This is a genomic window from Clostridium nigeriense (genome assembly GCF_900086595.1).
GTDB lineage: Bacteria > Bacillota > Clostridia > Clostridiales > Clostridiaceae > Clostridium > Clostridium nigeriense.
In genome coordinates this window covers 638,558-696,228 of record NZ_LT575472.1, presented here as the reverse complement: position 1 = coordinate 696,228, position 57,671 = coordinate 638,558, and the positions used below count along the sequence as shown (strand labels likewise).

At 28.6% G+C, this 57,671-nt stretch carries 55 protein-coding genes, 2 tRNA genes, 1 riboswitch and 1 other annotated feature (2 of these 59 running past the window's edge); of the genes, 9 read left to right on the top strand and 48 right to left on the bottom strand.

Translation table 11 applies throughout. From position 1 onward, the window contains the following. From pilM to nagA, 15 genes are all read right to left on the bottom strand, one after another. On the bottom strand, positions 1-1,162 hold the 5' portion of the coding sequence (pilM, locus tag BN6774_RS03710) for a type IV pilus assembly protein PilM (RefSeq protein ID WP_066890162.1). Its footprint begins 29 nt before the window's first position; 1,162 of the gene's 1,191 nt are visible here — the first part of the coding sequence; it begins with the start codon at positions 1,160-1,162; the stop codon falls past the left edge of the window. Between the two features lie 228 nt (positions 1,163-1,390). Continuing rightward, positions 1,391-1,825, bottom strand: coding sequence for a prepilin-type N-terminal cleavage/methylation domain-containing protein (locus BN6774_RS18715; protein WP_066890160.1), 435 nt, complete (start codon positions 1,823-1,825; stop codon positions 1,391-1,393). Between the two features lie 48 nt (positions 1,826-1,873). Then, positions 1,874-3,076, bottom strand: coding sequence for a type II secretion system F family protein (locus BN6774_RS03700; protein WP_066890158.1), 1,203 nt, complete (start codon positions 3,074-3,076; stop codon positions 1,874-1,876). Positions 3,077-3,088: 12 nt separating this feature from the next. Next, positions 3,089-4,780, bottom strand: coding sequence for a GspE/PulE family protein (locus tag BN6774_RS03695; protein WP_066896403.1), 1,692 nt, complete (start codon positions 4,778-4,780; stop codon positions 3,089-3,091). A gap of 124 nt (positions 4,781-4,904) precedes the next feature. Next, positions 4,905-5,654: a prepilin peptidase gene (locus BN6774_RS03690; protein WP_066890156.1), complete on the bottom strand. Its 750-nt coding sequence runs from the start codon at positions 5,652-5,654 to the stop codon at positions 4,905-4,907. Positions 5,655-5,759: 105 nt separating this feature from the next. After that, a complete protein-coding gene (locus BN6774_RS03685; protein WP_084766853.1) occupies positions 5,760-6,149 on the bottom strand; it encodes a hypothetical protein in 390 nt (129 codons plus the stop codon). Positions 6,150-6,271: 122 nt separating this feature from the next. Further along, positions 6,272-7,897, bottom strand: a complete 1,626-nt coding sequence (groL, locus tag BN6774_RS03680) for a chaperonin GroEL (protein WP_066890152.1) — start codon at positions 7,895-7,897, stop codon at positions 6,272-6,274. Between the two features lie 14 nt (positions 7,898-7,911). Beyond that, positions 7,912-8,196, bottom strand: coding sequence for a co-chaperone GroES (gene groES, locus BN6774_RS03675; RefSeq protein WP_066890150.1), 285 nt, complete (start codon positions 8,194-8,196; stop codon positions 7,912-7,914). 221 nt (positions 8,197-8,417) lie between these two features. Beyond that, positions 8,418-9,701 (bottom strand): O-antigen ligase family protein, encoded by a 1,284-nt coding sequence (locus tag BN6774_RS03670; RefSeq protein WP_235829576.1) that lies wholly within the window; start codon positions 9,699-9,701, stop codon positions 8,418-8,420. A 118-nt stretch (positions 9,702-9,819) separates the two neighbouring features. After that, positions 9,820-11,313 (bottom strand): 4Fe-4S dicluster domain-containing protein, encoded by a 1,494-nt coding sequence (locus BN6774_RS03665; RefSeq protein ID WP_066890146.1) that lies wholly within the window; start codon positions 11,311-11,313, stop codon positions 9,820-9,822. Positions 11,314-11,499: 186 nt separating this feature from the next. Further along, the gene (locus BN6774_RS03660) at positions 11,500-12,813 is read right to left on the bottom strand and encodes a class II D-tagatose-bisphosphate aldolase, non-catalytic subunit (RefSeq protein WP_066890144.1); all 1,314 of its coding nucleotides are present in this window, start codon (positions 12,811-12,813) and stop codon (positions 11,500-11,502) included. A gap of 113 nt (positions 12,814-12,926) precedes the next feature. Continuing rightward, on the bottom strand, positions 12,927-13,781 hold the full coding sequence (locus BN6774_RS03655) for a tagatose bisphosphate family class II aldolase (protein ID WP_066890142.1): 855 nt from the start codon (positions 13,779-13,781) through the stop codon (positions 12,927-12,929). A 94-nt stretch (positions 13,782-13,875) separates the two neighbouring features. Then, positions 13,876-15,042 carry an SIS domain-containing protein gene (locus tag BN6774_RS03650; RefSeq protein ID WP_066890140.1) on the bottom strand — a complete coding sequence of 389 codons (1,167 nt, stop codon included), beginning with the start codon at positions 15,040-15,042 and terminating at the stop codon, positions 13,876-13,878. A 66-nt stretch (positions 15,043-15,108) separates the two neighbouring features. Next, positions 15,109-15,636: a hypothetical protein gene (locus BN6774_RS03645; RefSeq protein ID WP_066890138.1), complete on the bottom strand. Its 528-nt coding sequence runs from the start codon at positions 15,634-15,636 to the stop codon at positions 15,109-15,111. Next, the gene (gene nagA, locus BN6774_RS03640; protein WP_066890136.1) at positions 15,636-16,775 is read right to left on the bottom strand and encodes an N-acetylglucosamine-6-phosphate deacetylase; all 1,140 of its coding nucleotides are present in this window, start codon (positions 16,773-16,775) and stop codon (positions 15,636-15,638) included. The genes BN6774_RS03645 and nagA overlap by 1 nt, the downstream gene beginning before the upstream one ends. 168 nt (positions 16,776-16,943) lie before the next feature. On the opposite strand from nagA, the gene agaF reads away from it, so the two are divergent. Further along, positions 16,944-17,375, top strand: coding sequence for a PTS galactosamine/N-acetylgalactosamine transporter subunit IIA (agaF, locus tag BN6774_RS03635; protein WP_066890134.1), 432 nt, complete (start codon positions 16,944-16,946; stop codon positions 17,373-17,375). A 2-nt stretch (positions 17,376-17,377) separates the two neighbouring features. Next, positions 17,378-17,656 carry a preprotein translocase subunit YajC gene (gene yajC, locus BN6774_RS03630; protein ID WP_066890133.1) on the top strand — a complete coding sequence of 93 codons (279 nt, stop codon included), beginning with the start codon at positions 17,378-17,380 and terminating at the stop codon, positions 17,654-17,656. Between the two features lie 244 nt (positions 17,657-17,900). On the opposite strand, the gene BN6774_RS03625 is transcribed toward yajC, so the two are convergent. Next, on the bottom strand, positions 17,901-19,070 hold the full coding sequence (locus BN6774_RS03625; protein ID WP_066890132.1) for a helix-turn-helix domain-containing protein: 1,170 nt from the start codon (positions 19,068-19,070) through the stop codon (positions 17,901-17,903). Between the two features lie 303 nt (positions 19,071-19,373). Here BN6774_RS03625 and agaV point away from each other — a divergent pair, with 303 nt between their 5' ends. The 3 genes from agaV to BN6774_RS03610 are packed head-to-tail and all read left to right on the top strand — an operon-like array spanning position 19,374 to position 21,506. Beyond that, positions 19,374-19,850, top strand: a complete 477-nt coding sequence (gene agaV, locus BN6774_RS03620; protein WP_066890131.1) for a PTS N-acetylgalactosamine transporter subunit IIB — start codon at positions 19,374-19,376, stop codon at positions 19,848-19,850. 26 nt (positions 19,851-19,876) lie between these two features. Then, a complete protein-coding gene (locus BN6774_RS03615; RefSeq protein ID WP_066890130.1) occupies positions 19,877-20,689 on the top strand; it encodes a PTS mannose/fructose/sorbose/N-acetylgalactosamine transporter subunit IIC in 813 nt (270 codons plus the stop codon). After that, positions 20,679-21,506: a PTS system mannose/fructose/sorbose family transporter subunit IID gene (locus BN6774_RS03610; protein ID WP_066890129.1), complete on the top strand. Its 828-nt coding sequence runs from the start codon at positions 20,679-20,681 to the stop codon at positions 21,504-21,506. Before BN6774_RS03615 ends, BN6774_RS03610 begins: the two co-directional genes overlap by 11 nt. 52 nt (positions 21,507-21,558) lie before the next feature. Here BN6774_RS03610 and BN6774_RS03605 read toward each other — a convergent pair whose 3' ends face one another. The 15 genes from BN6774_RS03605 to BN6774_RS03535 form a co-directional block, all read right to left on the bottom strand. Further along, a complete protein-coding gene (locus BN6774_RS03605; protein ID WP_066890127.1) occupies positions 21,559-22,107 on the bottom strand; it encodes a hypothetical protein in 549 nt (182 codons plus the stop codon). Positions 22,108-22,223: 116 nt separating this feature from the next. Continuing rightward, complete coding sequence (locus BN6774_RS03600; RefSeq protein ID WP_066890125.1) at positions 22,224-23,177, bottom strand: N-acetylglucosamine kinase; 954 nt, start codon at positions 23,175-23,177, stop codon at positions 22,224-22,226. Positions 23,178-23,348: 171 nt separating this feature from the next. Continuing rightward, on the bottom strand, positions 23,349-24,290 hold the full coding sequence (locus tag BN6774_RS03595; protein ID WP_066890123.1) for a DNA-3-methyladenine glycosylase family protein: 942 nt from the start codon (positions 24,288-24,290) through the stop codon (positions 23,349-23,351). Positions 24,291-24,513: 223 nt separating this feature from the next. Beyond that, entirely contained in the window at positions 24,514-25,356 is an 843-nt protein-coding gene (locus BN6774_RS03590) for a 3-hydroxybutyryl-CoA dehydrogenase (protein ID WP_066890121.1), read from the bottom strand. A 139-nt stretch (positions 25,357-25,495) separates the two neighbouring features. After that, on the bottom strand, positions 25,496-26,500 hold the full coding sequence (locus BN6774_RS03585) for an electron transfer flavoprotein subunit alpha/FixB family protein (protein WP_066890119.1): 1,005 nt from the start codon (positions 26,498-26,500) through the stop codon (positions 25,496-25,498). A gap of 21 nt (positions 26,501-26,521) precedes the next feature. Further along, positions 26,522-27,301, bottom strand: a complete 780-nt coding sequence (locus tag BN6774_RS03580; protein ID WP_066890117.1) for an electron transfer flavoprotein subunit beta/FixA family protein — start codon at positions 27,299-27,301, stop codon at positions 26,522-26,524. A gap of 14 nt (positions 27,302-27,315) precedes the next feature. Further along, positions 27,316-28,455 (bottom strand): acyl-CoA dehydrogenase, encoded by a 1,140-nt coding sequence (locus BN6774_RS03575; RefSeq protein WP_066890115.1) that lies wholly within the window; start codon positions 28,453-28,455, stop codon positions 27,316-27,318. 91 nt (positions 28,456-28,546) lie between these two features. Next, positions 28,547-29,329, bottom strand: a complete 783-nt coding sequence (locus tag BN6774_RS03570) for a short-chain-enoyl-CoA hydratase (RefSeq protein WP_066890113.1) — start codon at positions 29,327-29,329, stop codon at positions 28,547-28,549. 182 nt (positions 29,330-29,511) lie between these two features. Continuing rightward, positions 29,512-30,162 carry a redox-sensing transcriptional repressor Rex gene (locus tag BN6774_RS03565; RefSeq protein ID WP_066890111.1) on the bottom strand — a complete coding sequence of 217 codons (651 nt, stop codon included), beginning with the start codon at positions 30,160-30,162 and terminating at the stop codon, positions 29,512-29,514. 416 nt (positions 30,163-30,578) lie between these two features. Beyond that, positions 30,579-32,828, bottom strand: a complete 2,250-nt coding sequence (locus tag BN6774_RS03560; protein ID WP_066890109.1) for a heavy metal translocating P-type ATPase — start codon at positions 32,826-32,828, stop codon at positions 30,579-30,581. A gap of 16 nt (positions 32,829-32,844) precedes the next feature. After that, entirely contained in the window at positions 32,845-33,204 is a 360-nt protein-coding gene (locus tag BN6774_RS03555) for an ArsR/SmtB family transcription factor (RefSeq protein ID WP_106404255.1), read from the bottom strand. Between the two features lie 196 nt (positions 33,205-33,400). After that, positions 33,401-33,994, bottom strand: a complete 594-nt coding sequence (locus BN6774_RS03550) for a zinc dependent phospholipase C family protein (protein ID WP_307986756.1) — start codon at positions 33,992-33,994, stop codon at positions 33,401-33,403. Positions 33,995-34,135: 141 nt separating this feature from the next. Further along, positions 34,136-35,209, bottom strand: a complete 1,074-nt coding sequence (gene ytvI / locus BN6774_RS03545) for a sporulation integral membrane protein YtvI (RefSeq protein ID WP_066890107.1) — start codon at positions 35,207-35,209, stop codon at positions 34,136-34,138. Between the two features lie 226 nt (positions 35,210-35,435). Further along, the gene (locus BN6774_RS03540) at positions 35,436-35,828 is read right to left on the bottom strand and encodes a hypothetical protein (protein WP_066890105.1); all 393 of its coding nucleotides are present in this window, start codon (positions 35,826-35,828) and stop codon (positions 35,436-35,438) included. A gap of 194 nt (positions 35,829-36,022) precedes the next feature. Beyond that, positions 36,023-37,090: a mannose-1-phosphate guanylyltransferase gene (locus BN6774_RS03535; RefSeq protein WP_066890103.1), complete on the bottom strand. Its 1,068-nt coding sequence runs from the start codon at positions 37,088-37,090 to the stop codon at positions 36,023-36,025. A 344-nt stretch (positions 37,091-37,434) separates the two neighbouring features. Between BN6774_RS03535 and BN6774_RS03530 the strand changes: the two genes are divergently transcribed. Continuing rightward, the gene (locus tag BN6774_RS03530) at positions 37,435-40,098 is read left to right on the top strand and encodes a cation-translocating P-type ATPase (protein WP_066890101.1); all 2,664 of its coding nucleotides are present in this window, start codon (positions 37,435-37,437) and stop codon (positions 40,096-40,098) included. A gap of 259 nt (positions 40,099-40,357) precedes the next feature. Here the strand turns inward: BN6774_RS03530 and BN6774_RS03525 are convergent, their stop codons facing one another. From BN6774_RS03525 to BN6774_RS03510, 4 genes are all read right to left on the bottom strand, one after another. Next, positions 40,358-41,062, bottom strand: a complete 705-nt coding sequence (locus tag BN6774_RS03525; protein WP_066890099.1) for a DUF3298 and DUF4163 domain-containing protein — start codon at positions 41,060-41,062, stop codon at positions 40,358-40,360. A gap of 333 nt (positions 41,063-41,395) precedes the next feature. Continuing rightward, a complete protein-coding gene (rluF, locus tag BN6774_RS03520) occupies positions 41,396-42,166 on the bottom strand; it encodes a 23S rRNA pseudouridine(2604) synthase RluF (RefSeq protein ID WP_066890097.1) in 771 nt (256 codons plus the stop codon). A 17-nt stretch (positions 42,167-42,183) separates the two neighbouring features. Beyond that, a complete protein-coding gene (locus BN6774_RS03515; protein ID WP_066890095.1) occupies positions 42,184-43,179 on the bottom strand; it encodes an anti-sigma factor domain-containing protein in 996 nt (331 codons plus the stop codon). 3 nt (positions 43,180-43,182) lie between these two features. Further along, entirely contained in the window at positions 43,183-43,788 is a 606-nt protein-coding gene (locus BN6774_RS03510) for a class D sortase (RefSeq protein WP_066890093.1), read from the bottom strand. A gap of 362 nt (positions 43,789-44,150) precedes the next feature. Between BN6774_RS03510 and ispF the strand changes: the two genes are divergently transcribed. Next, the gene (gene ispF / locus BN6774_RS03500) at positions 44,151-44,627 is read left to right on the top strand and encodes a 2-C-methyl-D-erythritol 2,4-cyclodiphosphate synthase (protein WP_066890089.1); all 477 of its coding nucleotides are present in this window, start codon (positions 44,151-44,153) and stop codon (positions 44,625-44,627) included. A gap of 75 nt (positions 44,628-44,702) precedes the next feature. Here the strand turns inward: ispF and BN6774_RS03495 are convergent, their stop codons facing one another. The 4 genes from BN6774_RS03495 to BN6774_RS03480 all read right to left on the bottom strand — a co-directional run bounded on the left by BN6774_RS03495 (position 44,703) and on the right by BN6774_RS03480 (position 47,018). Next, a complete protein-coding gene (locus tag BN6774_RS03495; RefSeq protein WP_066890083.1) occupies positions 44,703-45,980 on the bottom strand; it encodes a Na+/H+ antiporter NhaC family protein in 1,278 nt (425 codons plus the stop codon). 144 nt (positions 45,981-46,124) lie between these two features. Next, positions 46,125-46,200: transfer RNA gene (locus BN6774_RS03490), tRNA-Lys, on the bottom strand. Positions 46,201-46,205: 5 nt separating this feature from the next. Beyond that, a tRNA-Gly gene (locus tag BN6774_RS03485) sits at positions 46,206-46,279 on the bottom strand. A gap of 64 nt (positions 46,280-46,343) precedes the next feature. Further along, positions 46,344-47,018: a hypothetical protein gene (locus BN6774_RS03480; protein ID WP_066890080.1), complete on the bottom strand. Its 675-nt coding sequence runs from the start codon at positions 47,016-47,018 to the stop codon at positions 46,344-46,346. Positions 47,019-47,228: 210 nt separating this feature from the next. On the opposite strand from BN6774_RS03480, the gene BN6774_RS03475 reads away from it, so the two are divergent. Together BN6774_RS03475 and thrS are read left to right on the top strand one after the other, a co-directional pair. Then, a complete protein-coding gene (locus tag BN6774_RS03475; RefSeq protein ID WP_407922085.1) occupies positions 47,229-47,639 on the top strand; it encodes an HNH endonuclease signature motif containing protein in 411 nt (136 codons plus the stop codon). Between the two features lie 196 nt (positions 47,640-47,835). Beyond that, positions 47,836-48,049, top strand: a binding site (T-box leader). Between the two features lie 78 nt (positions 48,050-48,127). Further along, positions 48,128-50,065, top strand: coding sequence for a threonine--tRNA ligase (gene thrS, locus BN6774_RS03470; protein ID WP_066890076.1), 1,938 nt, complete (start codon positions 48,128-48,130; stop codon positions 50,063-50,065). A 213-nt stretch (positions 50,066-50,278) separates the two neighbouring features. On the opposite strand, the gene BN6774_RS03465 is transcribed toward thrS, so the two are convergent. The 9 genes from BN6774_RS03465 to BN6774_RS03425 form a co-directional block, all read right to left on the bottom strand. Beyond that, positions 50,279-50,836: a sugar O-acetyltransferase gene (locus BN6774_RS03465; RefSeq protein ID WP_066890074.1), complete on the bottom strand. Its 558-nt coding sequence runs from the start codon at positions 50,834-50,836 to the stop codon at positions 50,279-50,281. A gap of 130 nt (positions 50,837-50,966) precedes the next feature. Then, positions 50,967-51,149 (bottom strand): hypothetical protein, encoded by a 183-nt coding sequence (locus BN6774_RS03460; RefSeq protein WP_066890072.1) that lies wholly within the window; start codon positions 51,147-51,149, stop codon positions 50,967-50,969. A gap of 271 nt (positions 51,150-51,420) precedes the next feature. Further along, the gene (locus tag BN6774_RS03455; RefSeq protein WP_066890070.1) at positions 51,421-52,200 is read right to left on the bottom strand and encodes a ZIP family metal transporter; all 780 of its coding nucleotides are present in this window, start codon (positions 52,198-52,200) and stop codon (positions 51,421-51,423) included. Between the two features lie 23 nt (positions 52,201-52,223). Then, positions 52,224-52,748: a lysozyme inhibitor LprI family protein gene (locus BN6774_RS03450; RefSeq protein WP_066890068.1), complete on the bottom strand. Its 525-nt coding sequence runs from the start codon at positions 52,746-52,748 to the stop codon at positions 52,224-52,226. Positions 52,749-52,928: 180 nt separating this feature from the next. Continuing rightward, positions 52,929-54,206: an O-acetylhomoserine aminocarboxypropyltransferase/cysteine synthase family protein gene (locus BN6774_RS03445; RefSeq protein ID WP_066890066.1), complete on the bottom strand. Its 1,278-nt coding sequence runs from the start codon at positions 54,204-54,206 to the stop codon at positions 52,929-52,931. 115 nt (positions 54,207-54,321) lie between these two features. Beyond that, positions 54,322-54,440: riboswitch (SAM riboswitch) on the bottom strand. A 55-nt stretch (positions 54,441-54,495) separates the two neighbouring features. Then, the gene (locus BN6774_RS03440; RefSeq protein ID WP_066890064.1) at positions 54,496-55,074 is read right to left on the bottom strand and encodes a 5-formyltetrahydrofolate cyclo-ligase; all 579 of its coding nucleotides are present in this window, start codon (positions 55,072-55,074) and stop codon (positions 54,496-54,498) included. Positions 55,075-55,098: 24 nt separating this feature from the next. Beyond that, positions 55,099-56,097: a homoserine dehydrogenase gene (locus BN6774_RS03435; RefSeq protein ID WP_066890062.1), complete on the bottom strand. Its 999-nt coding sequence runs from the start codon at positions 56,095-56,097 to the stop codon at positions 55,099-55,101. A gap of 142 nt (positions 56,098-56,239) precedes the next feature. Continuing rightward, positions 56,240-57,106, bottom strand: a complete 867-nt coding sequence (locus BN6774_RS03430) for an N-acetylneuraminate lyase (RefSeq protein WP_066890060.1) — start codon at positions 57,104-57,106, stop codon at positions 56,240-56,242. 190 nt (positions 57,107-57,296) lie between these two features. Continuing rightward, positions 57,297-57,671 carry the 3' end of a carbohydrate ABC transporter permease gene (locus BN6774_RS03425; protein WP_066890058.1) on the bottom strand. Its footprint extends 492 nt past the window's final position, so only the last 375 of its 867 coding nucleotides appear in the window; the start codon falls outside the window, past its right edge; the stop codon is at positions 57,297-57,299.

The following is a 57,671-nucleotide window of genomic DNA, read 5'->3' as shown; positions in this document are numbered from 1 at the left end:
TTAAATATAGAGATAAATCCTTTGTAAATAAAGCATCATTTCCTAAATTAACATTATTTATTTCTTTTATTTTTGACACCCTAATATTTAATCTCTTATTTAAATAAGACTCTAGGTTTTTAATATTTGACATACCTCCAAAAATATAAAGAATATCTATACTACTATTGGATTTATTTTTATAGAATTGAATTACTCTCTCTAGCTCATCTAAAACCTCATCAACTACCCCTTGAATAGTTAATGTTTGTACATCACCTTTATAAGTCTCTAATAAATCTACTTCTTTCATTTTTATAAGTTCCATTGATTTAATTGATATATTCATTTTTTCACTTAAGGCATAGTCTATATTATCTCCACCTATTTTTAACATTCTTGTGAAATCTAACTTACCGTTTTTTAATATAGAAACATCAATGGAGGTTGCTCCCATATCAATAAAAGCAACAGTGCCACCTATAACTTGTCCGTTATTTAATGTATAATCTCCATAATTAGCAATCTTATTAATTGAGTTATAAGTAACATCTAACACATAGGGGTTTAGTCCTAAAGAATTAATTATGTTATAGTAGGATAATGCCATTCTTTCTGGAAATGCAGTTACATTTACCTTTAATTTCATTCCAGTATCGTCAACTATTTCATCTAAAAAAACAAATTGAATAACATAATCATCAAGATTAATAGGTAGGTATTGTTGAATTTCATATCTTACAACGGTATCCATTTCTTCTACTGCAACAGATGGAACTAATATATCTCTATTAATAATAGATGAAGAGTTAGTTGTAAAAATAACATCTCTTGCTCTAATATTATTTTCTCTTATTAATTTAGCTAAAGTTTTTATAATAGTATCCTCATCTATGATTCTGCCATCTATAACAGTACCTTCTGGAGTTTCTACTTCAATAAGCTTGTTAACATTAATTACATTCTTTTGAATCTTTCCCTCTACAGCCTTAATTGAATGACTACCTAAATCAATGGATAATACTAATTTTGATTTTTCTCTAGAATTAACCTTTTTAGTATTAATATCTTTATAAGTTATATTGTTAGATTCATTGTTATTTTTCTTAAAGATCTTACCTATATCTTTAACATCCATACTACTTATATCCTTAAGCTTAGATAAAAAGTTCTCCTTAGACATAAAACCACCCACCTTTAAATAAAAAATGAAGAATTAAAAATGAAAAATTATTGATGAAATTCAGTAAACTGAATTTCTTTAATTTTTAAATTGACATATGTAAATTATCTTAAATACTATAATCTAAATAAGTAAACTTACATATATGAACTTATTACACTTAACAGTTAGCACTAAAAATTAAGGTAAGCAAAATGCAGAAGTCTGCATTTTGCTTATAATTAAATATTAATCAATTGCTGTTGCTGGATTTGGGAAAAGAGCAACCGAACCTGTTGTTGAACTCTCTGATTTTTCCATTGTAACTGTTATATTTCCTTTATTATCTGATGTTACCTTATAAAATGCATATCCTGAACTCTTTGGACTAGGTGTATTTTGTAAATATTCTTCTATTTTATTATTCTCAGTTTTTGTTCCATCAACCCAAATTACTGTAGCAGCCGTTGGAAATAAATTTTCTCCATCTGCTATTAAAGTAGTTGCAGCATTTGCTATTGTTTTAGCATTTGCTATATCTGACTTAAAGTTAGCGTTACTCTTTATTTCTCCAAATTTAGGTATAGCTAATACTGCTAGTATAGCTATAATAGCTATAACTATAATAAGTTCAATAAGGGTAAACCCTTTTTTCTTTTTCTTGTTTTTTAAATTTTTTAACATAAATAAACACCTCTCATTTAATTTTTGTTTTATATTAATTTTAAATTTTTACATTTGTGAGTACATATCAAACATTGGTAGCATTACTGAAATAACTATAACTCCAATGGCTATACCCATAGTAACTATTAATATTGGCTCTATTAAAGCTGTAGCTGTTTGAATAGCTTGCTCTACTTCATCCTCATAAAAATCTGCTGTTTTATTTAAAATTTTATCTAGAGATCCTGATTCTTCCCCAATCTTTACCATAGATGCTAACATATTAGGAAAGATATTATCTTCCTTGATTACTGAGCTTAGGTTATCCCCCCTTACAACTCTCTCTCTAATTTTTAAAATAGATTCTTCTGCTAAATCATTATCTACAACTCCTGCTACAGTAGGTAGAGCATGTATTAAAGAAACTCCTGCTGATATTAAGGTAGATAAAGTTCTTGTAAACCTAGAAACTATTATTTTATTATTTAAAACACCAATAATAGGTAGTTTCAACTTAAGATTACTTATAACCCTTTTTCCATTAGGGGTTTTCTTATAGGCATTAAAGGCTATAACTAGTGCAATTACAGCTACTGTTATTAAAATAATGTTGCTACTTAAGAATTTACTAATACCAATTGTAATCCTAGTTATTAACGGAAGAGTTATTCCTTCATCTTCAAATATTCCAATAAAGGTTGGTACTACAAAGGTCATAATAAATATTACAGCAACTAAAGCTACTACACTTAAAACTGCTGGATAAATCATTGATGATTTAACCTTATTATTTATTTTATTTTCTTTTTCAAAATGTATAGACATTCTAAGCATCATTTCATCTATATTTCCACTAACTTCTCCAGACTCTACCATTTTTATAAGTAACTGTGGAAAGTATTTTTTAAATCTAGACATTGAAACTGAAAGTAATTCTCCCTTTTTAACATCTTCTGAAATATTATTTAATATTTCCCTAAGCTTTCTATTTGGTAATTCAGAAGAAAGTATATCAAGACAATTTACTATGGTAACTCCTGCATCTAGCATAGTATAAAATTGCCTACAAAAAATAGATAAATCCTTAGTAGTTACCCTATCAAAAAAATTAAAATTAACTGATTTACTTTCTACTAATTCTTCAATTTTTAAAGGATAATATCCACTAGAAGTTATCATATTTATAACTTCATCTCGTGAAATACATTCATACTTACCTTCAACCTTAGTTCCATCACTTTTCATAGCTCGATATTTAAATATCTTCATATATATAACCCCCTAAACTTGCCTTAGTAGTGTTATAGTTGCTAGCTCCTCAATTGTAGTAACTCCATTCAATACTAAGTCCTTGCACTCATCAGCAAGAGTTTTCATACCACTTTTTATAGCTATTTCTTGTAATAGATTAGTATTTTTAGTTTCATTTATTGCATTTCTATGGTCTTTTGTTATTTCCATTATTTCATATATACCTACCCTACCGTTATAACCAGTATTATTACAATGACCACAGCCCTTTCCCCTATAAAGTTTAAGGGTTTTATCATTACCCATATTAAATACTGATTTTTCATACTCAGAAGCTATATATTCTTCCTTACAATTATTACAAATTCTCCTTACAAGTCTTTGAGCTATTATTCCTGTAATAGAAGTAGCTACTAGATAAGGTTCGATTCCCATATCTAAAAGCCTGGTTATAGTAGATGGAGCATCATTAGTATGCAAGGTACTTAAAACCAAATGTCCCGTAATAGCAGCTTTTATTGCAATTTGTGCTGTTTCCTCATCTCTAATTTCCCCTATCATAACTATATCAGGGTCTTGTCTTAAAATACTTCTAAGGCCTTTAGCAAAGGTTAATCCCACCTTGTTATTTACATTAACTTGATTTATTCCATTTAGTGTGTACTCTACTGGATCTTCTATAGTAATTATGTTTACATCATTTTTATTAAGTTCACTTAAAATTGTATATAGTGTTGTTGATTTACCACTACCTGTAGGACCTGTAACTAATACTATTCCATTAGGGCTTGTTATTATATTATTGAGCTTCTTTAAATTATCTTTACTTATACCAAGAATCTCTTTTCCCATCATGTAACTTTCTCTTTTAAGTATTCTTATTACAACCTTTTCACCATTAACTACAGGTAAGATAGAAACTCTTAAATCTACATCCTCATTATTTACTTTTGTAATAATTCTTCCATCCTGAGGCATTCTTTTTTCAGCTATATTTAAATTAGCAAGTATTTTTATTCTTGTTATTAAAGGAGCTAAGCTTTCTACTCCCAAAGTATTAATTGTTGTGAGTTTACCGTCAATCCTATATCTTATTCTAATTTCCTTTTCATAGGGTTCAATATGTATATCTGAAGCCCTCATTTCAACAGAGTTTTTAAATAAGAACTCTATCATCTTAACAACAGGTGCGTTTTTTACATCATTTATTTCCTCAATATCTATATCGATATTTTTTGACTCCAAAGTCTCTTTAATAAGCTCTTCTGCTGCCTTATTAACCTGTTCTGAACTATAATTTATTTGAACAAATTTATATATATCTTTTTTAGGAGCTATATATGTCTTCACTTTTAACCCTGTGGAAATAGATACATCATCAATTGCAAAAATATTTAATGGATCCTCAAGAGCTACCATAATTTTATCTCCTTCAAATCCAAATCCTATTAAATTATATTTATTACATAAACTTTGAGGTAATATTTTAATTGCTCTTTTATCAAAAACAACGTTATTTAGATCAATTTTTTCTATTCCCGTTTGAGTTTCTATAGCATCTATAATATCATCTTCTGAGACTATTCCTTCCTCTATTAAAACAGTTCCGAGCTTCTTTCCTAAAAGCTTCTGTGCTTTTAGGGCTCCTTGTAATTCATAAGGAGTTATCTTTCCTGCCATAATTAAAATATCTCCAAGTCTTTTCTTTTGACCAATAGCTATAATAAACACCCCCAAAAAAGTATAATTTTAAAATCTATTCCTTTTTTAACCATTTGTACTAATATATCTTAATATACCTATAGTCCTTTTTCAATGGTAATTTGAACTTGAATTAAATTCAATTTTAGATAAAAAGATTCAAGTATAATGACAAAAGTTTTTCACCAAAAAGTATCCAAATAAATGTTCCAAGTACAATACAAGGACCAAAAGCTATTTCTGATTTCCTATTTTTTAACTTTAAAATAAGAATTATTGAAGCTACTACTCCACCTATTACTACAGCTAAAAATAATGATAACAATATTCCCTTTATTCCGACAAAAAGTCCACATATCCCTGCAATATCAGCATCTCCTTCGCCCATTCCTCTAGTTGTTAATATTATTAAAAATATAATTCCATAACCAATAATGCCACCTAAAAGATTATTTGATATTCTTATTTCACCAAGATATCCGCCTATTAATATATAAGGAATTGCAAAGCATAGTCCTAAAATAGTTGTTGATGAATATACATCCTTACTTTTTATATCTATAATTGATATAACTATTAATAAAGAAGCTAATATAGAATAAAATATAAATTTAAAGGTTAAATCATATTTTATAAACAACATTAGGTATATTATTCCATTTAATATTTCTATAGTTGGGTATATAACAGATATTTTTTCTTTACAGTTCCTACAGCTTCCCTTTAAACATAAATAACTAAAGACTGGAACTAAATCATAACTTTTAAGTTCATACCCACAATTAGTACAGTGGGATGGAGGATACGCTATAGATTCTTCTCTTGGTATTCTATAAATACAAACATTTAAAAAGCTTCCTATACATAGTCCTAAAATTAATATTAATAAATACATAAAATCCTCCTTATTTTGTAATATATAACTATTTCTACATAATATTTTTATTACCTCTATAAATAACAAAAAAATGTATCGACAAAATTATCGATACATTTTATATTACTTTAGCTTAACAAATTGCCCTTTATTGTTTACTTCAAAGTCTTCTTCATCATTAATTATCTTTTTTGCATCCTCTATAGTTAATGCTTCTATATTATTGAAATCATTTATATTACTATACTTATTTATAGCTTCTAACTTTTCTCCACCATTAACTTTAATATCAGAGATTGTTTCTATATCACTAAAATCTATATCATCATTAACTCTAGCAGACTCAAGAACTAATATTAATTCCCTAATTGATTTTTTAACTTCTATTTTCTTACTTGTTTTTTTATATCCCATATAACTATTAATTAAAGTTGATGATAGTATAACAATTAAAGTTGTTATTATTATTTTTCTTATTTTAATTATTTTTTCTCTTTTACTTCTACTTTTCACTATATCACCCTACTTTACTTATTATTTTATAATTATAGATGATACTTTATAATATATCAATAATTTAAGCAAAACTAAATAAGGAGTTGTCAAAGACAACTCCTTTATTTTTTTATTATATTTTAATACATTCCATCCATTCCCATTCCTGGTGCACCTGGCATTGGAGCTTCCTTTTGAGGAATATCTACAACAGCAGCTTCTGTTGTTAAGAATGTTGATGCTACTGATGCTGCATTTTGAAGAGCTGATCTTGTAACCTTAGTTGGGTCAACTATACCAGCTTTAATCATGTTTACATATTCATCTCTTAAAGCATCATAACCAATTCCTGCTTCAGAATTCTTAACATGTTCAATTATAACGGAACCTTCAAGTCCTGCGTTAGTTGCTATTTGTCTCATTGGTTCTTCTAAAGCTCTTACTATAATGTTAATACCAACTTGAGTGTCTGGTACATCTGAAGTTACTTTTGCTACTTCATTTATAATATTAGCGTAAGCAGCTCCACCACCTGGAACTATTCCTTCTTCAACAGCTGCTTTTGTTGCTGCTAAAGCATCTTCAATTCTTAATTTCTTTTCTTTTAACTCTGTTTCTGTTGCAGCTCCAACTTTAATTACTGCAACACCACCAGCAAGTTTTGCTAATCTTTCAGTTAATTTTTCTTTATCGAATTCAGAAGTAGTTTCTTCTATTTGTGCTCTTATTTGAGCAACTCTTTCTTTAATAGCTTCACTATTTCCTCTTCCATTAACTATAGTTGTATTTTCTTTTGTAACTTTTACGCTTTCACATTCTCCAAGCATATCTAAAGTTACTTCTTTTATGTCAATTCCAAGCTCTTCTGAAATAACAGTACCACCTGTTAAAATAGCTATATCTTGAAGCATTTCTTTTCTTCTATCACCAAAGCCTGGTGCTTTTACAGCAACGCATGTGAAAGTTCCTCTAAGTTTATTAACTACTAAAGTAGTCATAGCATCCCCTTCAACATCTTCTGCTATAATAAGTAATTTCTTACCTTGTTGAACTATTTGTTCTAATATTGGAAGTAATTCTTGTATATTAGAAATCTTCTTATCAGCAATTAAAATTAATGGATTATCTAAAACAGCTTCCATTTTTTCTGTATCAGTTACCATATAAGCTGATACATATCCTCTATCAAATTGCATACCTTCAACTACATCTAATTCAGTACCCATTGATTTTGATTCTTCAACAGTGATAACTCCTTCATTACCTACCTTTTCCATAGCATCAGATATTAATTTACCAACTTCTTCATCTGCTGCTGATATAGCTGCAACTCTTGCAATATCTTCTTTACCATTTACAGGTTTAGAAATCTTCTTAATTTCATCAACAGCCTTATCTACAGCCATTCTAATACCATTTCTTATTAAGATTGGATTTGCACCAGCAGTAACATTTTTTAATCCTTCTCTGATTATTGCTTGTGCTAAAAGAGTTGCTGTTGTAGTACCATCCCCTGCAACATCATTAGTTTTAGTTGCAACTTCTTTAACTAATTGAGCTCCCATATTTTCATATGGATCTTCTAATTCTATTTCTCTTGCAATTGAAACACCATCATTAGTTATTAAAGGTGCTCCAAATTTTTTATCTAAAACTACATTTCTTCCTTTTGGTCCTAATGTAACCTTAACTGTATCTGCTAATTTATCAACACCAACTTGCATTGATCTTCTTGCATCTTCGCTAAACTTAATCATCTTTGCCATAATTAATTCCTCCCCTATTCAACTATTGCTAAAATATCATCTTGTTTTAAAATAGTGTATTCTTCACCATCAACCTTAACTTCTGTTCCTGCATACTTTGAATAAAGAACCTTATCGCCTACTTTAACTTCCATTTCTATTCTATTTCCATCTACTAAAGCTCCTGGTCCAACAGCAACGACTTTGGCTTCTTGTGGTCTTTCCTTTGCAGTCCCTGTTAAAACAATTCCACTTTTAGTTGTTTCTTCTGCTTCTAACTTTTTAATAACTACTCTATCTGCTAGTGGTTTAATATTCATAAAAAAATCCCTCCTATTATATAACTAAATTTATTACCCTTCTATATTAGCACTCACCACTTATTAGTGCTAACAACTTTATGATAATCTTTTAATATACTTTTTTCAAATAGTTTCCCTTATATTTTTGACCTAAAATTAATAAATATTGCCATTTTTCATAAATTATTTTGATATTCCTCATATTTATAACGGTTTTCTTATCTTTAAGCACCCTTTTATTATATGTTAGTTATTAATAATTCAGACTTACTTTTTTGTAAAGACAAACCTAGTAATATCCAATATAATGGTGCTACCATTATAACACTTATATTAAATAAACTCTGAACTAAATATCCTATTATTGTTAATAACAAAACCTTAGATATATCATTATTAATCTCTCCAATTAGTTTATATATTATTAATCCAATAAGAACTAAATATGCTAATAAATTAAAAACACCATTACATACTGCATATTCTAAAAATTCATTATGAGCTTTATCAATATATCCCCCATGAGAATTTAAATATTCATTTTGTAGTTCATTATAATCATCATTTAACCTATACATTAATGTATCTGGCCCCCACCCCATAAAGGGATTATCTAAAAAGGCCTTTAGAACAATTTTACTAATAATTATTCTACCACTATCTTGAACTACTAATTCTTTACTTATATCATCAACATATACAGTTTTTATTGCTCTATTTGAAACCTCATTATTACTGGATAGATTTAATATGGTGAATATAGATGAAAATATCATAAATAAAATTAAAGCCTTCTTTAACCTATTTTTATTCTTAACTATGAAAAATAATCCTAAAATTGAATAAATTAAAAAAGCTAACCAGCCACTTCTAGTAAATGTGCATATTAAGCCTGCAAATAAAATTGAAGAATATATTAAATACTTTTTCTTACTATAAAAAATATAAATAGCCATACTAATAAATAAAAATATACATAAATATGATGATAAAAAATTTCTATTCCCAATTAGCCCAATTGAATAAGGATTATTTATATATCCAAGCATCCATTTTTGAATAGGATCATTACCATAATATTGAATTAGACTATAAAGTGACATTATTGAAGCTGCTATTAAAATTGTATTTAATAGTTTTTCATTAACAATTAAATATCTATGAGATAAAAAAAATAACATTATATAAATGAAAAATATTATTAAGCCTTCTCCTCTTTCTGGACTTCCCCATAATGCAATTTCCCTTACTGGTGAAAAAACTGTTGGAATCATAATTGTAAATAAAAATATAAAAGCTACTATTTCCTCTTTATTAAATTTTTTTGGTCTTAAATATATTATTATTAATGTTAATAATAAACCAACTGCATAAAGATATATTTGTTTACCTACCATATACTTAGGAAAGGACACATTTACAACTATAAAAGGCATTATTATAATCACAGAATATAAAAGAATATTTATTAATATTTCTATTTTAATCTCCCTTTCAAAAAAGCTTCTTATTTTACTTCCCAAAACCCGTTTCCCCCTATGAATTAAAATTTAATATCTTAACCAATTTTTAATTCAATAAATATTTGTAATTTCCTTTAATATATATAAATAAAACTCAGCAGTAGCTGAGTTTTATTTATTAATGTCTTTCTAAGTTTATATTTTCATATTCTTTTAATTTTTCATTACTTATAACTGACTTTTTAGTAGCTTGGGCATTTATTTTATTAAATGTTAGCTTAGATTTAAATGGAGTAACTAATGTTCCTGCACCATTTATACATCCACCTTCACACATCATGCCTTCGATGAAATTCCCTTGAAGTCTACCTATTTTAGCCATTGTCATAGCCTTCTTTATTTCACTTCCACCAGAAACCTTAACTGGGTTAAATTTAACTTCTAACCCTTGACTTTTAATATAGTTTTCAATAGCAGCAGTTAATCCTCCATGAGCTCCGAATCCTCTTCCAAAAATTGAAGCATCATCAACTACATCTTCTTCGCAAGTTTCTATATCAACGTTAAAGGCACTAAATAATGCTAATAATTCTTCAAAAGTTAAAACGTAATCTACTGCTCCCTTTAATGATTCTCTAGCAGCTTCACTTTTCTTTGCAGTACATGGTCCTATAAATACTACTTTTGCATCAGGATCCACATGCTTAATATATCTAGCTGTAGCTATCATTGGAGATACAGTTCCTGAAACTCTTTTTACTTCTGAAGGCATAGTTTTTTCTATATAATTTAGGAAGCCTGGACAACATGAGTTTGTCATATATAAATCCCCATTTTCCATTCTTTCTAAAAATTCATTACTTTCATGTACGGTAACAGCATCAGCTCCACAAGCAGCTTCTAACATATCTAAGAATCCTAGCTTTTTAATTGCACTTTTTATTTGTCCATAACTTATTTTAGGTCCAAATTGCCCTGTAATAGCAGGTGCAACTATTGCATACATTTTTCTGCCTCTTGTTAATCTTTTTGCAACTGGTACTATTAAACTTTTATCCGAAATAGCTCCAAATGGGCATGCATTCATACAACTACCACAATTTACACAAAGCTCTTCCTTTATCATAGCTCTTCTATCACTCTCATTTATGTCTAAGGCTCCAGTTGGACAAACTTTCTTACAAGGTCTCATTACTTCTGCAATAGCATTATATGGGCATGCATTTTTACACATTCCACATTCCTTGCACAGTTCTTGATTAATATAAGCTCTTCCACCTGCATAAGTTATTGCTCCAAAATTACAAACTTCATGGCATTTATGTGCTATACAATTTCTACAAGAGTCTGTAACACTAAATTTATTAATTGGACACCTATCACATGCTGCCTCTATAACATAAATAATTTGGTCATCTTCTCTAATATCTACAAATTCATCATCTATATTATCCCCATTTGCTAAATACCCAGCTGCAAGCTTTGCTCTCTCTAAGACTATAGCTCTCTCCTTATAGACACAGCACCTGTACATAGCCTTATTCCCCTGTATTATTTCATAAGGAATTCTTTCTATTGATTCAATAGTCAAGTTATCATCCTTAGCTAACCTTGCAACTTCTGTTAAAACATCATGCTTTAATTTTTTTAACTGAGTCTCAAATTGAAACATACCAAAATCCTCCTTTATAATTAATTTAAAACAATACTCCCCAAGATTATTATATCAGTTAATATATACCAAACATTATTTTCTGAATATTCCAACTTTATAAAATTGATAAATTTTGTATTAAAATGATAATTTTTCTTATAAAAGATATATTACTATGTTTAATTTGAGTTTTTATTATATTTTTTAACTTATTTCTCCTTTTACGGCATAAATATAGTCATCTATATACTCACCTATTCTATCTTTTAATAATTCTTCAGCTTTAGGCAATAGTTTTCCTTTTCTAACTTTTTTATATTGCTCATGCATAAATTGGCTAATAAGAGTAATTGGTATTTCCACATCACTTAAATTTTCTATAAGCTTTTCTAAAGCTAAATTCACTTCTTCCTTAGGCATATAATATCTAGCTCTATCAGATAAACTATATTTTCTTTCTATTCTAACCTTTGACTCAGGTCCTATATAATGCTTAGCCCAATCCTTAGGATCCTTTGTCATATTAGAGTCTAATACTTCTATAAATTTAGATAAGTCTATGTCTGTTTTATCTTTTAATATTTCATTTTCTATATGATTTAAGGCAAATATAGCTTCTCTAAAACCATAGGTTAATGCTGGACCAACTTTTAAAATAGCAAATCCATCTTCAACCATTTCTCTCAAAGCTTCTGGAGTTTGATAATCTGTTGAATGAGCTTCAAATACTAAATTAGGATACTCTTCTAAAGCATTACTTAACTCACTTGCTTTTTCCCTGTTATAATCCCAAATATCTCCACTCCCAAACTCAACTCCAGGTTGTACTACAACCCCTACCACGTATTGAAATGCTTCTTTTAAATTAAAGTCTTCAAAAGTCTTTTTGAAAGTATCTACAGTATTTTTAAAATCTTCTTTCTTAGTTACAGTTAGACCTTCCTCCTCTTCTTGAACTCCACCTGGAATAGGAACTTCACTTCCTATAATATAAACAGGATGTACAGCATCTTTATTAAATTTCTTTAATGTTAAATATGCTTCTTCTGCAACTTTACATAATTCCGCTGCTCTCATTGCTATTAACTCATCTCCAAAAATATTCCCTTCAATATCTCCTAATAAAGGCATACTAGTATCAATATGAATCTTTGTGAACCCTGCTAATACATATTCTCTTATTAAATTTTTGGCATTTTCCATAGCTTGTTCAGAGTCAATATCCTTCCATGTTAGAGGTCCTAGATGGTCTCCCCCTAGTATTATTCTTTCCTTAGGAAATGATACTTTTTCAGCTAGTTTATATATATAGCTTACATAATCCTTTGGAGTCATTCCTGTATAGCCACCAAATTGATCTACTTGATTAGCTGTAGCTTCTACTACTAATAATATATCTTTATCTAAAAGTTTTTCCATTGCTGCTTCAATTACATAACTATTAGAACAACAAACTGAAAACACTCCCTCATTTTTCCCACTTTTATATTTATTAACCATACTTCTTATTGGATTCATAAAACTCCTACCTCTCATCTTTTTCTTTTATATAAAAGAAAAGAAAATAATACTTAAGTTTTCACTCTTATATTATTTTCTCTCCTGTTTATTATGATATTGTTCAAGCCTTATTAAGCTCTACCATTACTTCCACAAACCATTATTTTTTCAGCAACTACTTTTCTCATTGCTTCTTTTCCTGGTTCCATGTACTTTCTTGGATCATTAGCATCAGGATTATCTATAAAGTATTTTTTTACTGCATCTGAAAATGGAATTTTTAAATCAGTTGCTACATTAACTTTACATACACCTAGAGAGATTGCTTTCTTTACTAACTCATCTGGTATATTTGATGCTCCATGTAATACTAAGGGCACATCTACCATCTTTCTTATTTCTTCTAATCTTTCAAAATCTAATTTTGCTTCACCATGGTATAATCCATGAGCTGTTCCAATAGCTACTGCTAATGAATCTATTCCTGTTCTTTCAACATATTCTTTTGCTTGCTGTGGATTAGTAAACTTTGTATCTTTTTCATCTACTATTAAGTCATCTTCTTGTCCACCTAATCTACCAAGTTCTGCTTCAACTGTTGCATCATATTTATGGGCATATTCTACTACTGCCTTAACTATTTCAACATTTTCTTCAAAGGGTGCATGAGAAGCATCTATCATTACAGATCTAAATCCTAAATCAACATAATGTTTTATTTCCTCTACATCTTCATAATGATCTAAATGTATAGCAATTGGAATTTTATGTTGCTTTGAAGCTACCTTTGCCATTGCTACAATATATTCTCCTCCTGCGTATTTAATAGTTGATGGAGTTCCTGCTAATATTACTGGGGATTTTAATTCTGCTGCAGTTTCTACAACTACCTCTAATGTTTCTAGGTTATGGATATTAAAAGCTGGTACTGCATAACCCTCTCTTTGTGCTTTTTTTAGCATTTCTCTTGTTGACAATATACTCATATTAATTTCAACTCCTTTTCAAATTTTAATTTCTAGTTAATCTATATCATCTTTAGTAATTACTTCTTTATAAATGTAGTTTTAAATCATGTCTCTAAATATTTTTGTATTTATGAATAACTACACCTTTTACAACTCTATTTACAGTTCCATCTGGTCTTGGATTATCTGGTGAAATACCTAGTTTTAATGAACTAAATAATCCAAACATTTGTCCAAATAACATATAATTAAACACTGTAAATATTTCAGGAATTACTTGTCCATCTATTTCTATATATTTTGTGCATAAACTATTTAATTCTTCATTCTTTTTATAACTAATTACTGCTAATTTATGATTTCCATTATCTCCGCTAATTTCCCTTATTAAATCCATATCGTATAAATTAGTATATTCATTATTTGAATTCATAAATATTACTAAAGTCTCATCATTAATTATTGATTTTGGACCATGTCTAAAACCAAGAACTGATTCACATACTGTAACTTTTTTCCCACTAGTAAGTTCTAAATTCTTTAAAGCCATTTCTTGAGCTAATCCTTTTAATGGACCAGATCCTAGATAAACAATTCTTTCTGCATCAATATCTACTAATTCTTTTACATCATTCCATTTATTGTCTAAAATCTCATTACCTTGATTAACTACTATATCTACATATTTTTTATTTTCTTCTATATTTTCTATATCAAAAGTTAATAATGTTGCTAATAACATACAACTAAAGGAGCTTGTCATAGCAAAACTCTTATCATTTGAAAGTTCAGGCATTAGTAAGCAAAGATTATCATCACTTTCTTTAGCTTTCTTAGCTAACTTTCCATCTTTATTACAGGTAATAACAAGTTGTGATATATCTTTAATATTTTCTTCAAATATATCATATGCTCCAATACTTTCTGGGCTATTTCCAGATCTAGCATAAGATACTAAAATAGTTGGTGTATCCTCTTCAATAAATTCATATGGATTTGATACTAAATCAGTAGTAGCTATAGCTTCTACTCTTAGTTTCAATTTTTTTGCTAAATAAAGATACACAGTATCACCAACATAATCTGATGTTCCAGCTCCTGTTAGTATTATTCTAGTATTAGGCTTAAGTCTTCTATTAAAAAAATCTTTTATAGAAATTTCATTATCCTTTACTATATTGTAAGTTTCTAACCAAAGTTTTGGTTGTTGCCTTATTTCAGTTGCAGTATATGTTGCTCCTAAGGCATTAATTTTATCAAGCTCCATTCCAAAAATCATTTTAATACCTCCTCTAACAATTAATGTTATAATCACTAGTTTGTTTAATTTATATTAATTTTAAAATTAACTAATTTTTTTCATTTTGCTAAAAGCAATAATATTAAGGATTCCAATATAAAAGCTGTATAATGAACCTACTAAGCTTAAAGCAAAAAATAATACATCAAAATTTTGTTGTATTGCATTTAAAATAATAAGAACACTTAATAAAATATAAGCACATGCTTTCATTATTGTTTTTTCTTTTTCCTTACTATTAATTAAGCTTTCTAATTTAGATGTTTTACGTTCCCTTTTAAAGTTTTTAATTACCTTTAGCTTCTTTAAAAAAATGAACCTAAAGTATAGTTCTACTAAAACTACAGCTCCCAAACCAACTAAAAGTGTATTTTGAAAAGAATTAAAATAATCTCCTAATAAAATCATAACAATGAATATAGTTGAATATCTGTAATAAAACAGCTTGAACTTTTGCTCTGCTTGCTGTGATACAATGTATCCATTTTTATTAAAAACATTATAATAAACTCTATCTCCATATCTATCTAAATATATGTTGCTTCCAGCTAAATTTAAATTTTCCCTTTTCACTATAGCATCACCTTTCCTAAACAATATGTTTGATGTACTGAATAATCATCATTAAGTATCACTAGGTCACTGTCATATCCAACGCCTATTCTTCCTTTTCGTTTATCAATACCTAAACACTTAGCTGGATTAATTGTGCATGAATTAATAGCATAATTAAAAGGTACCATAGCTTCTTCAACTAATATTCTAAGTCCCTCATTCATCCTTAATGTAGAACCAGCTAATCCTTTTGTTTCTACTAGATGTGCACTTCCATCTTCATAAATTTCTATTTCATTTCCACCAAAAATAAATTTAGATCCTGGCTTGTACCCCTTTGCCATTAAAGAATCTGTAACCATAATTCCATAATCAGGTCCCTTTGCATTAAAGAAATTATATAGAGCTGCAGTAGTGGAATGATTTCCATCGCAAATTATCTCGCCATACATGCCTTTAATTCTTAGTGCTGCTCCTACCAATCCATTTTTTCTATGATTAAATGGCGTCATACCATTATATACATGAGTTTGTGATCTAGCCCCATGTGCAAAAGCAAATATTGCCTCTTCATATGTTGATGCTGAATGTCCTATGCTCACTACTATATCATTACTAAATAAATACTCTGTAAGTGAATAATCTTCATCTGTCTCAGTTGCCAAAGTTACATACTTTATTAAACCCTTTGCTATCTTTTGATAATTTTGAAACTCTTTAATAGTAGGCTTTACTATGTATTTTTCAGGTTGTGCTCCCTTATACTCCATATCAAGATACGGTCCCTCAAAATGAATCCCCAATATTTCTGCACCTTCATAACCTTCTTCAACAACTTTTGCAACATTACTTAAAGCTTTAGTAAGAACTTCTTTACTTTGTGTTATAGTAGTAGGCAATATGGAAGTAACCCCTTCACTTGGTATTGCTTTTGTCCAATTTCTTAATCCCTGCTCATTTGAATCATTAGTATCAAATCCATATGCCCCATGACAATGAATATCAATAAATCCTGGCAAAATTCTCTTGCTGCCATAATCATAAAAATCTTTTATTTCATTATATTCATAAATATTAACTATTTTATTATCATCAATTTCTATTTGAGCTGGAACAAATTGATCGGCAATCCACACCTTTTTACTTTGTATCAGCATACTATCCCCCCTTCAATTTATCTATAATTATACACAAGTTCCCTTATCTAATATTTGCACTTTTTAATCTATATATTATATATTTCACCACCATTATTGAATTTAAATTACTGGGTATTATAATTATAATTATCAAATATTGTATAATCTATTTTGGGAGATGATAAAATGATAGGATTAATAATTAGTGGACATGGTAACTTTGCTTCTGGACTACACACATCTTTAAAACTAATTGTAGGCGAATCTAATAATATAGAATATGTTGACTTTGAAGAAACAGATTCTATAGAAGACTTAAGAAAGAAATATTATAATTCATTAGAAAATTTAGATAACTGTGATAGCATCCTAGCACTTAGCGATTTAGCAGGAGGATCACCTTTTAAAACCTTAGTTGAAATTAAAACTGAAATAGAAAAGCCAATGGAAGTAGTTTCTGGCACAAACTTGCCTATGATCCTTGAAATTTCTATGAGTAAAGATTTTTCAAATGATTTAAATTCTTTAACTGAATCATCAATTGAAATAGGCAAAAACGGAATTGTAAAGTTTGATTTTTTAGTTCATGAAGAAATTGAAGTTGAGGACGGTATTTAATTATGATAAATTGGGAAGTTGTTTTATGGACATGCATTACTGTTGGGATATTAGTAGGTATAGCTGCTTTAATATTACTTTTTATATCAGCTAAAAATATTAAAAAAAGAACCTCTGAGCTTAAGGATGTTCATCTGGAATTAAAGTCTGGAATGAAGGTTATGTTCTGTGGAGGAATTTACGGTAAGGTAGTATCTGCTGGAAAAGAAACTGTAGAAATTGAAATTGCTAAAAATACAGTAATAACTGTATCTAGATATGCTATTCAAAGTATAGGATAAAAATCCTTACTTATGAAAAAAATAAAGGATAACCAAATTAAAGGGCTGTTTTATCAGCCCTTTTTTTATTTTTTTAGGAAATTATAATAAAGTCAAATATATAGATAGTTTTATGAGAATAGTAAATTTCATAGTGTAAGAGAGAGTTTTTATAATTTCCTTCCTTCCGTTTGCAAAGAGATAAACATTGTATTACGGTGACTTGGAGCGCATGCGACGGAACAAGGAATATAATGTTTATCTCTTAATTTTTAAATATGGTTTGTGCATATTCACTAGGACTTATCTCATAATGTTGAGTGAAGGCCCTTGAAAAATAATGTATTGAATTAAAACCTAACATAAAGGCTATTTCCGTAATAGTGTACTTATTTTCCTTAATCATTTGTTTACTCTTAGCTAATTTCAAATCATTAATATATTTCTTTGGTGATGTGTTTAAATTATTTTTAAACAATGTTTGTAGTGATGATCTTGAAATTGAAAATTTACTACAAAGCTCACCTATACTAATTGGAGATGAAATTTTCTTATCAATGTACTCTAATATTCCTTCTAATAATTCATCTTGGAAATGCTGGTGTGACTCTTTAGGTACCTTACTGTAATCAATTCCTAAATAATCATATTGAAATAGCCTAATTATAACCTCATGGAAATTACTCCAAATAAGATTTTCTGAATATGGTATTGTACTCGATATATTTTTAGCAAAAGTTCTTACAGCATTATATAATTCATTTCTACAATGAAATACCCTATTACATATTAAACTATCATCATCGCATTCCATATCAAACATAATTGTTAAGTATGAACAACTTGAATCATTATTTACGGATTGTGTATGGAATTGATTTTTTCCATATATAATTAAATCAGATGAATTTAATATATATTCAACGCCGTCAATTGATGTGTTTAAAGTCCCATTATCAACAAAGGTAAGCTCGTACAAATTATGTCTTTCTCCTTTGAATTTATAATTTGGACTTTTTATTGTATAATAGTATGCCATAATTTCAGGAATGTTTATTGTTGGCAATATTCTACTATATACATAAGGTGGATTTAAAAATTCAAGTTTAAGGTTATATTGTTCTGGTATTATTAACTTAAAAGTAGTTTTTTCTGTCATTGAAACAATATTGAAGTACATATTAGGCTTAATTTCTAATTTTCTATGAACTGCAAAAAGCTTAAAATCACCATTAATTGAATCACTTATTAATATAGATGCCATTCCTTCAACAATTTCTATATATGTTGTTTCTGTAAATTTATATAAACTAGATATAACTTTGTCGCTAGTTACTATTTGATTTATTATTAAATTCTCTTTAACTATGTCCTTAGCTTCATCATAAATAGAACCATATTTCATAAATTGAGCACTAGTTGTTTTATCATACATAATAAATCACCTCAATATAAATTCATATATAATTTAAATAAAATATTTTCTTTACCTAAATTATATTCAATAAATTCTAAATTATAGTATTTTAATAACTATTAAATTTGAACTTATCTATATACTATATAATACTACTAAAACCAATTTTTTTCAAAACAATAAAACCACCCTCATTTTGTAAACGTTGTTAAAAAAATCAAAATAAACACTAAAAAGTATAAAGATTATTATTCATATTAAGTATATAATTTTATCATCTAGTGGAAATAATTTCTTTTTCACACAAAAGGAGGTGATAATATGCCAAATATTGTATTGACAAGAATAGATAACAGATTAATTCATGGACAAGTTGCAACTCAATGGTGTGGTTCTATTGGAGCAAACTTAATCCTAGTTGCAAATGATGTTGTTGCTGGGGACAAGCTTAGACAAGGTCTAATGGATATGTGTGCACCATCTTATGCTTCAACTCGTTATTGGACATTAGAAAAAACTATATCTACTATTCATAAAGCTAATGCTAAACAACTTATATTTATAGTTTGTGAAACTCCTTCAGATGTATTAAAACTTGTAGAAGGTGGCGTTCCAATAAAAAAGGTTAACATCGGAAATATGCATATGGCCGAAGGGAAAAGACAAGTTGTCGGCTCAGTTGCAGTGGATGATAAAGATGTAGAAGCATTCAAAAAATTAAAAGAATTAGGAGTAGAACTTGAAATAAGAAGAGTTCCTACTGAAAGTTCTGAAAATCTTGATAAACTCTTTAAATAATTAAATAATATGGGAGGTTATGCCAAATGGATTTTAACATTATTCAAATTCTATTGGTTGCAGTATTTGCATTTATTGCAGCTATTGACCAATTTAGTTTCTTAGAGTCATTATATCAACCAATCGTATCCGGAGCTGTCATTGGTGCAATTCTTGGAGATTTACAAACTGGACTTATTGTAGGTGGTACTTATCAATTAATGACAATCGGTAACATGCCTGTAGGTGGAGCTCAACCTCCAAATGCTGTTATCGGAGGTATAATGGCAGTAGTTTTTGCTGTTTCTTCAAAATTAGATGCTGGTGCAGCAGTTGGACTAGCTGTTCCATTCGCACTACTTGGACAATATTTTGTTACTTTCTTATTTACAATTATGGCACCATTAATGTCAAAAGCTGATAAATATGCTGAGAAAGCAGATGTAAAGGGTATTGAAAAACTTAACTATGGAGCAATGGCTGCTTTAGGGTTATTATTTGCAATTGTAGTTGTTATTGGTTTAATAGGTGGTAGTGCTGCTGGTGATAAATTATCTGCTCTATCAACACAATATGCTTGGTTTATGAACGGACTTAGCGCAGCAGGAAAAATGATGCGTTATGTTGGATTTGCAATTTTATTACGTATTATGTTATCAAAGGACTTATGGGGAATTTATTTTGCAGGTTTTGCACTTGCAACTATTATCGGAAAGATAGAAGGTTTAGCTAGCTCAGCATTATTATTAATTGCACTTATTGGAATTGCAGTATGCATTTACGACTTCCAAACTAACGTTAAAATGAAATCTGCTGGGGCATATATAGGAGTAGGAGGAGATGAAGAAGATGGAATCTAATACAACATTATATAATGATTTAACTCCTGCCAAACAACTTGACAAAAAGACTTTAAATAAAATGGTTTGGCGTTCATTATTCTTACAAGCTTCATTTAACTATGAAAGAATGCAAGCTGCTGGATGGTTATATGGAATATTACCTGGACTTGAAAAAATTCATACTGATAAAGATGACCTTTCAAAGTCTATGAAGCACAATCTAGAATTCTTTAATACTCACCCATTCCTTGTAACTTTTGTTATGGGTATAATATTATCATTAGAACAACAAAAAGCTGACACTAACACTATTAGAGCTGTCCGTGTTGCTGCTATGGGACCTTTAGGTGGAATTGGAGATGCTATTTTCTGGTTTACTTTAGTTCCAATTACTGCTGGTATTACTGCTAATATGGCTATCGAAGGCTCTTTAGCAGGACCAATATTATTCTTGTTGATATTCAATGCTGTTCAGTTCTTAATAAGATACTGGTTAATGCACTGGTCATATAACTTAGGTTCAAAAGCTATTGATATCTTAACTAAAAATGCTAAAGAATTTACACGTTCAGCTTCTATGCTAGGAGTATTTATAGTTGGAGCACTTACTTCAAACTATGGTGCTACAAAATTAGCTATTGAAATACCAAATGGTGAAACTCCAATTAATATACAAAATATATTAGATGGTGTTCTTCCTGGAATGATTCCTCTTCTATTAACATTAATGTTATTCTACTTAATTAAGAAGAGAAAATGGACTCCTGTTCAATGTATCGGATTATTACTTGTAATTGGTATTGTTGGTGGATTCTTTAATATATTTGCTGCATAATTTATAAAAATATCCCAGTAAAGCAATAGGCTTTACTGGGATTAATTTTTTATTAAATAATTTTTCTAAATAAAATCCAATATGATATCGTGGTAATTAAGGAGAATATAATTATAATTAATAAATTAGTTTCAAGTAATATAATCTCAGCTACCACGCTATATAAAATTCCACATATAATGAAAATTAAAATATAATTCCATAAAATTAGACTATCTTGATTCTTCCTATATATTTCTCTCATTTCTTTATGAGTTAATTTTTCTCCTCCATATTTTCTAGAGAAAATACTAGCGCTTATTTGTCTAAGAATAATTTTACTTATATAATCCCCTAAAAATATTATAAAAATTCCATAAATAGCTACTATAAAGACATCTAAATAGTAATATTCATTAAATTTTATAACACTAAGTGCAATCTCAAAAAGAAGAAATAAAATCCCACCTATTAATGATATTACTGGCATCATATATATCATATTTACAGCTACAATTTTTATTTTTTTACTTATTTTTTCGTTAGTAATTTGATATGTAATTACTAGTAATGATATAAAAATTAGGATTAATAAAACTAGTACATTAATTAGATATTTCATCTTTTTTCCTCTGCCCCCTCTTGTATATTATACCATTACTGTAAATATATTAAAAGAATAAAAAGGAGCTGCTAATAACAGCCCCTTAATGTAAAATGTATGATTTATAATTTTTATTATTTTAAAATATCTTTTGCATTATCAGGTACTTCATTTCCTGCTAATGTATAAGCAAGTAATACTGAACCATTCCATGGATCTAAGGCTGGTTCTTGTAGATAACATTTTAGTCCTGATTCCTTTATCATTTCTTTTAATGGTTCTAATACATGTTTTCCTGCTTTAAATACACCACCAGTATATGAAACTACAAATTCATCATTAAAGTTTAGTTCTTTTGATATAGCATTTATATGTTCAAATATGGACTTTGCAACTTCTCTAAATATTCCCTTACAAGCTGGACACCCTGCTTCTGCAGCTAAATAACATATAGTAGAAAACTTAGCTATTTCTGTTCTATTAAACTTTAATTTATTAAATACTATTTCAACTATTTCATACCTATAAGTAATTCCATATTCCTTCTCTAGTATATCTACTAAAACTGTTTTTTCTTTTCTTCCGTCTTTTTGCTTAGTATATTCATTTATAGTCTTAAGAGCTATCCAATAAGCACTTCCATCGTCACCTATTCCTGGTCCAAAGCCTCCACATCTTGCTAATTTACCTTCTGCGTTTCTTCCATAAGCTATACTTCCTGTACCTGCCACAATATTAACACCTGGTTTGCAAGCTGTACCACCAGCCCAACCATTAACAGCATCATTATCTATTGAATATGGAAATTCCATAACTTCTTTAATTGCTTTATCTATCTTTTCCATATCATCTAAGCTTTCTCCATATCCAGGAACTCCTGCAAAAGCATAAGCTATGTCCTTTACTGATATCTTAGCTTCTTCACATATTTTAGCAATATTTTCTGTTAATTGAGCCTTAATTCCTTCTACTCCAACTTGATGAATATGAATAGTTGATCCCTCAACTTCTGCAACTTTTTTCAAGCTGTCATCAACTAATAAATATTTTGTTTTAGTTCCGCCTCCATCAATTCCTAAATAATACATTTTCTTTCCCCCTACATACTTTTACATGTTTATAGTAGGATGTATCTGATGTTGTTGTACATTTATTGCTTTGTTTAAACCACAATTACTATATGTATTTTACTGTAAAATCCCCTAATATAATTATATATTTATTCTAATAAATTTCCAATATATTATATTGCTAAAGTTCTAAACTTCTATCTTATTTTCTCTAGCATAATAGAAAAGATATTGTTGAGCCATTCCAGATAAAGCTCCAAACTTATCTCTTGCAAATACTCTCATTTTATTTAATGATAAATCTGGTGCTACATAGAAATGTATCATAGCTCTTTTAACCCATACATCTACTGGAAAGGCTGAATGTTTTGTCATTGAAAATAGCATTATACAATCAGCAACCTTTGCTCCTACTCCCATAAACTTTTGAAGAGCTATGTGACATTCATCATCATTTAAGCTCTTTATATAATCTAAATCGAAATCTAATATTTCCGGTCTTTCTTCATATTTACTTGGATTATTATTCATATCCTCCTTAGCTTCTAATGCTAAATTAACCTTATTTATAGTATCAACTATGTACTTACTTCTAAAGGATGCTCCTGTTGCTTGTATTTCTTCTAAAGTAGCACCTTTAATATCTCTTGGAGTTGGGAATGTATAATATTCTTCACCCTTATATTCTATTTTGTGTCCAAAAGCTTCACAAATCTTTTTAACAGTCTTCTTTATTGAAGGAATACTATTTCTTGCAGATATTATAAAGCTTATTAGCATTTCAAATGGATCTTGATTTAATATTCTAATACCGTATCCAAATTCAACACTTTTTCTTAATATTTCATCTTTAGCTAATACTTCTTTAATTTCATCATAATTTCTTTCTAAGTCAAAATATCTTAACCAAATATTATTAAAATCTTCTTCATTAGAATTATATATTATTACTTCATCATTATTTTGAAGTATTTCTATTACTCTACCATAAGCAACTACTATGTAATTTGTATCACTTATCTTATCCCATCTAAAGCATTGTCCACACTCTAATATTTGCTTTATATTAAAGTTTTTTACTCCTTCTATAATAACCTTATCTTCTTCAAATTTGACATTTTTAAAATCCATTTCTTCACCTCGTAAGCTTTGATCAATATATTATTTATCCCCTAATCTTTAACGAACTATTCCTTATTACCTAAGAATTATTATACCATAAAACATATTATAGTTAACAATTAACAATTAATAATTAACAAATTTTGATGTTATTTGTATCAAAGCACTGAAAATAATAAAATGAAAAAGGGCTGTGAAATACAGCCCCTTTGTGGTAATATATATTTTAATTTTAGTAAGTGTAAAAACCTCTTCCAGTCTTTCTTCCAAGGTAACCAGCTCTAACATACTTTCTTAATAGGTTACTTGCTCTATACTTGCTATCACCTGTTTCATTATATAAAACATCCATAATAGCTAGACAAACATCTAAACCTATAAGATCTCCTAAAGCTAATGGTCCCATTGGGTGGTTTGCTCCATATTTCATTGAAGTATCTATATCTTCAACTGATGCTATTCCTTCTTGAAGAATAAATGTTGCTTCATTAATCATTGGAATAAGTATTCTATTAACTACAAATCCTGGAGCTTCTGCAACTTCTACTGGCTCTTTTCCAATTGCAACTGAAACTTCTTTTACAGCATCAAAAGTTTCTTGAGATGTTGCCATGCCTCTTATAATTTCAACAAGCTTCATTACTGGAGCTGGGTTGAAGAAGTGCATTCCAATAACCTTATCTGGTCTCTTTGTAGCAGATGCAACTTCTGTTATTGATAAAGAAGATGTATTAGAAGCTAAAATAGTAGATTCCTTACAAATTCCATCTAATTCTGCAAATATACTCTTCTTAATTTCCATATTTTCTACAGCTGCTTCAATTACTAAATCACAATCTTCAGCAAGAGCTAAATCAGTTGTTCCAGTTATTCTTGAAAGTATAGCTTCCTTATCCTCTTCAGTGATCTTTCCTTTAGCAACTAACTTAGTTAAACCCTTGTTAATTCCACTAATTCCTCTTTCAACGAACTCATCTTTTATATCTCTAACTATAACTTCATATCCTTTTTGAGCGAATGCTTGAACTATTCCAGCTCCCATAGTACCAGCACCAATTACAAAAATCTTTTCCATTTTCAAAACCCTCCTATTTAAATGTAAAATGTATAATTAAGAATGTAAAATTAATGTTGAAAATGGAGGAACCCCATTTTCTATCTTTTTAAACGCATTTGCGTTTATTCAATAATTCTTCATTCTTAATTTTTAATTCTTAATTATTTTTTATTTCTTTTATTTGAGATGTCATTTCCGGTACAACTTTTAATAAATCTCCAACTATTGCATAGTCTGCTGCTTTCATTATTGGAGCTCCTGGATCCTTATTTATAGCAATTATCATATCTGATTCTTGCATACCAGCTACGTGCTGAATAGCTCCTGAAATACCACATGCTATATAAATAGTAGGTCTTACTGTTTTTCCAGTTTGTCCAACTTGATAATCTCTATCTATCCATCCATTTTCAACTGCCGCTCTTGACCCTGCTACTGTTCCACCTAATACTTCTGCTAACTCTTCTAAAATTGCAAAGTTTTCTTGTGAACCAACTCCTCTACCACCTGATACTATAAAGTTTGCTTCACTTATATCAACAATTTCCTTTGCTTCTTTTATTATTTCAACAATTTTTGTTCTTATATCTGCTTCTTCTATTTTTACTTCAACTTCTTCAACATTGAAACTTCTTTCTTCATCAGGAAGCTTTTCAAATACTCCTGGTCTTACTGTAGCCATTTGTGGTCTATGATCAGGACAAGCAATTGTTGCCATCAAGTTTCCACCAAATGCAGGTCTTGTAGCAAGTAAATCTGCCTTTTCTACATCAACATCTAAAACTGTACAGTCAGCAGTTAATCCTGTAGATAATCTTGCTGCTACTCTAGGACCTAAATCTCTTCCGATAAATGTTGCACCTATAAGTACTATACCAGGCTTTCTTTCATTTGCCAAATCACATATTACCTTAGTATATCCATCAGTAGTATAATGTTCTAATAAGCTATTTTCAGCAACTAAAACTTCATCAGCCCCATGTCTTCCTAATGTATCAGCTAATCCTTTTACCTTATTACCTAATAATAATGCTGTTAATTTTACGCCTAATTTATCTGCAATTTTTCTTCCTTCACCAAGTAATTCAAGAGAAACCTTTTGAAGTTCTCCTTCTCTTTGCTCAGCAAATACCCAAACGCCCTTGTAATCTGCTATATTCATCTTTTTTACCTCCCATATATCTTAGATGTAGTGCTTTTCCTTTAATTTTCCTAATACATATTTTACAGCTTCCTTAGGATTTTCAGTTATTAATTCTCCAGCTCCCTTAGTTTCCTTGGTCATAGTTTTCTTAACCTTAGTTGGAGAACCCTTAAGTCCTAATTCCTCTTTATTAACTTCAATATCATCTGCTGACCATAATTGAACTTCTTTATCTGCTTTTTCAAATATATATCTAACATTCATATATCTTGGCTCATTTAATTCTTTAATAGCTGTTAAAAGTACTGGAGCTTGAACTTTAATTAATTCATATCCATCTTCTAAAGCTCTATTTATTAATAATCCATCATCTTCTATCTTTACATCTTGTACATATGTTACTTGAGGTATATCTAAATGTTCTGCAATTTCTGGTCCAACTTGAGCTGTATCTCCATCTATCGCTTGTCTTCCTGCAAATACTATGTCATACTCTAACTTATTTAAAGCACCAGCTAAAGTTTTGGAAGTTGCTAAAGTATCAGCACCAGCAAAAGCTCTATCTGTTATAAGTATAGCTTCATCAGCTCCCATACATAAAGCTTCTCTTAATGCACTTTGTGCTTGAGGAGGTCCCATGCTTATTACAGTTACCTTTCCTCCAACATTATCTTTTATAGTTAAAGCTGCTTCTAAAGCATGCTTATCTTCTGGATTTATTATTGATGGCACACCGTCTCTTATAAGTGTTCCTGTTTTAGGATCAATTTTAACAGCTGTTGTATCTGGAACTTGTTTTAAACAAACTACTATATTCATTATAAATCCTCCCCTTATCTTAAAGCGCTTCCTGAAATAACCATCTTTTGAACTTCTGAAGTTCCTTCATATATTTCAGTTATCTTAGCATCTCTCATCATTCTTTCAACTGGATATTCCTTAGTGTATCCATATCCACCAAAGATTTGTACAGCCTTAGTAGTAACATCCATAGCTACTTCTGCTGCATAAAGTTTAGCTCTTGCTGCATCTACTGAATACGGTTGTTTATTATCCTTTAACCAAGCTGCTTTATAAACTAAATGTCTCGCTGCTTCAATTTTTGTATCCATATCAGCTATCATCCATTGTAATCCTTGGAAAGCTGCTAATGGTCTTCCGAACTGTTTTCTTTCCTTCATATAATTTACAGCTTCTTCAAAAGCTCCTTCAGCTATTCCTAAAGCTTGAGCCGCTATACCTATTCTTCCTCCATCTAGAGTCTTCATAGCTATACCAAAGCCCTTTCCTTCTTGTCCAACTAAATTTTCCTTTGGAACTACACAATTACTCATTACTAATTCTGTAGTTGATGAGCCTCTTATACCAAGTTTGTCTTCTTTCTTTCCAATTGAGAAACCTTCAAATTCCTTTTCAACTATAAATGCTGAAATTCCTTTTGTACCCTTACTCTTATCAGTCATTGCAAATATAATAAATGTATCAGCCACTCCCCCGTTAGTGATAAATATCTTTGATCCATTTAATATATAATTGTCTCCTTCTAAAACAGCTACAGTTTGTTGTCCTGCTGCATCTGTTCCTGCACCTGGTTCAGTTAATCCAAAAGCACCTAATTTTTTACCTGTTGCTAAATCTGTTAAATACTTTTCCTTTTGCTCCTTAGTACCAAATTGATCTATTAAAGAAGCGCATAGTGAAGTATGAGCAGAAACTATAACCCCAGTTGTTCCACATACCTTAGATAATTCCTCTACTGCTAATATATATGAAAGGGTGTCTCCACCAGCTCCACCATATTCTTTTGAAAATGGTATTCCTAACATTCCAAGCTTAGCCATCTTTTCAACATTTTCCATAGGAAATCTTTCTGTTTCATCAATTTCAGCAGCTATTGGTTTAACTTCATTCAAAGCGAATTCTCTAACCATTTTTTTTACTAATTCTTGTTCTCTAGTTAATTGAAAATTCATTAATTATACCTCCTCCATATTGTACCCTTTTCTTGAAACTTAGTTCAATTTTGAATTTTTATAATATTTTAATATATTCTATTTTTTCCGACTATTTATTTGAAAAATTTTTAGCTCTTCTTTCCATAAAAGCAGTCATTCCTTCTTTTTGATCTTCAGTTGCAAAACATTTTCCAAAATCCTCTGCCTCTATTTCAATTGCTTCATCTATATCCACTTGCATTCCTCTATTTATAGCATCCTTACATAGCTTAACTGCTATTGGAGCATTTGCCATAATTGCATTTGCCATATTTCTTGCTTCATCCATTAAGTTTTCAAGTGGTACAACCTTATTTACTAATCCAATTCTTAAAGCTTCATCTGCCTTTATAGTTGCACATGTATAAATAAGCTCTTTAGCCTTACCTTCCCCTACTAATCTTGGTAATCTTTGAGTTCCACCAAAACCTGGAGTTATTCCAAGTCCTGCTTCAGGTTGAGCAAACTTAGCCTTTTCTGAAGCTATTCTAATGTCACATGCCATAGCTAATTCACATCCGCCACCAAGAGCAAATCCTGATACAGCTGCAATTACAGGCTTGTCCAATTTTTCTAATCTTCTGAAAACTCTATTTCCTAAAAGTCCAAATTTTCTTCCTTCTTCTTCAGATAAATCTTTCATTTCTGATATATCAGCACCGGCAACAAATGCTTTTTCACCAGAACCTGTTAAAATAACAGAATAGATATTGTTATCATTTTCTAGGTCATCTAATACTACATCTAAATCCTTTAAAGTATCAGAGTTCAAAGCATTTAATGCTTTAGGCCTATTGATTGTAACAATAGCTAAATGTCCTTCTTTTTCAAGAATTATATTTTTTAATTCCATGACAAAGTCCTCCCTTTTAACCATAATTATACTGGTTTGACATCTCAAATATGCATTTAATTTTATTAATTGTTATAAGATTAACAATTAATAAAAAAAATAATTGAAGCATTGGCTTCAATTATAATTATAATCTTTTAAAAATTCTTTTGCAATATATATTTCTAATTTAAGGTAATCCTCTAAAGTTCTTCTCTAGACTCCTCTTTATCATTTAATAAGTATATTAATGTTAATAAACTTTCTGATAAATGTACATTTTCAACTGTAACATCTTCAGGCACCACTAAATCCACAGGTGCAAAATTCCATATTCCAGTTACTCCATTTTCTACTAAGGCATCGCATACCTTTTGTGCATTTATTCTTGGTACACATATTATACCAATATCTACTGAATTTCCTAATAAGTAATTTCTTAGATTATCAATATCTTGAATTTCTATATCTCTTATTCTCATTCCTATTAATTTTGGATTAGCATCAAATATAGCCACTATATCTAACCCTACTTGAGCAAATCTGCTATAATTAGCAATTGCTTGCCCTATGTTTCCCGCACCAAGTATTATACCTTTATACTCTCTATTTAGCCCTAAAATTAAGCTAATTTGATTATAAAGATCTTTAACATTGTATCCGTATCCTTGCTGTCCAAAATCCCCAAAACAATTTAAATCTTGTCTTATTTGAGATGCAGTAAAACCTATTTTTTCTCCTAATTCTTTTGAAGATATTCTATCTACATCATTTTTCAATAATTCTTGCAAATATCTGTGATATTTTGGTAACCTCTTAATTACGGCCATTGAAATATTTTTTTTCTTATCCATAATTCTTTCTCCTAATTCTCTTTTTTCTTAAATTCAATCGTCTTTATTCATACATATTATTATTTTACCACTTTTGATTAGATTTTAAAACAACTTCGGTTATGTATTTCACAAAGTATTTTATGTAAATTGTTAGTAAGTTAAATTTTTCTCAATCTTTTTAATACTTAAAAAGATAAATTTTTATTTTAATTAAAAAATTCCTTATAAATATTAAAAAAATTAGACTTATGTATAACGTAGCAGATGCGTTATACATAAGTCTTAACTTTACAAAGCATTGCCTTGTAATCAAGTAAATGATCTTATATGCTTCCCTTATGCCTGAATGTTCTCAACTCAAATAATTATATTTAAAATGATGAAATTTGTCAATAAAAAAATACTTCCATATAATTTTGTAAAAAACAAGAAACTTATTTCAAACATCTTGTTGAGTTTATAACTGCAATTACTGTTACTCCAACATCTGCAAATACTGCTTCCCACATATTGGCCATACCTAAAGCTCCTAAAACCATTACTAATATTTTTACTCCTAAGGCAAAAATTATATTTTGCCATAATATCTTGTTAGTTTTTCTAGCTACCTTTATAGCTGATACTAAAGCTTCTGGATCATCCTTCATTAAAACTACATCTGCTGCTTCAATAGCTGCATCTGAGCCTATACCACCCATAGCAACTCCAATATCTGCCCTTGCTAATACTGGCGCATCATTTATTCCATCTCCAACGAAAATAACTTTCCCTTTAGATCTATTACCATTAATTATTTCTTCTACTTTTTCCACCTTGTCTCCTGGTAATAATTCAGAATATACTTTATCAACTCCTACTAGGTTTGAAACTTTTTCTGCTACATTTTTATTATCTCCAGTTAACATTATAGTTTGTGAAACACCAATTTCTTTTAATCCCTTTATTGCATCCCTAGAACCTTCTTTAATTTCATCAGAAATTACTATATTTCCTTTATATTCATTATCTATAGCTACATGAACTATTGTTCCAATAGAATTAATTTTATCATATTTAATATTGAACTTTTCCATTAACTTATAGTTACCAACTAACACTTGTTTATCTTCTAATAAAGTTTTAACTCCATGTCCAGAAATTTCTTTGTAATTATTTAATTTTTTAGAATCTACTTCTTTACCATATTCCTTTATTATAGATTGTGCTATTGGATGGTTAGATAAACTCTCTGAAATTGCTGCTATTCTTAAAAGCTCTTCTTTTTCTATATTTACATTATTAACTTCTGTTACTTTAAATACTCCCTTAGTTAAAGTTCCAGTCTTATCAAAAACAACTGTATTTATATCCTTTAAAGCTTCTAAATAATTTCCACCCTTTACTAATATACCTTTTCTTGATGCTCCGCCAATTCCTGCAAATAATCCAAGTGGAATAGATACAACTAAAGCACATGGACAAGATACAACTAAGAAAATTAATGCTCTAGAAAGCCATTCATTAAAGCTTGCATCTTTTATTACTAATGGAGGTATAACAGCTAAAGCAATTGCTGAGAAAACTACTACCGGAGTATAATATCTTGCAAATTTAGTAATAAATTTTTCAGTAGGAGCCTTCTTATTAGAAGCATTTTCAACTAATTCTAATATTCTAGAAACAGTAGATTCCTTAAAACTCTTGGTTACTTTAATTTTTAAAACTCCATTTGTATTTATAAAACCAGCTAAAATTTCTTCTCCCTTTGCTATTTCTCTAGGAACTGATTCTCCTGTAAGAGCTGAAGTATCAACAAAACTTGTTCCTTCTGTAATGATTCCATCTAAAGGAACTCTCTCTCCTGGTTTAACAACTATTATTTCATCTATATTTACAGTTTCAGGATTTACCTTTTCTTCTTTTTCTCCCCTTATTACATTAGCATACTCTGCTCTAATATTCATAAGAGATGTTATTGACTTTCTTGACTTATTAACTGCATAGGATTGGAATAACTCTCCTATTTCATAGAATAACATAACTGCTACACCCTCTGGATATTCTCCAATAAAGAAAGCTCCTAAGGTAGCTACAGTCATTAAGAAGTTTTCATCAAATACTTCTCCTCTTCCTATATTCTTAATTGCTGTTAAAAGTACTTTTCCACCTATTAATAAATAACTTAATATAAATAATGCTATTGTTATTACTGAATCCCTATCTAACAAAGCTGCTACTATAAAAATTATAGCTCCAATTATTAATCTTAAATTTTCTTTTAGTGTAACTGGATCACTATGGGAATGTTCATGGGAATGTTCATGAGATTCTTCATGAGAATGGGAATGCTGCTTATGGGAAGTATGTCCATGATTTTCATTATGATTATGACTATCTTTATCACTTTCATGTTCTAATGAACACTTTCCATCATTACATCTATTTATACTCTTAACTTCAATATTTATTTCATCTTTATCATAAACCTTAACTTCTGGTTCAAGTTTATTTATTATTTCTTTAGCCTTTACTATAATATCGCTTTTTTCTGTGCTTCCATCACTTTCAATTATTAATGTAGATGTAGTAAAATTTAAATTTGCTTCCTTAACTCCATCTAAATTATTTACTTTATTTTCAATTTTGTTTGCGCAATTAGCACAGGTTAATCCTGAAAGTACTAATCTTATTTCTTTTTTACTCATACATCTCACCACTTTCTTATTCTAATATATGCTTAAATCCTTCATCAAATATATGCTTTATATGCTCATCTGCTAATGAGTAATATATTACTTTTCCATCTCTTCTAAACTTAACTAACCTGCTATTTTTTAAAACTCTTAATTGATGAGAAATTGCTGATTGAGTCATATCTAATAGAGCTGCCAAGTCACAAACACATAATTCCTCTTTAAATAAAGCATGTAAAATTTTTATTCTAGTAGAGTCACTAAAAGCCTTAAAAAAGTCAGCTAAATCATATAATATTTCTTCCTCTGGTAAACTTTCTTTTACTTTTTCTACAACATCTTTGTGAATTATGGTACAATTACAACTTTCTATTTTATTATCACCCATAATTTCTCCTCCATTCATTTTATCATATGAATAATTGTTCATATGTTCTTTTGATATTATTATATGCTTGGCTTTCTACTTTTGTCAATAATATTTAATAATATATTTAATATTATTAGGAGTTTTTTTTATTGATTTTATTCATAAAATTTAGTTCTATAAAAGTAAAAAGATGCTATCTTAGAGATAGCATCTTTTAAATAACTAATGCAATATGATTTTTTAACTTTTGATTTATTATAACTTCTTCTAAAATCATATTTATTACTGTATTACATATATGACTTGCATATTCTAAGTCTTTTTCATAAGCAACTCTTCCGTCATATTCTTTTTGTAATTTAATTATATACAATTTTATATCTTGAGAAGTTAATACAGTATTTATATCTTTTCTAGCTGTATAAAATTTAGAAAACTTATTTAAGTCATTTTCATATAAAACATGATCCTTAACAGCTCCTGGACTTTTAAATTCCCATCTTTGATAATGTGGTACACAGAAATAATCACATAAAAAATGACATATTACTCCTAGTTCTTGATTAAACTTATTTATTGTATATCTTTTATAAATATCATCTAAAGACAATGAAGATAAAAATTTTATCTTATTAACTATCATGTCAAAACTTTCATCTATATAATGTTTTTTAAATTTATATTTTGATGCTGAGTCTGGCTTTAGATTTCCCCATATAAAATGTCCATCATTTATTAGAAAGACTTTATCATCATCAATATTACTAATAAAGAAATTTGCTAAAGCCTTGTGAGTATTCATCATCATAGATTTTCACCTCACTTTTTTATAATCTAATGATAATACTTTATTTCTAAAAAAACAAACTTATATCTTTCATTATTTTCCTTATTAAACTAATTAAACTTAATATTAATCTTAGTTGTTTTTTATGGAAATAATATAAAATTATTTAAATATTTTAATTTTTCCACTATCATTCAAATTTTTTAATATTATAACTATAATTGGTAATACAAATAATCCTAAGAATCCAAATAATTTAACTCCAATAAACATACAAATTAACATTATTAATGGATGCAATCCTATTTGCTCTCCAACTATCTTAGGTTCAAGAATATTTCTAACAACTGTGATAAATACATAAATTATTGTTAGGCCTATGGCTAAAGGGACATTTCCCTTAAATAATTCTATAAATATCCAAGGTATTACTATACCACCAGTTCCCAGTACAGGTAATATATCAACACAAGCAATTATTAATGCTACAGATACTGCATTTTCTATTTTTAATATAGATAAACCTATTGATAACTCTACAAATGTTATAGTTATTAAAATTGAATATGCCTTTGCAAGTCTAAATAATGTTCCTACAATATAATTTTTAACATCAAAAATTATACTACTTGATTTATTTGAAAATTGCCTAGTTATAAAGCTTGTAATATTAATATAATCCATTGCAAAGAAAAAGGAAGATATAATAGTAAATATTACAATTACAAAGAAACTTGGCACTACAGATACTGTAGATGAAATAAATGATACTACTCCAGAAGATATACTAGATATAATTGTTCCTAATGATTCCATTAAAGAAGAAATCATCTCTCTAATAGCATCCATTAGTGTAGGATCTAATTTAATTAATATATCTTCAATATTACTAGAAAGTTCAATAAGAATTGGCTCTATACTATTAACATATATGCTAGGTAACCTTGTAAAGACATCCTTTAATGCAATAGATAGTTTAACTATAAGTAATGTAAATAGAGCTCCAACAGTGGCATAGAATATTAAAACTGTTAATCCAGCTACAATCTTTCTATTAATTTTAAGTTTTTTAGTAATTATGTTTATTAATGGCTTTAGCATAAATGCTATTCCAAAACCTATTACAAAAGGTAAAAACCATCCTAAAGCATACTTAATAGTTACGTATATTATTGCTGTGATTATTAGCACATATATTGTACTTATTATAAATTCTCTTTTTTTCTCAACATTCATTGCCTATCTCCTTGATTTTTTATTTGATTATACACCAAAAATTAATAATTTAAAATTTATAATTAAAATATTAATTTAATATTCAGAATTTAATTCAAAAATAAAATAAAAACCTCATGATTTCCTAAGGAATAAAAAAATAAATTTGTACGTAATTAATATTAATATCAAATCACATACAAATTTAAATTAGTTTAATATTCATTAAGATAATTTTCCTATTTAATCAATCCCAGTCCATCATCATAAAGCTATCAAATTTTTCATAATTACAAGATGGACAATTGCTATTTAATAATTCTTCCATTGTAATTGCTTTATAGAATCCTTCACAAACATGACATTTATGTTCTAAAGTAAAGGATTTATTTTCATCATATTTAATTTCAACATAATTAATTGTAGATAAATCACCACATTTATTGCATTTACCATAAGAGTTACGATGTTTTATTTCTTTTGTAGTACCTTTGTTTAATATATACTCTATAAATTCATTATCCTTCTTATTTAGACTTTTTCTAAAGTCTTCAAATTCTTTAGTTCGACTACCCAATCCTTCGAATAATGTAGCACTAAAGCCGCATTTCCTACATTGAATGCTAATTCCTTTACCCAAATGCTCTTCCCCCTTTAATACTCATACTACTATATGTATATTTTATCATAACTTATATAGAATATGTTTACATAAAAAAATTCATATATATAAACTTAAAAACTCATAAAATTAAATTAAGGTTATAACTTAAACTTACGTTTAAATTATAACCTTAATTTTTACAAATCATCTCTTATCACAGATAATTTAATTTACATAAAATCTCTATACTTACCTTCATCAATTATATCATTTAATAAGTGCTTAATTTCTTGCTCCTTATTTTTATCCATAATCAATATAACGTCTCCAGCATCTACAACTATTAAGTCTTTTAATCCAAAGCCTATAATTAAATTTTTTTCTCCAAAAACTGCACAGTTTTCACTATCTTGAAGATATACATTATCACTTGCTTTATTATTCTTTTCTTCTCCTAAATATCTACTTAAAGCTGAAAAACTACCTATATCATCCCAAATGAAATCACTTTTAATAACATAGGCTTTTCTTGTTTTTTGCATAACACCAAAATCTATAGATATTCCATCTATTAATGAATATTGTTCATTAATAACTTCTTCTTCATCCTCTTCTCCTATATGCTTATAAATTTCCATTAAGGATTTATATAGCTTTGGAAGATATTTTTCTATTTCTCTTAGTATTACATCTGCTCTAAATATAAACATTCCAGAGTTCCACAAATAACTTCCTTTTAAAAGAAAATCCTTTGCTACCTCTAAGTTAGGTTTTTCTGTAAATCTTGCTACCTTATACGTAGGTATATCAGATTGAAGTCTTTGTCCCATCTCAATATACCCATAACCAGTTTCTGCTCTTGTAGGGGTTATTCCTAGAGTTACTATGCCTCTTCTTTTATTCGCAATCTCTACAGCCTGAGATAATGTTTCAATATACACCTTTTCATTTTCTATATGGTGGTCAGAAGGTAAAACAACCATAATAGCATCGTTATCTTTTTTTAATAATTTAACAGCTGATAAACCAATACATGTTGCAGTTTCCTTATTCTTTGGCTCTGTGAAAATATTGCCTGAATTAATGTTTCCTAGTTCTACCTTTACTTTATCCTCATACTCTTTGTTAGTAACTATATAAATATTTTCTTTATTAATTAATGGTGATACTCTATCTACTGTATTTTGTAGAAAACTTTTGTTATTAATTACTTTTAAAAATTGTTTAGGCCTTGCGGATCTAGATAAAGGATAAAGTCTAGTACCTTTTCCTCCTGCTAATATTAGCCCGTATATCAATAATTTTCAACTCCATGTAAATACTATGTTATATATTATGCGGTGTATTATTTTTTGTGAAATTTTAGAAAATACAAATATTATATATTGACATTTTTTTTAATTCATCATAGAATTAAAATATAAACTAAATATTCCATTAAGAGGGAGTAGTAAAAAATATAACGTCAACATTCGCGGCCTTTAGGTCTGGTGTTATATACCAATTTGGTTACGAGACTTTTAATACAGTTTTTATATTCATATAAAAATTGTATTAAGAGTCTCTCTTTTTTTATGAAACTCTTATTAAAGACTCATGGATTTATAAAAAATTTTATTATTAAAGTTTGGAGGAATCATTAATGAAAAATTATTTTTCAAAACCTTATGAAGAAGTATTAAAAGAATTTAATGTTTCTAAAGATGGTTTATCGGACAAGCAACTAAGTGAAAATCTTGAAAAGTTCGGTCTTAACCAACTAACTGAAAAAAAGAAACAAACTGTTCTTCAAGTATTCTTAAGTCAATTTAAAGATTTATTAGTATTAATTTTAATTGCAGCAGCAATTATCTCTGCAATAACTGGTAGCTTAGAAAGTACTTTAGTTATTTTTGCTGTAATTATTCTTAATGCTATATTAGGAACAGTACAACATTTTAAAGCTGAACAGTCCTTAGATAGTTTAAAAGCTTTATCAGCTCCTAGTGCTAAAGTATATAGAAATGGTAAGAAGGTTGAAATTCCTTCTAAGGAAATAGTTCCTGGAGACATTTTAATATTAGAGGCTGGGGATATGATTTCTGCTGATGGTAGAATAATTGAAAACTTCTCACTTCAAGTTAATGAAAGTTCTCTAACTGGTGAGTCAGAAAGTGTAAATAAATTTGTTGATACTATTGAAAAAGAAGAGATTGCTTTAGGTGATCAAAAAAATATGGTATTCTCAGGATCCCTTGTTACTTATGGTAGAGCATTAGTAGTAGTTACTGGAACTGGTATGAATACTGAGATTGGTAAAATTGCTAACTTAATGGAAGAAACTCAAGAAAAGCAAACACCTCTTCAAGTTAGCTTAGATGATTTTAGTAAAAAACTTGCCTTTGGTATCTTAGCTGTTTGTGTATTAGTTTTTGGCCTTAGTCTTTATAGAGGAACTACTATACTAGACTCTCTTATGTTTGCTGTTGCCTTAGCTGTTGCTGCTATTCCAGAAGCTTTAAGCTCAATAGTAACAATTGTACTAGCTCTTGGAACACAAAAAATGGCTAAAGAAAATGCTATAGTAAAGAAGCTTAGAGCTGTTGAAGGTTTAGGTTCAGTTTCAGTTATTTGTTCAGACAAGACTGGAACATTAACTCAAAATAAAATGACTGTTAAAAAAGTATTTTTAGATAATAAATTAATTGATGGTGAAGATTTAGATATTAAAGATGAACTTTCAAATTATTTAGTTTCTAGTTCCATATTATGTAATGACTCAACATCAAAAGATGGCGTTGAAATAGGTGACCCAACTGAAGTTGCATTAGTTAACTTAGGACATAAATTATCATTAGATGAAGCTGAAATAAGAAAAAATTACGCTAGATTAGAAGAAATACCTTTTGACTCTGATAGAAAGCTTATGAGTACACTTCATCATTTTGACGATAAATATTTAATTTTTACTAAGGGTGCTTTTGATGTGCTTTTAGATAGAATTGTAAAAATAAAAACTTCTTCAGGGGTTAGGGATATAACTTATGAAGATAAGCAAAATATAATAAATGCTAATAAACAATTATCTCAAAGTGGTTTAAGAGTTTTAGCCTTTGCATACAAGGAAGTTCCTTGTGCAAGTTGCTTATCCCTTGAAGATGAAAATAATTATACCTTCATTGGACTTATATCTATGATAGATCCTCCAAGAGAAGAATCTGCTGCAGCTGTTAGAGATTGTATAACTGCCGGTATTAAACCTGTTATGATTACTGGTGATCATAAGATCACTGCTTCTGCAATTGCAAAGCAAATTGGTATCTTAAGAGATGGAGATAGAGCTATCGAAGGTATTGAGTTAGATAAGATGACAGATGAAGAATTAAAAGAAAACATAGAGCATATTTCAGTTTATGCAAGAGTTTCTCCAGAACATAAAATAAGAATAGTTAGAGCTTTCCAAGAAAACAATGAAATTGTAGCTATGACTGGTGATGGTGTTAATGATGCTCCTGCATTAAAACAAGCTGATATTGGTATTGCAATGGGAATTACAGGAACAGAAGTTTCAAAAGATGCTGCATCTGTAATATTAACAGATGATAACTTTGCAACTATAGTTAAATCTGTTGCTAATGGAAGAAATATTTATAAGAATATTAAAAATTCTATTAAGTTTTTATTATCAGGTAATACTTCTGGTATATTATCAGTACTATATACTTCAATAATGGCTCTACCAATGCCATTCCATGCAGTACATTTACTATTTATAAATCTTCTAACAGATAGCTTACCTGCTATTGCAATAGGTATGGAACAATCAAAAAAAGATTTATTAAAAGATAAACCAAGATCAAGAAATTCTTCAATTTTATCTAAAGATTTTGTATATGAAATACTTCTTGAAGGTTTAGTTATTTCTATATTTACTTTAGCAGCTTTCTATGTGGGTTTAAAGACTGATAGTAATGTTGCTTCAACTATGGCATTTTCAACACTTTGCTTAGCAAGATTATTCCATGGATTCAACTGTAGAGGAGATAAATCTATATTCTCTATAGGATTATTCTCCAATAGATATAGTTGGATGGCCTTTGGTGTAGGATTATTACTATTAAATTCAGTTTTATTTGTACCATTTTTACAAAGATTATTTGAAGTTGCTCCATTAACAGGCTCACAAATAGGTTATATTTACTTATTTGCCTTTATTCCAACTTTAATAATCCAAGTAGTTAAAGTTATAAGAGACCTTTATAACAGAAATAAACCTTCTAAAGAAAATATTACTGAAGAAAAAGAAAATATTAGCCAAGTGGCGTAAAAAAAGGCACTAAGTGCCTTTTTTAAATGTAGAATTTAAAATTAAAAATGTATAATTAAGGATGTAATTTGTTCCAAATTACTCAAATTAAATTTAATAAGAAACTTTTGATAACTCAAGAGTTTCTTATTTTTATAATTTCCGCTCTTCACTTTGGAAGTGTTAAAATATCATAGCAAAGTGACTTGAGGCTTGCTACGTCCTGGATATGATATTTTAATACTTTTTATTGTTTTCTAATTGTGATTTTAATTATTTATTAACTTTGTTTCAATAAATTAGTATTTATCTTATAATCAATTTCAAACTCTGGCATTCCTGTAACATATGGAGCTATTTCATAATAAGGAAAATGTATTATTATTTTTTCATTATTTATATAGAAGCCTTGATCATCCTTAATTCCGTTAAATCCTTCTTTTCCTGTAAAGTAATATTCAGGATGCTTATTAATTTCTTTATAAATTTCATTATTTATAAAAGTCTTATAATCATATCCTTCCTGAAATAAATCCTTTAACATTACCTTATCTCCAGTATTAATATTAATGTTATACATATTTCTAGTTGTTATTCCATGAGCTCCACCACTAAATTGATAATAATCTATGTAAAAACTCAATATTTCTTTATCATTAGTTAATACATATCTTGATTGCATTTCATAAGGAATAGTAGGCTTTAATTCATTACTTGTATCTTTTGTATCCTTTATCCAATTATTAGCCCAACTTAAAATTTCATTATTTATATTATTTTCTTTTTCTTTGTTTATTAGTCCCACAATTTGAGGAATTTCTACATCGATATTTATAAAGTTAGTCTTTTCTTTTATAACTTTATCCACAAGAATTGGGTTTTCGACATTAATTTTATTAATATATATCAACATAGCATGTGGATAACTACTGAATATATTTATTGTTATAAAGGTAATTATAAGTATTTTATAGATTCTCTTCATATGATTTTCTCCTATATACACATAATATTTTTGAAAATTATTATTTTTATTAATTTTTACATTATTATATTATCTGCAATATGTTGATAATTATTAACATAGCTTTCAACACTCTTTACACAACTTATCCACATGGTCTTGTGGATTATGTGCGTAAAGTCATATTTTATTTTTACATTTTTATATTTAGATTTTATTCTTGTCCATAAACCTTTATATAATGCTACTTTAAAGCCTGTGGATAACTTTTTTGATAATGAAAAAAATAGTCCATATATTACATTCTTTTATAATATACAGACTATTTCTAGTTATTTTATCATAATAATCTTATTATTCATCAACTTCTTTTGTTTTTCCTGAAGTGCTTATTAATGAATTTAATTTTTTTAATTCATCATCCGTTAGATTTCTCCAACTACCAATTTTTAAATTACCTAGCTTTATATTCATTATTCTAATTCTATTTAGCTTTACTACACTATATCCTAAGGCTTCACACATTCTTCTTATTTGTCTATTCATTCCTTGTGTTAATATAATTCTAAAAGTTCTTTCATTTATCTTATTAACAATACACTTCTTAGTTATAGTACCTAAAATCTTAACACCATTTGACATATCTTTAATAAACTTATTGTTTATAGGTTTATCAACAGTTACTATATATTCTTTTTCGTGATTATTACCAGCTCTTAGAATTTTATTAACTATATCTCCATCGTTAGTTAATAAAATTAATCCTTGAGAGTCCTTATCTAATCTTCCAATTGGAAATATTCTTTTTTCATGATTTACAAAATCAACTATATTACCTTTAACTTTTTTTTCAGTAGTACAAGTTATTCCAACTGGTTTATTTAAAGCAATATACACTAATTCCTCTACTTTTTTAATAGGTTTTCCATCTACCTTTACATTTGCACTTTCTTTAACCTTAGTTCCCATAACTGCTTTTATTCCATCTACAGTTACTCTCCCACTTTCTATAAGCTTATCAGCTTCTCTTCTTGAGCAAAAACCTGTTTCACTTATAAATTTATTTAATCTTATTTCAGGACCTCTTTCTTTATGTACTATTACGTATTTATTATCTTGATTCATATTACCACCTTTTATTTTTAAGGACTTACTTTATGTTCATCTCCAGAATTATTTAATTTAACCTTTAACTCTTTTTCTTCAATAAATTTTTCTGTTTTTTCTAATGCATTGTACTTTAATGGCTTTCCTGTTATAGTTATTAAAAATCCCTCATCAGGTATCATTTCATTATCAATGGCATAATTTAAAATTTCTTTAATTGAAGTATCTATTTCAGAATTATTTATATTTAATACCTCTAACATCTTATTTCCCTTTTCAGTTTGGGTATAGGCATCTATTATTTTATCAAATTTATTAACTTCTAAAGTAATTGCTGACGTTGTCTCTATAACAATAGTTTTATCTATTAATTTATATTGAACTAACCCTATTATAAGGACAGCTACTATTATAGTAAGAAAAATTGATATTTGTAATTTATACTTCTTTAATTTAAAGCTTTCTTTGCCAATATAGTCTTCTCCTACCTTATTATCTTTTCCAGCTTTAACTTTTATAAACTCTCCTTTTGAAGTTAAGATTATAGCAGAATTTATTCCTTTAGAAAGTATTATTCCTCTATGTTCTTCATCTCTTTTTACTTGCATAATTTCTTCTGAACCTAAAATATTAATAGCCTCTTCTATTTGTATATATTCTTGTAAATACTTGTAGTTTGGATTAGATAGTATTACTACATACGTTATTATATGTTCCTTCCACTCTTGATAAAACTCTTTATCTATAGGTGTTCTTTTCAATAACCTATTTATTGGAAACTTCTTTGTAGAGTTTAAGTAATCAAATAATTCAACCTCTTCTATTATAAAGTAAGCTATATTTAATATTTTATTTCTAAGAATATATGATGTTTCTTCATGAATTAAATCTTTAATTAATATTTTATAATTTAATAAGTCCTCTTTTAATCTTTCTATTTCTTCTTCTCTCTTTTCAATTATATCATCTAAAGCTAAATTAGCCGGAGACTTCATTGAAAACTTATATTTATCATATTCAAAGCTACCCATTCATTATTCTCCTCCAGTTTGTAAATCCTTAGTTTCAACTAATCTTCCTTTTACTATAACTCTTTCCTTAGCACCTACTGTGCAAGTTACCAATGTCATTGTTGCATCTTCTGTATTATCTAATACATCTACTCTATCAGGTGATACTATATAATTTTCTGTAACCTCATAAACATAATCTTTCTTATTAGCCTTTACATTCACCTTATCACCAATTTCAACCTTATATAAATTTACAAATGCTTCAGAGTAATCTGAAACTCTATGTCCTGCTACAGCAAAATTTCCTTTTTCACCTGGCTTGGCTGAGTTTTCAAAATGTCCTAAATAATATTGTAAAACATCATCACTAATTCCCTCAACTAATCCTTGGGATAAATTTATACTTGGGATTTCAATTAAAGCAATAGGCTTATATCCATTTATTAACTTTTCTTCCTCTTCTTTAGATAATTCCTTTGGATCTTCATTAATAACTTGCTCTAATATATTTTGAAGTTCCTTTTGTCTTTTTGATGTCTCTATTTTTTTATAAACAATTGATACTATTATAGCCAGTCCCACAATTATTAAAATCAATCCTATTAGCCTTCTAAGCTTTTCTTTCAATATTCTCAACTCCCAATAAACTTTTATAATGATTCATCATATATTATAACATAAACATTTATAATCATTAATGCTTTAGGAGTAACTTATGAATAGAAAAATTATTTATGTTGATTTTATTTTTAAACGAAAGAGGATCACTTCTAAACCTTTACTTTTTATTTACCAAATTAAAATAAACATTAAAGATTTTATTAACAAATTATTTAGTAAAAATATTAATAAAAAAGCTCATTCTTCAAATTCTTCTAATCTTTATTATTTCAAAAAAGTACTATAACTTATAAATTTCATTATTATTCCTTGAAATAATAATTTTATATGGGTAAAATAATCCTATAATTAATCTTGGAGGAATAAAAATGAGAATAGGTTTAGGATATGATGTACATCGTCTAGTAGAAGGAAGAGACCTTATCATAGGTGGAGTTAATATTCCATATGAAAAAGGACTTCTTGGGCATTCAGATGCAGATGTTTTGCTTCATGCAATTATAGACTCTCTACTTGGAGCTTCAGCCCTTGGAGATATAGGAACTCTCTTCCCTGACACTGATATGAAATTTAAAGGTATATCCAGCATAAAGCTTCTTGAAGAAGTAGGGAAATTATTAACTGAGCATAGATTTTCAATTAATAATATAGATTCTACTATAATTGCTCAAAAGCCAAAGATGTCTCCCTTTATAATGGAAATGCGTGATAACATAGCAAAAGCTCTAAAAATTGATGTAACTAAAGTTAATGTAAAAGCAACCACAGAAGAAGGGCTAGGCTTCACAGGAACAGGGGAAGGTATTTCTTCTCAAAGCATATGCCTACTTACAATAAAAAATTAAGAATTAAAAAAAGACCTTGCTTTTTATGGCAAGGCCTTTTTTTCTTGGTTATATATTTTAATTTTACAACAGCCTTTATTTATTTCTCCAGTGAATATATATTGCTATTATAGCACAAATCCCCATAAGATATGGATAAAATAAAAATTTCATTATTCCAAAAGGAGATATAGCGGCTAGTCCTGCTGCTGATATTAACTGAGCTCCATAAGGTATTATCCCTTGAAAAACACAGGAAAACATATCTAAAATACCCGCAACCCTTTTTGGTTCTAATTCAAATTTATCTGAAATATCTTTTGCAATAGGTCCTACGGTTACTATTGCAACGGTGTTATTTGCAGTGCATATATCTACTAAACTAACCAAAGTAGCAATACCATATTCCGCTCCTCTTTTACTTTTAAAATTTTTAATTCCTTTATTTAGTATAAAATCTATTCCACCATTAAATTTAATTATTTCTATAGTTCCAGCAATAAGTAATGATATTATTATCAGTTCACTCATTCCACCTATTCCAGTAGAAATAGAATTAAAGAAACCTAATATATTAAAACTTCCAAATAAAAAACCTATTAGTCCTGAAGATAAAATTCCAAGTAATAGAACAATTATAACATTTACTCCAAGTAAAGCAGTAGCTATTACTATTATGTATGGTAAAATTTTAAATAAGTTAAAATCCAACGTACCTAAGCTAACTACAGCACTATTCCTAGATAAAAGCATAAATATTAGTGTTGTAATTATTGCTGCTGGTAACACTATAATAAAGTTCATCTTAAATTTATCCTTCATTTCACATCCTTGAGTTCTTGTTGCTGCAATTGTAGTATCAGATATAATTGAAAGATTATCACCAAACATAGAACCACTTACAACAGCCCCAACAGCCAAAGCTGTATCCACTCCTATTTTAGATGCAATACCAACAGCTATTGGTATAAGAGCAACTATAGTTCCCATAGAAGTTCCTATAGATAATGCTATAAAACAAGATATAATAAACATTCCAGGTATCAAAAGGCTACTCGGAAGTAACGAAAGTCCTAAATTTACTGTTGAATCCACAGCCCCCATATCCTTAGCAACCTGTGCAAAAGCCCCTGCTAATATAAATATGAGTACCATTAATAAAATATTAGTATTTCCTGCACCTTTACAAAAAATTTCTATTTTATTTTCAAACTTTTCTTTTCTATTCATTATTAACGCTGTTAATGCTGCTGCTAAAAAGGGTACTATAACAGATACAGCATAAAAATCTTTTGCTAATATAGATGTTCCTAAATAAACTACTAAAAATACCCCTAAAGGAATTAAAGCAAGTCCATTACCTTTGTTATTCAAAATATGTCTCTCCTTTGATTACTAATAAACTTCAAAGCTAAAAGAAAAAAGTATAAATAATTAATAATAAGGGTAATTTTTTTACACTTTTCTATACATTTACGTTAAAAAAATAAGAGAGATTAAAAAATAATCCCTCTTGTTTGGTGCGTTATCAGGGGATCGAACCCGGGACACCCTGATTAAGAGTCAGGTGCTCTACCAACTGAGCTAATAACGCATATTTGGAGCGGGTGATGAGAATCGAACTCACGTAACTTGCTTGGAAGGCAAGGGCTCTACCATTGAGCTACACCCGCGTAGCTTATTGACAATAACATTATATATTCCACTAACTATTACTGTCAATAATAAGTTTTACATTTATATTATTTCTGTGAGTGATTTCAGTAAAATATCTCTAAATTTCTCTCCATCTCTTTTATTTGTATGAGCTTTTTCACAAATACTTTTCCACTCAACTATATTAATTCCCGTTCTTTCAATAAAATCTTCCTCAGTTGTAGTTATATAGCTTGAACTAATAACAAACTCACCTAAATCCTTTGGATCATCAAAAATTTTTAAGTATAAAAACTCTTTATTATCTCCATACCAAGTTCTGTTAAAGTCTCTTGAAAATCTTTTTAATTCTCTTATTAATTTATCTTTAGGTAAGTTCCAATAGCTTTTCACCATGTTTAAATGTCGTTTCATATTTTCCGCTTCTTCTTTAGATATCTTTTTGTTTTTCTCTCCATCAGAAATTATTCTTTCAACAGGAACATTAGGTACACTTACAACTAATCTTTCTTTTCCATAAATCCATTTATAAAACGCTTCTTGCAAAAATGAATATTGAATATATCCTAACAGGCTTCTTTCGTTGGGAAAGTAAGACCATATATTATTAAGTCCATTATTTTTACAGAATACTAAACTATGGATGTATATGCTCTTTTTATCAGGCAATCTATCCATAAACATATGACCTCTTATAGTTTTATTTTCATTAATTAGTTCCTCCCAATAATCAAAGGAATCATAATTATGCCTCACCGTATCACCTTTCTTTCAGTTCCGTAATAAAATATACTATACATATATTATATAGTATATTTTACCCTATTTTCAAGTATTTTTACAGAAAACAAAGTAACTTTAAACACTTTTAAACTAAAATTTTAATATTATAAAAACTTAACTATGTAGATTATTGATAAAAAAATATATATAATATATTTAAAGATATATAAAGGAGGCATGACTTTGTACCACTGCGAAATTTGTGGATCAACAGCGGACATACATCATATAGTTCATAAACACGAAGGTGGTTACGATATTAAATTAAATTATAAGTATCTTTGTAACTACCACCATAGAGGAAAGAATGGCCCTCATAGCTGTATAGAAACAGATATTAAATATAAACTTGAAATGCAAAAAAAGCTATTTAAGCTTTTGCCTAAGGACTATTATACAGCTAAGGAACTTTATAACCTTTTAGGAATGACTAATTCTTCACTAAAAAAGCTTATAAAAAAATTAAGGCTTTATAAAGAAGGTTATTCTAAAAAGGAAATAATTAAAAACCTTATGGGTGGTAAACTATACTCCTATAATATACTTCAAGAAATCGAACTAGAACGTCTTTATCATAATATTAATATTAGCTAAAATATTCTTTTATATTCAATTTCTTATAATAATTTCATATTCTTCTATAAATTAATATAGTAATTGAAGTATGATGAACTTAAAATAAAAGTCCACCAGCCTAGCTGGTGGTTTTAAAATTTAATTATAATATTTAAAATATATATTAGGAGTTGACATAGGTATATTACATAACTATAATATAAATTACAAATATTTTAAAACGTTGAAGAGAAGAGTAAACTAATTTTCAATTTCAGAGAGAGATATGTTTGGTGAAATTATCTTATTTGAATCTAGTTGAAGACCACCTCTGAGTGACTTTAATACAGTCCGTTTAATATCACGTTACGATATCTTAAGAGGCCTATATTTTAGGCAACTAAGGGTGGAACCGCGGGAAAATTAGAATTTTTACTCTCGTCCCTTCTATTTTATATAGATGGGACGAGAGTTTTTTATTTTGTAAACCAAAATTAATTAAAAACACTATGAAGGGAGTAATAAGTATGATTAAAATCACTTTAAAAGATGGATCAGTAAAAGAATTTGAAGCTGGTATTTCTGTTTTAGATATTGCTAAATCAATTAGCGAGGGCTTAGCAAGAAATGCTTGTTGTGGAATAGTTAATGGAAAGGTTGTTGACTTACGTTATGTAGTTAATGAAGATAGCGACCTTGCTATATGTACTTTTGACTCAGAGGAAGGTAAGAATGCATTAAGACATAGTATATCTCATGTACTTGCTTATGCAGTAAAAAGATTATATCCAAACGCTAAATTAGCTATAGGACCTGCTATAAACGATGGCTTCTACTATGACTTTGATGTTGAAAACTCATTTAGTGCTGATGATTTAGTAAAAATTGAAGATGAAATGAGAAAAATAATAAAAGAAAATCCTTCTATTGAAAGATTTGAACTACCAAGAGCTGAAGCTCTAAAACTTATGGAAGATGCTAATGAACCATATAAGGTTGAGTTAATAAATGATTTAGGGGAAGATGAAGTTATATCATTCTATAAAATGGGTGATTTTGTAGATTTATGTGCAGGACCTCACTTAATTTCTTTAAAACCAGTTAAGGCTATTAAACTTCTTAGAAGTGCTGGTGCCTACTGGAAAGGCGATGAAAAGAACAAAATGCTTTCAAGAGTATATGGAACTGCATTCCTAAAGAAATCTGATTTAGATGCTCATTTAGAGGCTTTAGAAGAAGCTAAAAAGAGAGACCACAATAAACTAGGAAGAGAACTTAAAATCTTCACTACTGATGAAAAAGTAGGTCAAGGATTACCTCTTATAATGCCTAAGGGTGCGAAAATAATTCAACTTCTTCAAAGATGGGTTGAAGATGAAGAAGAAAAGAGAGGTTATGTATTTACAAAGACTCCTTCAATGTCAAAGAACGATTTATTTAAAGTTTCTGGACACTGGGATCACTATAAAGATGGGATGTTTGTTTTAGGAGATGAAGAAAAAGATCCTGAAATAATGGCTCTAAGACCTATGACTTGCCCATTCCAATATACAATTTATAATGCAGAACAACATTCATATAGAGAATTGCCTATAAGATATGCTGAAACTTCTACTTTATATAGAAATGAATCATCTGGTGAAATGCATGGATTAATTCGTGTTAGACAATTTACATTATCAGATGGTCATATAGTTTGTAGACCTGATCAAATTGAAGAAGAATTTAAAGGATGTGTTGAATTAATCAACCATATAATGAGTACTTTAGGTATAGATGGAGACATTTCATTTAGATTCTCTAAATGGGATCCAAATAATACTGAAAAATATATAAACAATCCAGAAGCTTGGGAAGAAACTCAAGTATTAATGAAGGGTATCTTAGATCACCTTGGAATTGATTATGTTGAAGCTGAAGGTGAAGCTGCATTCTACGGACCAAAGCTAGACATCCAATTCAAAAACGTTCATGGAAAAGAAGATACAATAATAACTATCCAAATTGACTTCGCTCTTGCAGAAAGATTTGATATGACTTATATAGATAAAGACGGAAATAAGAAACGCCCATATATAATTCATAGATCTTCAATTGGATGCTATGAAAGAACTCTAGCTATGCTTATTGAAAAATATGCTGGTGCATTCCCAACTTGGCTAGCTCCAACACAAGCAATAGTTTTACCTATTTCTGATAAATATAATGACTATGCTGAATCAATAGTTAGAGATTTTAAAAATGCAGGAATAAGAATTTCTGGAGACTATAGAGCTGAAAAAATCGGTTATAAAATTAGAGAAGCTAGACTTGAGAGAATACCTTACATTCTAGTTGTTGGTGAAAAAGAAGCTGCTAACAATGAAGCTTCAGTAAGAAGCAGAAAAAATGGAGAAGAAGGTCCAGTTTCAGTTGCTGAATTAAAGAATAGATTAATTCTTGAAATAGCTAACAAAGAAAACTAATTAATGTACAATGTAGAATTTATAATGCAGGTAAAAAATCCGATTCAGAGGATTTTTAGAAAATAAATAGAATTTTCTTGCAGAGGGCACTGAAAAACTTTAAATTTTTCAGTGCCCTCTTAATCTAGAATTTTTCTCTTTTTTATGAAATATTCTTTTTACCCATAGATAATTCTCTTCCCTTATATATAATCTATATTTTATTGATTATGATTACTTGTCCAATTTTTTTATCACTCTACATGGATTTCCTACTGCCAAAACATTCTCTGGAATACTTTTAGTTACAACACTTCCTGACCCAATAACTGAATTTTTTCCTATCTTTACTCCTGGATTAATAGTGGTTCCTCCACCTATCCACACTCCATCTCCTATATCTACTGGATCAGCATATTCTAGCCCTGCCATTCTATCTTTAATAGCTAAAGCATGATTTGCAGTAAATATATTTACATTTGGTCCAATCATAACATTCTTTCCTATTGTTACTCTTCCTGAATCTATTATTGTGCAATTATAATTTGCAAATGACTTTTCTCCCCAGTGAATATTATATCCATAAGCACATTTAAAGGGTTGTTCTATAAAAAACTCCTCAGGTGACTCACCAAATAATCCTCTTAGTAATTCCATTCTTTTTTCCACTTCTTTAGGATGTAACGAGTTATATTCAAATAATATTTCATTAGCATGTTGTCTCTCATTAAATAATTCTTCTCCCAAAGAAACATACCAATCACCTCTTAGCATTTTTTCCTTTTCAGTCATGATTTACACTCCTTATTCTACTCTCATTAATATATAATCTTCTAGTTATAAAATTATCCTCATTTTACCAATAACAAATAAAAAAAGAAAGTTATATATATAACTTTCTTAAGTATTCTAAAATTAAAATCTATTTATTTTCTTCTATTAATTTTTTAAGTTTATTTTGAAGTAACCAAATCTTTTTTTGCTTTCTATTATAAGCAACCATTTTGTCTTTATTATTAGTGCTAGCTTCTAAAAGCTTTGTAGTTTTTTCTTCATATATTTTCATAGCTTCATTAATAATTTGAAGTTCATCTTTATTAAACATAAATACACTCCTTACTCCAATGTAAATTAGCTTATTAAGTTCTAATTATCTTTTTATATTATATTTTATAAAGTTTTACTTTGCAATTATCTCTCTTTATCTTTAAATAATAAATAATCAACTATAGCTTTATCTAAAACTTCAAATAAAGTAATTACTATATAGTTCATTAAAATAGGCTATGAAATTATTTATTAATAAAAAAGAAGGCTAATTATTACCCTTCTTTTTATCATACATATTTCATTTTATAACTTGTTCTATTCTTAAATTATGATAATGCTACATCTAATATCATCATAATCACAAATCCTATTGCAAAGGCTATTGCACTAATATCAGAAAAATTATCTTCTGCTGCCTCTGGTATTAATTCTTCTACTACAACAAAAATCATTGCTCCTGCTGCGAAAGAAAGAAGATATGGCATCATTGGTGTAATAACACTAGAAAATATTATTGTAATTACTGCTGCTATTGGCTCTACTATCCCAGATAAAACTCCATAAATAAAAGACTTATTTTTACTTAGTCCTTCACTCTTAAGAGGCATTGAAATTATTGCACCTTCTGGAAAGTTTTGAATTGCTATTCCTATAGAAAGGGCAAGAGCTGATGCAATAGTTATTGCATTACCTTCATTCATAACTGCTGCAAAAACAATTCCTATAGCCATTCCCTCTGGAATATTATGAATTACTACTGATAATACAAGTTTTGTAGTTTTACTTAATTTATATTTTTTTGTTCCTTCTTCTTTTTTATCGATAATATGCATATGTGGAATTATTTTATCCAAAGAATACAAAAACATAATTCCAACAAGTATTCCAACTGCAGCTGGAATAAATGATAATTTCCCCATATCTTGAGACATATCTATAGAAGGAATAATTAATGACCATACTGATGCAGCTATCATAACTCCTGATGCAAAACCAAGAAGTATTTTATTAATTTTTTTATTCATTTCTTTCTTCATTGCATAAACACAGGCTGCACCTAATGATGTACCTAAAAATGGTATTAGAATTCCTATTAAAATATTCACTATGTTTCCTCCTTTTTTTAATATTATTTCATGTATTGATTTACTAGTTCATAACATCTTTCCTTAGTACTTGATACTAAACTCATTAATCTTAGTACTGGAGCAATAGATCCATCTTCAAAGCCGTCATCAGCCGCTTTACTTTTTTCGTCCCTAGTCTCAATCCACTTAAGTTCTTCTTGAGTTAATTTATTCATTTCTTCTTCCGTTAATTGTTCTTTCAGTTTGGAATATATCTCATTTAACATATAATCCCATTCTTCAAATTCCTCAGAAGCAGCTTCAAGCATTTGTAATGTTATGCCACTATCATACTTATCCTTTAATGATTTATTTAAACTATCTTCTAAGTGATTTAACTTTTCTAAATAAATATCCTTATTTGAAGTTGTTTCTTCAATTTTATTCTCTATCTTATCTGTAGAAGCTACTTCACCTTCTTTTCTGATAGTCTGTCCTCTATTTTCACTTGTATTATTGCTACATCCCCCTAGTAATAATACACATATACCTATAATACAAATTATACTCTTCATAAACTTACTCATACTTTTCTCTCCTATGGATGATTTTATTATACCACAAGCATATTCTAACATATTCTTACTCAATATACCAACGTTGCCAAGAGACAAAATAAATAAGAAATCATTCTATTTTTATAGCTTAAAAAATTAAAAACCATTATCTTACATATATACTATGTTAAATAATGGTTTTTTAACTTCCTATATTGATTCTAACGCTTGTTTAAAATCTTCAATTATATCATTTATATCTTCAATTCCTATAGATACCCTCATTAAATCCGGAGTAACTCCACTTGCAATTTGTTCCTCTTCTGATAATTGACTATGGGTTGTGGTAGCAGGATGTAAAAGACAACTTCTAACATCACCCAAAGTTACAACTAAAGCTACTAAACTCAATGCTTTAGTAAATTTCTTTGCTGTTTCAATATCTCCATCTATTCCAAAGGTTAGTAGTCCACTTCCCCCACCCTTTAGATATTTTTTAGCCTTTTCATATTCCTTACTTGATTCTAAGTAAGGATAATTAACCCACTTAATCTTAGGGTGTTTTTCTAACCACTTTGCAAGCTCTAGAGCATTTTCTGAGTGTCTTTCCATTCTTAAATGAAGAGTTTCAAGCCCTAAATTAGTCAAATATGCATTAAATGGACTTTGGCAAGCCCCCAAATCTCTACCTAAAGTTACTCTTAATTTAGTAATATAAGCTGCATTTCCAAAGGTTTCAACATATTTTATTCCATGATAGCTTGGATCAGGCTCTACAAATTCATTAAATTTACCATTTGCCCAATCAAAGTTACCTCCATCTACTACTATTCCCCCAATGCTTTGAGCATGCCCATCAGCATATTTTGTTGTAGAATGAACAACTATGTTTACCCCATGTTCAAATGGATTGCACAAATAAGGTGTTCCAACAGTATTATCTACTATAAATGGAATTTTCAATTCCTTTGCAACCTGTGAAAATTTATCAAAATCTAAAATATTTAGCCCCGGATTTCCAATAGTTTCTCCATAAATTGCTTTTGTATTTTCCCTTGCACATGCAAGTATTTCTTCCTTACTTGCTTCTGGATCTACAAATGTTACTTCTATACCCATTTTCTTTAAATTAACAGTAAATAAATTAACCGTTCCACCATATAGTGTTGCAGCAGATATAATATGATCCCCAACTTTACATATATTTAATATTGCATATAATACTGCCGCTTGACCAGATGAGGTAGCTACTGCCCCTACGCCACCTTGCAATTTAGCAAACTTATCTTCTAAAGCAGCTACAGTAGGATTCGATATTCTACTGTATAAATGCCCCTCTGCTTCTAAGTTAAAAAGACTTGCTAAATGATCTGGATCATCATACTTATATGTTGCTGTTTGAAATATTGGTAACACCCTAGGTTCCCCAGCCTTCGGTGTATAGCCCCCTTGGATACATATAGTTCCTTTTTCCCAGTTCTTACTCATATATAAGGCCCCCTTTTTTCTTTATTGCTCATTGCTTTTATAATTAAACAAAAAAGGTTACTCCAATAAGAAGCAACCTAAAACACTCTATTTACTAAATAAATTTTTATAAAAAACCTTATTTATCAAGCTAAGCTTGCAGGATTTAGCACCACACTATTTATAAAATAAAAATCAAACATAGTAGGTTGCTAGGTTTCACAGGGCCAGTCCCTCCACCATTCTTAATAAAGTAACTAACTATTTAATTATAATCATATTATACACTAGTTTTTTCTAATTTCAACTATTATTTTTTAATTTTTCTAAATTTTGTATTAGTTATTACATAATCAAACTTAATATCATGACTTTCAGAATCTATAAAATCTACAATTTGAAGCTCATAAGCTAATACTAATTTATTATTTATATTTTCTATAGGTTCTAAATATCTGTCATAATATCCTCCTCCATATCCAATCCTATTACCACTTAAATCGAATACTGCTCCAGGAACTATAATTAAATCCAATTTTTCTTTACTAATATAACTACTATCATTAATTGGTTCTAGTATTCCCATAGAATTTTTCTCTAAATCTTTAAAACCATTTATTTTTATGGCTTTCATAGATTTATTATCTCTATATATTTTAGGTATATACACATCCTTGCCATCCTCTAAGGCTTTATTAATTATACTCATTGTATCTATTTCACTTCCAAAGTTTATGTAAATAAATATGCTCTTAGCTTTTAAATAAAGTTCAGATTTTATTAACCTATTATAAATTTCATTATCCATAAAGCTTTTAGTATCTTTATCTAAGGAATTTCTAATATCTAAAATTCTATTTCTTAAAAGCCTCTTTTCTTCTTTATTCATATACCCTCCTTAAACTCTTAATACTTATTTTAAATTAATTATATCTCGTAAAATTGCTGCAGCGGCATTTATTGTCCCAGATGCTCCTCCAATTATACTTATATCCCCCAAAGTATCCGTCCTATATAAAACACCTTTATTTTTATTATCTACAAAATATAAAGGATGACTTATATCCACCACTTCTGGTCTTACATAAGCCTTTATTAAATTATCTTCTCTATAAACCTTACCCATTAACTTAATTTTATTTCCCTTAGATTTTTCTTTTAATATATAACTTTTTTCTAATTTATTTATCCCTTTAATTTCTATATCTTTTATAGATATATTAGAATTCATTAATACATTAGCCAAAATTAATATCTTAGAAGCAGTATCATATCCTTCAACATCTAACTTATAATTTGCTTCTGCAATGCCTAATCTTATTGCTTCATTTAGTCCTTCTTTATAATCTATTTCTCTCTCATACATTTCATTTAAAATGAAATTACTAGTTCCATTTAATACTCCTTCAATAGAAAGTATTTCAGCTCCTGCTATATCAAAACTTCCTACATTTACAGATGGCAATGCTCCTCCAATGGTGCAACCTATCCCTAATCTAACATTATTTTTATCAGCTATTTTCTTTAAAATATTATATTCTAACAATATAGGCCCCTTATTGCCAGTAACTACGTTTATTCCATTTTCTAATGCTAGTTTAATATGATTTAATCCAGGTTCACCAGTTTCAATATTAGTACTTGTAAGCTCAATTAAAGTATCTATATCTTTATTTTTAATTATAGTATTTATATTTATATTATCTTTAAAACCACAATCTTCTAACCTATAATTTTTGTTTATTATATCTTTAAGATTAATTCCCCTACTATTATAAATTCCGCCATTGCTTTTTATAATATATTTTACATTTATGTTTAATCCAATTTTTTTTAGATACTCTTCCTTCTTTATTAATAAATCTATAAAGGCTTTACCTACTCCTCCAAAGCCTATTATTCCTATATCCATTTTTAAGCCCCCTTTAATATAATTTATTATAGCTTTTATTTATATAAGTTAAAATATTAAAAAAAGAAAAAGATGCCTTATTTTATTAAGTCATCTTTTTATACATATTCTAATAGTAATAATGCCTATTTATATATCACTACTAAAAATATTTACTTGCAATTTCTTTACTTCTTTCTATTTGCTTTTCTGTATGATGTTTAAATGGTGCTCTACAATATCCAGCATCCACACCTTTTTCTTGTAATATTAATTTTAGAGTATTATATAATCCATTATCTATTACATCGCTTATAAAATCATTAGTTAAACTTTGAACTTCATTTGCTTCTTTAAGTCTTCCTTCCTTAACTAGATCAAATATTTGCCTTGCTCTTACCCCATTTAAATTGTAAGTTGACCCTATTGCTCCATCAACCCCTAGAGCAACTGCTGGTAATAGCATTTCATCAAAACCTGAATATATGAGCTTATCTGGGAAAGCCTTTCTTACTCTTTCTAGCAAGTAAAAATCTCCTGCTGTAAACTTAATTCCAATTATTTTTTCATTCTCAAACAACTCTCTAAATTGATCTACAGATAAGTTCACTCCTGTTAAAAAAGGTATTGAATAAATAATCATTTTATTATCTACAGAATTAACTATAGTATTGTAATAATTCTTTATTTCTTCAAAGTCAAATTTATAATAAAATGGTGTAACTGCAGATATTGCATTATATCCTAAATCCGTTGCATACTTTGCAAGATCTAATGCTTCCTTTAAGTTTATAGATCCCACTTGTGCAATTAATTTCACGCTATCCTTTGCTTCATCCCTTGCAATTCTAAAAACCTCTTTCTTTTCTTCAGTAGAAAGCATGAAGTTTTCTCCTGTGCTTCCTCCAACATATAATCCATCTACTTTACATACATCAATATTATATCTTACTATTTCTCTTAGTCCTTTTTCATTTATACTTCCATCCTTATCAAAAGAAACTAATAATGCTGAAAATAATCCTTTCATTTAACTCACTCCAATACATTAAATTATTAATACCTATTTATACTTTAAAATTCTTATCAACTATATATCTAACTTTTGTAGTTCTGTATTTAACTCTATCTTTTGCTCAATACTTATTAAATTCATAATGCCCGCGAGAACTTTTTTGTATAGAATGAAACTTAAAAACCATCACTATTAGTACAATTCTTTAACCTTTTACAGCCCCAATTGTAATTCCTTGAGTAAAGGACTTTTGGAATATTAAAAATATTATAATCATAGGAATTGATGCTAAAGCTGCTCCAGTCATCATTAATCCATAATCTGTTGTAAATTCTAATTGCATAGTTGCTATACCTAAAGGTAAAGTTTGCATAGTTTTACTTCTAATTAGTATTAATTGCATGAAATAGTCATTCCATGAACTAATAAATGTGAATATTGCTAGCGCTGCTACTCCTGGCTTAACTATAGGTAATACTATATTTCTAAATATTCTAAGCTCCGAACATCCATCAATTTTCGCAGCTTCTATTAACTCAGATGGTATAGTTTCACTAAATTGTTTCATTAAAAATATACC

What these genes read in the sequence shown, in the direction of transcription:
- BN6774_RS18715 (WP_066890160.1), bottom strand. Translation starts at nt 1,825, where the DNA reads ATGTTAAAAAATTTAAAAAACAAGAAAAAGAAAAAAGGGTTTACCCTT.
- BN6774_RS03700 (WP_066890158.1), bottom strand. Translation starts at nt 3,076, where the DNA reads ATGAAGATATTTAAATATCGAGCTATGAAAAGTGATGGAACTAAGGTT.
- BN6774_RS03690 (WP_066890156.1), bottom strand. Translation starts at nt 5,654, where the DNA reads ATGTATTTATTAATATTAATTTTAGGACTATGTATAGGAAGCTTTTTA.
- groL (WP_066890152.1), bottom strand. Translation starts at nt 7,897, where the DNA reads ATGGCAAAGATGATTAAGTTTAGCGAAGATGCAAGAAGATCAATGCAA.
- groES (WP_066890150.1), bottom strand. Translation starts at nt 8,196, where the DNA reads ATGAATATTAAACCACTAGCAGATAGAGTAGTTATTAAAAAGTTAGAA.
- BN6774_RS03665 (WP_066890146.1), bottom strand. Translation starts at nt 11,313, where the DNA reads ATGTTTCAATTTGAGACTCAGTTAAAAAAATTAAAGCATGATGTTTTA.
- BN6774_RS03660 (WP_066890144.1), bottom strand. Translation starts at nt 12,813, where the DNA reads ATGAATCCAATAAGAAGTATGGTTAATAAATATAAAAGTGGGAAAAAT.
- BN6774_RS03655 (WP_066890142.1), bottom strand. Translation starts at nt 13,781, where the DNA reads ATGAGTATATTGTCAACAAGAGAAATGCTAAAAAAAGCACAAAGAGAG.
- BN6774_RS03650 (WP_066890140.1), bottom strand. Translation starts at nt 15,042, where the DNA reads ATGATTTTTGGAATGGAGCTTGATAAAATTAATGCCTTAGGAGCAACA.
- nagA (WP_066890136.1), bottom strand. Translation starts at nt 16,775, where the DNA reads ATGCTGATACAAAGTAAAAAGGTGTGGATTGCCGATCAATTTGTTCCA.
- agaF (WP_066890134.1), top strand. Translation starts at nt 16,944, where the DNA reads ATGATAGGATTAATAATTAGTGGACATGGTAACTTTGCTTCTGGACTA.
- yajC (WP_066890133.1), top strand. Translation starts at nt 17,378, where the DNA reads ATGATAAATTGGGAAGTTGTTTTATGGACATGCATTACTGTTGGGATA.
- BN6774_RS03625 (WP_066890132.1), bottom strand. Translation starts at nt 19,070, where the DNA reads ATGTATGATAAAACAACTAGTGCTCAATTTATGAAATATGGTTCTATT.
- agaV (WP_066890131.1), top strand. Translation starts at nt 19,374, where the DNA reads ATGCCAAATATTGTATTGACAAGAATAGATAACAGATTAATTCATGGA.
- BN6774_RS03615 (WP_066890130.1), top strand. Translation starts at nt 19,877, where the DNA reads ATGGATTTTAACATTATTCAAATTCTATTGGTTGCAGTATTTGCATTT.
- BN6774_RS03610 (WP_066890129.1), top strand. Translation starts at nt 20,679, where the DNA reads ATGGAATCTAATACAACATTATATAATGATTTAACTCCTGCCAAACAA.
- BN6774_RS03605 (WP_066890127.1), bottom strand. Translation starts at nt 22,107, where the DNA reads ATGAAATATCTAATTAATGTACTAGTTTTATTAATCCTAATTTTTATA.
- BN6774_RS03600 (WP_066890125.1), bottom strand. Translation starts at nt 23,177, where the DNA reads ATGTATTATTTAGGAATTGATGGAGGCGGAACTAAAACAAAATATTTA.
- BN6774_RS03595 (WP_066890123.1), bottom strand. Translation starts at nt 24,290, where the DNA reads ATGGATTTTAAAAATGTCAAATTTGAAGAAGATAAGGTTATTATAGAA.
- BN6774_RS03590 (WP_066890121.1), bottom strand. Translation starts at nt 25,356, where the DNA reads ATGGAAAAGATTTTTGTAATTGGTGCTGGTACTATGGGAGCTGGAATA.
- BN6774_RS03585 (WP_066890119.1), bottom strand. Translation starts at nt 26,500, where the DNA reads ATGAATATAGCAGATTACAAGGGCGTTTGGGTATTTGCTGAGCAAAGA.
- BN6774_RS03580 (WP_066890117.1), bottom strand. Translation starts at nt 27,301, where the DNA reads ATGAATATAGTAGTTTGTTTAAAACAAGTTCCAGATACAACAGCTGTT.
- BN6774_RS03575 (WP_066890115.1), bottom strand. Translation starts at nt 28,455, where the DNA reads ATGAATTTTCAATTAACTAGAGAACAAGAATTAGTAAAAAAAATGGTT.
- BN6774_RS03570 (WP_066890113.1), bottom strand. Translation starts at nt 29,329, where the DNA reads ATGGAATTAAAAAATATAATTCTTGAAAAAGAAGGACATTTAGCTATT.
- BN6774_RS03565 (WP_066890111.1), bottom strand. Translation starts at nt 30,162, where the DNA reads ATGGATAAGAAAAAAAATATTTCAATGGCCGTAATTAAGAGGTTACCA.
- BN6774_RS03560 (WP_066890109.1), bottom strand. Translation starts at nt 32,828, where the DNA reads ATGAGTAAAAAAGAAATAAGATTAGTACTTTCAGGATTAACCTGTGCT.
- BN6774_RS03555 (WP_106404255.1), bottom strand. Translation starts at nt 33,204, where the DNA reads ATGGGTGATAATAAAATAGAAAGTTGTAATTGTACCATAATTCACAAA.
- BN6774_RS03550 (WP_307986756.1), bottom strand. Translation starts at nt 33,994, where the DNA reads ATGATGATGAATACTCACAAGGCTTTAGCAAATTTCTTTATTAGTAAT.
- ytvI (WP_066890107.1), bottom strand. Translation starts at nt 35,209, where the DNA reads ATGAATGTTGAGAAAAAAAGAGAATTTATAATAAGTACAATATATGTG.
- BN6774_RS03530 (WP_066890101.1), top strand. Translation starts at nt 37,435, where the DNA reads ATGAAAAATTATTTTTCAAAACCTTATGAAGAAGTATTAAAAGAATTT.
- BN6774_RS03525 (WP_066890099.1), bottom strand. Translation starts at nt 41,062, where the DNA reads ATGAAGAGAATCTATAAAATACTTATAATTACCTTTATAACAATAAAT.
- rluF (WP_066890097.1), bottom strand. Translation starts at nt 42,166, where the DNA reads ATGAATCAAGATAATAAATACGTAATAGTACATAAAGAAAGAGGTCCT.
- BN6774_RS03515 (WP_066890095.1), bottom strand. Translation starts at nt 43,179, where the DNA reads ATGGGTAGCTTTGAATATGATAAATATAAGTTTTCAATGAAGTCTCCG.
- ispF (WP_066890089.1), top strand. Translation starts at nt 44,151, where the DNA reads ATGAGAATAGGTTTAGGATATGATGTACATCGTCTAGTAGAAGGAAGA.
- thrS (WP_066890076.1), top strand. Translation starts at nt 48,128, where the DNA reads ATGATTAAAATCACTTTAAAAGATGGATCAGTAAAAGAATTTGAAGCT.
- BN6774_RS03465 (WP_066890074.1), bottom strand. Translation starts at nt 50,836, where the DNA reads ATGACTGAAAAGGAAAAAATGCTAAGAGGTGATTGGTATGTTTCTTTG.
- BN6774_RS03460 (WP_066890072.1), bottom strand. Translation starts at nt 51,149, where the DNA reads ATGTTTAATAAAGATGAACTTCAAATTATTAATGAAGCTATGAAAATA.
- BN6774_RS03450 (WP_066890068.1), bottom strand. Translation starts at nt 52,748, where the DNA reads ATGAGTAAGTTTATGAAGAGTATAATTTGTATTATAGGTATATGTGTA.
- BN6774_RS03445 (WP_066890066.1), bottom strand. Translation starts at nt 54,206, where the DNA reads ATGAGTAAGAACTGGGAAAAAGGAACTATATGTATCCAAGGGGGCTAT.
- BN6774_RS03440 (WP_066890064.1), bottom strand. Translation starts at nt 55,074, where the DNA reads ATGAATAAAGAAGAAAAGAGGCTTTTAAGAAATAGAATTTTAGATATT.
- BN6774_RS03435 (WP_066890062.1), bottom strand. Translation starts at nt 56,097, where the DNA reads ATGGATATAGGAATAATAGGCTTTGGAGGAGTAGGTAAAGCCTTTATA.
- BN6774_RS03430 (WP_066890060.1), bottom strand. Translation starts at nt 57,106, where the DNA reads ATGAAAGGATTATTTTCAGCATTATTAGTTTCTTTTGATAAGGATGGA.